51 protein-coding genes and 2 tRNA genes (2 of these 53 cut by a window edge) are annotated in these 57,671 nt (G+C 35.6%); 40 read left to right on the plus strand and 13 right to left on the minus strand.

All coding sequences use genetic code 11. The annotated features are described in order from the left end of the window. From ACEN2F_RS07805 to ACEN2F_RS07905, 21 genes are all read left to right on the plus strand, one after another. Nucleotides 1-225: the end of a hypothetical protein gene (locus ACEN2F_RS07805; RefSeq protein WP_441737656.1), read on the plus strand. It extends 483 nt beyond the left edge of the window; only the last 225 of its 708 coding nucleotides appear in the window; its start codon lies beyond the left edge, outside the window; its stop codon occupies nt 223-225. A gap of 48 nt (nt 226-273) precedes the next feature. Then, on the plus strand, nt 274-1,743 hold the full coding sequence (locus ACEN2F_RS07810; RefSeq protein WP_441737658.1) for a DUF5687 family protein: 1,470 nt from the start codon (nt 274-276) through the stop codon (nt 1,741-1,743). Between the two features lie 48 nt (nt 1,744-1,791). After that, complete coding sequence (locus ACEN2F_RS07815; protein WP_441737660.1) at nt 1,792-2,487, plus strand: ABC transporter ATP-binding protein; 696 nt, start codon at nt 1,792-1,794, stop codon at nt 2,485-2,487. Between the two features lie 361 nt (nt 2,488-2,848). After that, the gene (gene porW / locus ACEN2F_RS07820; RefSeq protein WP_441738021.1) at nt 2,849-5,425 is read left to right on the plus strand and encodes a type IX secretion system periplasmic lipoprotein PorW/SprE; all 2,577 of its coding nucleotides are present in this window, start codon (nt 2,849-2,851) and stop codon (nt 5,423-5,425) included. A 2-nt stretch (nt 5,426-5,427) separates the two neighbouring features. Continuing rightward, nucleotides 5,428-5,826 carry a bactofilin family protein gene (locus tag ACEN2F_RS07825; RefSeq protein WP_441737661.1) on the plus strand — a complete coding sequence of 133 codons (399 nt, stop codon included), beginning with the start codon at nt 5,428-5,430 and terminating at the stop codon, nt 5,824-5,826. After that, nucleotides 5,801-6,040: an AtpZ/AtpI family protein gene (locus tag ACEN2F_RS07830; protein ID WP_441737663.1), complete on the plus strand. Its 240-nt coding sequence runs from the start codon at nt 5,801-5,803 to the stop codon at nt 6,038-6,040. Before ACEN2F_RS07825 ends, ACEN2F_RS07830 begins: the two co-directional genes overlap by 26 nt. Continuing rightward, entirely contained in the window at nt 6,037-6,420 is a 384-nt protein-coding gene (locus ACEN2F_RS07835) for a hypothetical protein (RefSeq protein WP_441737665.1), read from the plus strand. The genes ACEN2F_RS07830 and ACEN2F_RS07835 overlap by 4 nt, the downstream gene beginning before the upstream one ends. A 130-nt stretch (nt 6,421-6,550) precedes the next feature. Further along, nucleotides 6,551-7,702 (plus strand): F0F1 ATP synthase subunit A, encoded by a 1,152-nt coding sequence (gene atpB / locus ACEN2F_RS07840; protein WP_441737667.1) that lies wholly within the window; start codon nt 6,551-6,553, stop codon nt 7,700-7,702. 41 nt (nt 7,703-7,743) lie between these two features. After that, the gene (gene atpE / locus ACEN2F_RS07845) at nt 7,744-7,944 is read left to right on the plus strand and encodes an ATP synthase F0 subunit C (protein ID WP_026708812.1); all 201 of its coding nucleotides are present in this window, start codon (nt 7,744-7,746) and stop codon (nt 7,942-7,944) included. Between the two features lie 76 nt (nt 7,945-8,020). Continuing rightward, a complete protein-coding gene (locus ACEN2F_RS07850; RefSeq protein WP_441737669.1) occupies nt 8,021-8,512 on the plus strand; it encodes a F0F1 ATP synthase subunit B in 492 nt (163 codons plus the stop codon). Between the two features lie 2 nt (nt 8,513-8,514). After that, complete coding sequence (gene atpH, locus ACEN2F_RS07855) at nt 8,515-9,048, plus strand: ATP synthase F1 subunit delta (protein ID WP_441737671.1); 534 nt, start codon at nt 8,515-8,517, stop codon at nt 9,046-9,048. A gap of 38 nt (nt 9,049-9,086) precedes the next feature. Beyond that, nucleotides 9,087-10,664: a F0F1 ATP synthase subunit alpha gene (gene atpA / locus ACEN2F_RS07860; RefSeq protein ID WP_441737672.1), complete on the plus strand. Its 1,578-nt coding sequence runs from the start codon at nt 9,087-9,089 to the stop codon at nt 10,662-10,664. 71 nt (nt 10,665-10,735) lie between these two features. Next, nucleotides 10,736-11,596 carry an ATP synthase F1 subunit gamma gene (atpG, locus tag ACEN2F_RS07865; protein WP_441737674.1) on the plus strand — a complete coding sequence of 287 codons (861 nt, stop codon included), beginning with the start codon at nt 10,736-10,738 and terminating at the stop codon, nt 11,594-11,596. Nucleotides 11,597-11,686: 90 nt separating this feature from the next. Next, nucleotides 11,687-12,130 carry a GNAT family N-acetyltransferase gene (locus ACEN2F_RS07870; RefSeq protein WP_441737676.1) on the plus strand — a complete coding sequence of 148 codons (444 nt, stop codon included), beginning with the start codon at nt 11,687-11,689 and terminating at the stop codon, nt 12,128-12,130. 10 nt (nt 12,131-12,140) lie between these two features. Further along, nucleotides 12,141-12,602: a hypothetical protein gene (locus ACEN2F_RS07875; RefSeq protein WP_441737678.1), complete on the plus strand. Its 462-nt coding sequence runs from the start codon at nt 12,141-12,143 to the stop codon at nt 12,600-12,602. Nucleotides 12,603-12,723: 121 nt separating this feature from the next. Continuing rightward, the gene (locus tag ACEN2F_RS07880; protein ID WP_441737680.1) at nt 12,724-14,190 is read left to right on the plus strand and encodes a lipopolysaccharide biosynthesis protein; all 1,467 of its coding nucleotides are present in this window, start codon (nt 12,724-12,726) and stop codon (nt 14,188-14,190) included. Nucleotides 14,191-14,372: 182 nt separating this feature from the next. Then, nucleotides 14,373-14,807, plus strand: a complete 435-nt coding sequence (dut, locus tag ACEN2F_RS07885) for a dUTP diphosphatase (RefSeq protein ID WP_196852479.1) — start codon at nt 14,373-14,375, stop codon at nt 14,805-14,807. Between the two features lie 171 nt (nt 14,808-14,978). Then, nucleotides 14,979-15,989 (plus strand): sugar phosphate nucleotidyltransferase, encoded by a 1,011-nt coding sequence (locus ACEN2F_RS07890; RefSeq protein WP_441737682.1) that lies wholly within the window; start codon nt 14,979-14,981, stop codon nt 15,987-15,989. Between the two features lie 417 nt (nt 15,990-16,406). Beyond that, nucleotides 16,407-17,756 carry a tetratricopeptide repeat protein gene (locus ACEN2F_RS07895; RefSeq protein WP_441737684.1) on the plus strand — a complete coding sequence of 450 codons (1,350 nt, stop codon included), beginning with the start codon at nt 16,407-16,409 and terminating at the stop codon, nt 17,754-17,756. Beyond that, on the plus strand, nt 17,753-18,541 hold the full coding sequence (locus tag ACEN2F_RS07900) for a DUF4292 domain-containing protein (RefSeq protein WP_441737685.1): 789 nt from the start codon (nt 17,753-17,755) through the stop codon (nt 18,539-18,541). Before ACEN2F_RS07895 ends, ACEN2F_RS07900 begins: the two co-directional genes overlap by 4 nt. A 23-nt stretch (nt 18,542-18,564) precedes the next feature. Next, entirely contained in the window at nt 18,565-19,818 is a 1,254-nt protein-coding gene (locus ACEN2F_RS07905) for a murein hydrolase activator EnvC family protein (RefSeq protein WP_441737687.1), read from the plus strand. A gap of 212 nt (nt 19,819-20,030) precedes the next feature. On the opposite strand, the gene ACEN2F_RS07910 is transcribed toward ACEN2F_RS07905, so the two are convergent. Then, complete coding sequence (locus ACEN2F_RS07910) at nt 20,031-20,879, minus strand: polysaccharide deacetylase family protein (protein ID WP_441737689.1); 849 nt, start codon at nt 20,877-20,879, stop codon at nt 20,031-20,033. Nucleotides 20,880-20,894: 15 nt separating this feature from the next. Next, nucleotides 20,895-21,923, minus strand: a complete 1,029-nt coding sequence (locus ACEN2F_RS07915; RefSeq protein ID WP_441737691.1) for a hypothetical protein — start codon at nt 21,921-21,923, stop codon at nt 20,895-20,897. Between the two features lie 340 nt (nt 21,924-22,263). Here ACEN2F_RS07915 and ACEN2F_RS07920 point away from each other — a divergent pair, with 340 nt between their 5' ends. Beyond that, nucleotides 22,264-24,342, plus strand: a complete 2,079-nt coding sequence (locus ACEN2F_RS07920) for a TonB-dependent receptor family protein (protein ID WP_441737692.1) — start codon at nt 22,264-22,266, stop codon at nt 24,340-24,342. 17 nt (nt 24,343-24,359) lie between these two features. Here the strand turns inward: ACEN2F_RS07920 and ACEN2F_RS07925 are convergent, their stop codons facing one another. From ACEN2F_RS07925 to ACEN2F_RS07935, 3 genes are all read right to left on the minus strand, one after another. Next, nucleotides 24,360-24,812: a c-type cytochrome gene (locus ACEN2F_RS07925; protein ID WP_441737694.1), complete on the minus strand. Its 453-nt coding sequence runs from the start codon at nt 24,810-24,812 to the stop codon at nt 24,360-24,362. Beyond that, nucleotides 24,813-25,937, minus strand: a complete 1,125-nt coding sequence (locus tag ACEN2F_RS07930) for a PQQ-dependent sugar dehydrogenase (RefSeq protein ID WP_441737696.1) — start codon at nt 25,935-25,937, stop codon at nt 24,813-24,815. It abuts the gene before it with no gap. A gap of 216 nt (nt 25,938-26,153) precedes the next feature. Then, nucleotides 26,154-28,484 (minus strand): glycoside hydrolase family 3 N-terminal domain-containing protein, encoded by a 2,331-nt coding sequence (locus ACEN2F_RS07935; RefSeq protein ID WP_441737698.1) that lies wholly within the window; start codon nt 28,482-28,484, stop codon nt 26,154-26,156. Between the two features lie 364 nt (nt 28,485-28,848). Here ACEN2F_RS07935 and ACEN2F_RS07940 point away from each other — a divergent pair, with 364 nt between their 5' ends. The 3 genes from ACEN2F_RS07940 (at nt 28,849) to ACEN2F_RS07950 (ending at nt 31,121) form a co-directional block, all read left to right on the plus strand. Continuing rightward, nucleotides 28,849-29,268: a DUF2452 domain-containing protein gene (locus ACEN2F_RS07940; RefSeq protein ID WP_441737699.1), complete on the plus strand. Its 420-nt coding sequence runs from the start codon at nt 28,849-28,851 to the stop codon at nt 29,266-29,268. A gap of 128 nt (nt 29,269-29,396) precedes the next feature. Continuing rightward, nucleotides 29,397-29,960: a Crp/Fnr family transcriptional regulator gene (locus ACEN2F_RS07945; protein WP_441737701.1), complete on the plus strand. Its 564-nt coding sequence runs from the start codon at nt 29,397-29,399 to the stop codon at nt 29,958-29,960. Between the two features lie 93 nt (nt 29,961-30,053). Beyond that, nucleotides 30,054-31,121 carry an SDR family oxidoreductase gene (locus ACEN2F_RS07950; protein WP_441737703.1) on the plus strand — a complete coding sequence of 356 codons (1,068 nt, stop codon included), beginning with the start codon at nt 30,054-30,056 and terminating at the stop codon, nt 31,119-31,121. A 221-nt stretch (nt 31,122-31,342) separates the two neighbouring features. Here the strand turns inward: ACEN2F_RS07950 and ACEN2F_RS07955 are convergent. From ACEN2F_RS07955 to rseP, 4 genes are all read right to left on the minus strand, one after another. After that, nucleotides 31,343-31,414, minus strand: a tRNA-Arg gene (locus tag ACEN2F_RS07955). 110 nt (nt 31,415-31,524) lie between these two features. Beyond that, nucleotides 31,525-32,115 (minus strand): phage integrase SAM-like domain-containing protein, encoded by a 591-nt coding sequence (locus tag ACEN2F_RS07960; protein WP_441737705.1) that lies wholly within the window; start codon nt 32,113-32,115, stop codon nt 31,525-31,527. Between the two features lie 224 nt (nt 32,116-32,339). Further along, nucleotides 32,340-32,413 (minus strand) — tRNA-Asn (locus ACEN2F_RS07965). Nucleotides 32,414-32,551: 138 nt separating this feature from the next. Next, nucleotides 32,552-33,895: an RIP metalloprotease RseP gene (gene rseP / locus ACEN2F_RS07970; RefSeq protein ID WP_441737707.1), complete on the minus strand. Its 1,344-nt coding sequence runs from the start codon at nt 33,893-33,895 to the stop codon at nt 32,552-32,554. A 224-nt stretch (nt 33,896-34,119) separates the two neighbouring features. Here rseP and ACEN2F_RS07975 point away from each other — a divergent pair, with 224 nt between their 5' ends. The 3 genes from ACEN2F_RS07975 to ACEN2F_RS07985 all read left to right on the plus strand — a co-directional run bounded on the left by ACEN2F_RS07975 (nt 34,120) and on the right by ACEN2F_RS07985 (nt 37,842). Then, nucleotides 34,120-35,187 carry an NADH:flavin oxidoreductase/NADH oxidase gene (locus ACEN2F_RS07975; protein WP_441737709.1) on the plus strand — a complete coding sequence of 356 codons (1,068 nt, stop codon included), beginning with the start codon at nt 34,120-34,122 and terminating at the stop codon, nt 35,185-35,187. Between the two features lie 124 nt (nt 35,188-35,311). Continuing rightward, complete coding sequence (locus tag ACEN2F_RS07980; protein WP_441737711.1) at nt 35,312-36,352, plus strand: Gfo/Idh/MocA family oxidoreductase; 1,041 nt, start codon at nt 35,312-35,314, stop codon at nt 36,350-36,352. A 278-nt stretch (nt 36,353-36,630) separates the two neighbouring features. Then, nucleotides 36,631-37,842 carry an MFS transporter gene (locus ACEN2F_RS07985; protein ID WP_441737713.1) on the plus strand — a complete coding sequence of 404 codons (1,212 nt, stop codon included), beginning with the start codon at nt 36,631-36,633 and terminating at the stop codon, nt 37,840-37,842. Between the two features lie 153 nt (nt 37,843-37,995). Here the strand turns inward: ACEN2F_RS07985 and ACEN2F_RS07990 are convergent, their stop codons facing one another. Beyond that, entirely contained in the window at nt 37,996-38,739 is a 744-nt protein-coding gene (locus tag ACEN2F_RS07990; protein WP_441737715.1) for a DUF3298 domain-containing protein, read from the minus strand. A 103-nt stretch (nt 38,740-38,842) separates the two neighbouring features. On the opposite strand from ACEN2F_RS07990, the gene ACEN2F_RS07995 reads away from it, so the two are divergent. Beyond that, complete coding sequence (locus tag ACEN2F_RS07995) at nt 38,843-39,988, plus strand: cystathionine gamma-synthase (protein WP_441737717.1); 1,146 nt, start codon at nt 38,843-38,845, stop codon at nt 39,986-39,988. Nucleotides 39,989-40,069: 81 nt separating this feature from the next. On the opposite strand, the gene ACEN2F_RS08000 is transcribed toward ACEN2F_RS07995, so the two are convergent. Next, nucleotides 40,070-40,876 carry a THC0290_0291 family protein gene (locus ACEN2F_RS08000; RefSeq protein WP_441737719.1) on the minus strand — a complete coding sequence of 269 codons (807 nt, stop codon included), beginning with the start codon at nt 40,874-40,876 and terminating at the stop codon, nt 40,070-40,072. 272 nt (nt 40,877-41,148) lie between these two features. Here ACEN2F_RS08000 and gdhA point away from each other — a divergent pair, with 272 nt between their 5' ends. From gdhA to ACEN2F_RS08040, 8 genes are all read left to right on the plus strand, one after another. Then, nucleotides 41,149-42,492 (plus strand): NADP-specific glutamate dehydrogenase, encoded by a 1,344-nt coding sequence (gene gdhA / locus ACEN2F_RS08005; protein WP_441737721.1) that lies wholly within the window; start codon nt 41,149-41,151, stop codon nt 42,490-42,492. Between the two features lie 123 nt (nt 42,493-42,615). Continuing rightward, nucleotides 42,616-44,904, plus strand: coding sequence for a type IX secretion system anionic LPS delivery protein PorZ (gene porZ, locus ACEN2F_RS08010; protein WP_441737723.1), 2,289 nt, complete (start codon nt 42,616-42,618; stop codon nt 44,902-44,904). Between the two features lie 90 nt (nt 44,905-44,994). Beyond that, on the plus strand, nt 44,995-45,708 hold the full coding sequence (gene recO / locus ACEN2F_RS08015) for a DNA repair protein RecO (protein ID WP_441737725.1): 714 nt from the start codon (nt 44,995-44,997) through the stop codon (nt 45,706-45,708). 110 nt (nt 45,709-45,818) lie between these two features. Beyond that, the gene (locus ACEN2F_RS08020; protein WP_441737727.1) at nt 45,819-46,280 is read left to right on the plus strand and encodes a hypothetical protein; all 462 of its coding nucleotides are present in this window, start codon (nt 45,819-45,821) and stop codon (nt 46,278-46,280) included. Then, nucleotides 46,270-46,473, plus strand: coding sequence for a helix-turn-helix transcriptional regulator (locus ACEN2F_RS08025; RefSeq protein ID WP_441737728.1), 204 nt, complete (start codon nt 46,270-46,272; stop codon nt 46,471-46,473). The genes ACEN2F_RS08020 and ACEN2F_RS08025 overlap by 11 nt, the downstream gene beginning before the upstream one ends. 267 nt (nt 46,474-46,740) lie before the next feature. Then, a complete protein-coding gene (ileS, locus tag ACEN2F_RS08030; RefSeq protein WP_441737730.1) occupies nt 46,741-50,199 on the plus strand; it encodes an isoleucine--tRNA ligase in 3,459 nt (1,152 codons plus the stop codon). 6 nt (nt 50,200-50,205) lie between these two features. Next, on the plus strand, nt 50,206-50,586 hold the full coding sequence (locus ACEN2F_RS08035; RefSeq protein ID WP_441737731.1) for a TraR/DksA family transcriptional regulator: 381 nt from the start codon (nt 50,206-50,208) through the stop codon (nt 50,584-50,586). Between the two features lie 85 nt (nt 50,587-50,671). Beyond that, entirely contained in the window at nt 50,672-51,271 is a 600-nt protein-coding gene (locus ACEN2F_RS08040; protein ID WP_441737733.1) for a lipoprotein signal peptidase, read from the plus strand. A 300-nt stretch (nt 51,272-51,571) separates the two neighbouring features. Here ACEN2F_RS08040 and ACEN2F_RS08045 read toward each other — a convergent pair whose 3' ends face one another. Then, on the minus strand, nt 51,572-52,135 hold the full coding sequence (locus ACEN2F_RS08045; protein ID WP_441737735.1) for a 5-formyltetrahydrofolate cyclo-ligase: 564 nt from the start codon (nt 52,133-52,135) through the stop codon (nt 51,572-51,574). A 53-nt stretch (nt 52,136-52,188) separates the two neighbouring features. After that, nucleotides 52,189-53,151 (minus strand): succinylglutamate desuccinylase/aspartoacylase family protein, encoded by a 963-nt coding sequence (locus ACEN2F_RS08050; RefSeq protein WP_441737737.1) that lies wholly within the window; start codon nt 53,149-53,151, stop codon nt 52,189-52,191. 127 nt (nt 53,152-53,278) lie between these two features. Between ACEN2F_RS08050 and uvrC the strand changes: the two genes are divergently transcribed. From uvrC to ACEN2F_RS08065, 3 genes are all read left to right on the plus strand, one after another. Beyond that, nucleotides 53,279-55,078 (plus strand): excinuclease ABC subunit UvrC, encoded by a 1,800-nt coding sequence (gene uvrC, locus ACEN2F_RS08055; RefSeq protein WP_441737738.1) that lies wholly within the window; start codon nt 53,279-53,281, stop codon nt 55,076-55,078. A 74-nt stretch (nt 55,079-55,152) separates the two neighbouring features. Next, nucleotides 55,153-57,351, plus strand: coding sequence for a patatin-like phospholipase family protein (locus ACEN2F_RS08060; protein WP_441737740.1), 2,199 nt, complete (start codon nt 55,153-55,155; stop codon nt 57,349-57,351). Between the two features lie 183 nt (nt 57,352-57,534). Further along, nucleotides 57,535-57,671 carry the beginning of a homogentisate 1,2-dioxygenase gene (locus tag ACEN2F_RS08065; protein ID WP_441737742.1) on the plus strand. 1,021 nt of this gene lie beyond the right edge of the window, so the window shows 137 of its 1,158 coding nt (coding positions 1-137); the start codon lies at nt 57,535-57,537; its stop codon lies beyond the right edge, outside the window.

Genomic DNA, 57,671 nt, shown 5'->3' on the forward strand with positions numbered 1-57,671 from the left:
CAAAATGTTGCTTCTTCTCCAGCTTTTCTGGTAATATTTCATATTTTAATGCAAATAATCCTCTATGCAGAAAAATATTTTTTTAATGATTATTGGATTTTCTTTATAAGTTTTCTGATAGTGCTTTTCGGGATTTTAAACTATATTTTATTCAAAATAATCCCTTCCAAAGCACAAACCTATCTAGAACAGACCTATCCGGAATATAAATTAGAAAATTTGTAACGTTTTCTTATTTTAACGTACCTACTATAAAACCAAAAGAACCAAACTATGATTCAAAAATTCCTTTATCTCGAATGGAAAGCATTTTTTAGATCGGCTTCCTTCGCAACTAATTTGGCTTTGAAAATCCTGATGGGTTTTGTTGCCGTTTATTTCATTTTAATTTTCTTGGCGTTAGGAGTCGGAGCCTTTTATATTCTAAAGAAAATGAATTTGGATCCCATTGTAACCGTTAATCAATTCATGATTTATTATGTTTTGATGGATTTAATTATCCGATTGCTGTTGCAAAAAATTCCAGTGATGAACATTCGTCCAATGTTGATTTTCCCCATAAAAAAATCGACAATTGTTCATTTCTCACTAGGAAAAACCGTTTTGTCCTTCTTCAATTTAGTACACGCCTTTTTCCTGATTCCGTTTTGTGTAGTTTTAATTATCGAAGGCTATGATGTACTTTCTGTAGTGCTTTGGTACACAGCCATCTTTTCGTTGCTGTTCATCAATAATTTTGTAAATATTCTACTGAGTAATAAAGACAATTTATTTGCCATTTTCTTAGCAATAGCTGCCATTCTAGGAGGATTACACTACTACGGAATATTTAATATCACGGAGATTACAGCGCCATTTTTCAATACTATTTTCAATACCTATTGGGCTTTTGCTATTCCGGTTTTTGCTTTAATCGCGATATATTATGTTACTTTTCAATTTTTCAAAAAGAATTTATATCTGGATGCAGGATTGTCAAATAAACAGGATGAGGCCATAACAGAAGAGCTGACTTGGTTAAACCAATTTGGAACCATAGGAACCTTTTTGAAAAACGACATTAAATTAATCAAAAGAAACAAACGGTCAAAAACCACCGTAGGATTGAGCGTCATGTTCCTTTTTTATGGTCTTCTTTTCTTCACTAGTCGTATTGAAGTTTATAATAATCCTGTAATGCATATTTTGGGCGGAATTATGGTTTCAGGTGGATTCTTAATCACTTTCGGACAATTTGTACCCAGTTGGGACAGCGCGTATTACCAGTTAATGATGACGCAAAACATTCCGTACAAAGGCTATTTGAGTTCTAAATGGTGGCTCATGGTGATGGCTACAATTGTAACCACAACCATTGCGTCATTCTATCTCTATTTAGGGATTCATGTTTATTTAACTATTGTAGTGGGTGCGATTTATAATATTGGAGTCAATTCTCATTTGGTTTTACTGGGTGGCGCGTTCACTAAAACCCCTATTGATTTAAGTTCCGGGAAAGGCGCTTTTGGTGACAAAAAAGCATTCAATATAAAAACGATGTTGATTTCACTTCCTCAATTAGGATTGCCGGTTTTACTGTATTGGTTGGGTTCTAAATATGCGAATCCAAATGTAGGCTTAGCGCTTGTAGCAGGGGCAGGAGTGATTGGATTTGCATTCAAAGAGAAAGCATTTTCCATGATTGAAAAAATTTATAAATCAGAGAAATACGCGACCATTGCAGCTTACAAACAAAAAGGATAATCTAGCGATTAACGAAATCAACAAATAACTGAACAAACTTTTTCAAAAATGATACAAGTAAACAACCTTTCAAAAACATACAACGGAACAACCGTATTAAAAATAGATACTTTAGAAATAAAAAAAGGCGAAAGCTTTGGATTAGTAGGGAATAATGGTGCCGGAAAAACCACTTTTTTCAGTCTTTTATTGGATTTAATCCAGCCTTCAACAGGAAAGATTGTCAACCATGGCGTACAAGTAAACACCAGCGAATCTTGGAAACCCTTCACCGCCTCTTTCCTAGATGAAAGTTTCTTAATTGGCTATTTAACGCCCGAAGAATATTTCTATTTCATAGGCGATTTACGCGGACAAAATAAAGCCGATGTCGATGCATTATTGGCTACACATGAAGAGTTTTTCAACGGAGAAATCCTCAATAACAAGAAATATTTGCGCGATTTATCCAAGGGGAACCAGAAAAAAGTGGGCATTATCGCCACCTTAATCGGGAATCCGGAAGTGATTATTCTAGACGAGCCGTTTGCTAATTTAGACCCAACCACACAATTCCGATTAAAAAAAATCATCAAGGACCTAGCTGATAATCCGGAAGTAACCGTCCTGGTTTCCAGCCACGATTTACTGCACACCGTTGAGGTCAGCAACAGAATTGTCGCTTTGCACAAAGGCGAAGTGGTCAAAGACATTCAAACTTCTCACGAGACGTTACAGGAATTAGAACTGTTTTTTGCCGTTTAAAATTCCCGCATCCTGTACAGAATCTTTATCGCTAATTCGCTAATTATACTCTTCAACTGAGTTTATCTAATTAGTGAATTAGCGGTTTATTTTGGGCGTAACCCTCCGTAAAAACTTCGGGTCGGGCTGTGCGCTGTATCTTTATTTTCTTAAAGAAAGAAAATAAAGGATGCCGCTTCCATCCCTTACGCAAGCGCGGATTACCCAAATATGATGTCATAATTTTCACGATAGCAAAAAGAAATGTATTTTTACCAGTAAATATACTAAAACGGGTATTTACTAGTTAATTGATAAAAAACGTTTTCCATTGAAAATCAATAGATTTAAGCAATTATTTTTCTTTTTATTTTTTTCTTTTTTGGTAGCTTGTTCTACCAGGAAAGATACTTTTATGGCAAGAAATTCCCATGCGTTAAGTACCAAGTATAATATTTTATACAACGGTCAACTAGGCCTCGATAAAGGAGTTCAGGCAGTAAATGCCAATAGCGATGATAATTTCTGGCAAGTTTTACCGATAGAAAAAATGCAAATCACAGAAGACTTGTCTTCCGATTCAAAACCTAAAAGCACTGATTTTGAATTGGCAGAAGCCAAAGCAACAAAGGCCATTCAAAAACACTCGATGAACATTGGCGGTAAAGAAAAAAACAGTCAAATGGACGAAGCCTATCTGATGCTTGGAAAAGCCAGATACTATGACCAACGTTTTGTTCCTGCGCTCGATGCATTCAATTATATTCTGTACAAATACCCAAACAGCAGCCGGATTTATGAAGCTAAAATTTGGCGGGAGAAAACCAATATGCGTTTGGGAAATGATGCTTTAGTGATAAAAAACATCAGTAAATTACTAGAAGATCATCAAGTAAAAAAGCAAGTTTTTGCAGATGCAAATGCCCTATTGACCGCTTCTTTTTTAAATTTAGAAGAAAAAGACAGCGCCGTTGTCAAGATTAAAAACGCCATTCAATTCACTAAAATAAATCAGGAGAAAGCCCGATACTGTTTTGTTTTGGGACAATTGTACCAGGGTTTAGGATACAAGGACAGCGCAGTTGCATCCTATCAATCCGTGATTGACATGAACCGAAAAGCCGAAAGAAGATTTGTTATTCAGGCTTATGCCAAAAAAGCAGAGTTGTTTGATTATGAAAATGGGGACTTTGATTCTTTTGTCGAAACCTATGATGAATTAATAAAAGATAGGGAAAACAGGCCCTATAAAGATTTGATTTTTCATCAGATGGCAGTTTTTTACGACAAACAAGACAGGCAGGAGCAGGCATTGGATTTTTATAACGCCTCGTTAAAAACCACTTCAAAAGACACCTATTTAGTAGCGTCAAATTATCGAAATTTAGGAAACTTGTATTTTAGAAATGCGGAATATCCTTCGGCAGCAAAGTACTATGACAGTACTTTGGTTAAACTGAATACGAAAACAAGGGAATTTGCTAAAATCCAAAAAATAAGAAGCAATCTTGATGAGGTGATTTTGTATGAAGCATTGGCTAAACGCAATGATAGTATTCTAAATGTGGTTGCGATGAACTCAACGGATCGATTGGCTTATTTTGAAAAGTACATCCTTACGTTAAAAGAAAAAGATGAGGTTAAGCGAGTTTTAGAAGAAAAAAATAAAGCCCGACAGGAAAACATAGCCAGAAACTCATCCATAGGCTCAGTTGATCCTGTTTCTAATCCGGATATGGCAAATCCTATTCGCAAATCAGCAATGGCGCCTCCCACGATGAGTTCAGCTGCGGGGCAAACAGCGACTAGCATTTTCTATTTTTATAACCCTACAACAGTGGCTTTTGGAAAAGTAGAATTCAAGAAAAATTGGGGCGAGAGGACTCTGAACGGGAATTGGAGAGTTGGATCAGCAAATGCAAATCTGGCCTTGGTTGCTACTTCCGGTGAGGAGAAACAGCCTGGTGAAAAGCAAAAGGAATCAATTGAAATTATAGAACAATACACCGCTGATTTTTACCTGAAACAACTTCCAACAGCTCAAGTAGAACTGGACAGCATCAATAAAGAACGCAATTTTGCATATTACCAACTGGGAATTATTTACAAGGAAAAATTCAAAGAAAATCGTCTGGCAATTGCTAAACTGGAACAATTATTAAACAATAATCCAGAAGAAAAACTGGTTCTTCCAGCGATGTATAATTTATATAAATTGTATCAAATCACCGATGCCAATAAAGCGGTAGAAATGAAAAATAAAATTTCATCACAATTTCCGGATTCGCGTTATGCACAAATTATCAATAATACCAATCCAGATGCTGTTTCTCAAACTGAGACACCGGAGAGTGTCTACAATAAATGGTATAAGTTGTTCCAAGAAGAACAATTTGTTATGGTTTTAGAAAACTCAGACGTTTTGATAAGTCAGTTTTCAGGAGATGAAATTGTATCCAAATTTGAATTGCTCAAAGCAAGTGCCATTGGAAAGCTAAAAGGTCTGACAGGGTATAAGAACGCATTACAAGTGGTGGCGGATAATTATCCAAACAGTGAAGAAGGGAAGAATGCGGTAGTTATCTTGACCGAACAAATCCCTTTTTTAGAAAAAATGGAATTCAAAACAACCGATTCAAATAATTGGAAAATACTATATCGAGTGGGTACTCGCGACGATAAAAACACAAAAATATTGGAAGAAAAAATAAAATTGTTTGTAGAAAACGAAAACATGCAAAAACTATATTACTCCTATGATATTTATACGGAGAAAGAGAGTTTTATTGTCATTCACGGAATAAAGTCTCGGGTTTATGCGGATGATATTGCACTGATTTTAAAAGAAAACGCAAAATATAAAGCAGCCGAACTGGCTATTGTGGTTTCAGGTGAAAACTACAAAGTGATTCAAATCAAGAAAAATATCGAAACGTATTTAGCACCACAAAAGCAATAACTATGTTTGATAAAAAAGCAAAATCATATACCGATCTTTTAGGGAAAACCAATCGGATTGTTGAAGGAACGACAATAAAAGGCGATATTATTTCGCAGGCTGATTTTAGATTGGACGGAAATTTAATAGGCAATTTTCAATCGGCTGGAAAAATTGTCATTGGTCCTGCAGGAAGTGTCACCGGCGATATTGTTTGTAAAAATGCGGATATCGAAGGTAAATTTGACGGCAAAATTCAAGTAACCGAGGTATTGAATGTAAAAGCAAAGGCCAGTATTCATGGCGAAGTTATTGTAGGAAAATTATCCGTGGAGCCAGGTGCTGATTTTAGTGCATCGTGCGCGATGAAGCCTACTATTAAAAATCAAAGTTTGAATGATGGACAACAAAACACCAAATAAAAATAATTTTAATAAGTGGCTGGTATTTATGGGAATTCCGTTTCAAATGGGAGCTGTTATTTTTGCATTTACTTATTTTGGGATGTGGCTGGATAAAAAATATTCCGATGAATCGTCTTCCTTTTACACTATCATATTGTCACTATTGTCGGTTTTTATAGCGCTTTACAACGTAATTCGCCAAGTCAAAAACATTAATAAAAATAACGAATGATTAAAGTTTTATCTTTTTTGAAGTATTTAATACCCTTCACCTTGCTTTTGTTTACTGTCCAATATTATGCTACGGCAGCCTGGAGTGAACATCATGATTTCTTTTACGCTACTTGGAGTATTTATCTGTTCTTATTTGTTTCCACGCTTTTAATCTATCTGCTGTTACTTTTTGTAGACTCAAATTTCCCGGATTTTACCGGTTTTGCTTTTCTGGGCACCACTTTCGTAAAAATGATGGCGGCTGTTGTTTTTTTGATTCCATTGATACAATCAGAAGGCAGAGAAACTAATTTGGATATTGCGGCTTTTTTCATCCCTTATTTCCTATTTTTGCTTTTTGAAACAGTTTTTGCTGTACGATTAATAAATAAAAGATAACTTGCTTGAAAATAATGCAATAGGATTCTCAAATTGATTTTTAAAATCATCATTATAATTTTCAATTTTGAATTAAATATGTACCTTTGCAAAAAATTTTAAAAACGTAAAATCAGATACACAATTAATAATGGTAATTTCTAAAAAATCACTTCAATTCCTGTTAGTTACTTTTCTAGCGTGTATTCCTTTGGTCACTTTCGCTAATCCAACAGCGGATAGTATTCAAAATCACACAGATAACGCTGCTCCTGTTGCAGAAGCCCACGGAGAAACAGGTCATTCTGCTGAAAAAGAGTTCAATGCTACGGAATTGATTAATGATCACATTGGAGATTCTCATGAGTTTCACATTGCGGATTATAATGGTCATCCTATTACGTTCTACCTTCCTGTGATTTTATGGACCAGTAACGGATTAGAAATTTTTTCTTCGGAACAATTTCACCATGATAATGAAGGTCATCATATTGTTGATGTGAACGGTCAAAATTTAGTTCGTTTCAACGAGGTAATTTTTTACGCGGACAAATTTGAAACCCTATCGGAAGATGAAAGAAAAAATGGTGCTTTCGCGTTTGACGCCAGACCACTTGATTTTTCAATCACTAAGAATGTGTTCTCGATGTTGATGTCGGCTCTTATTTTGTTCTTTTTGTTCCTTGCAGTTGCACGTTCTTACAACAAGAATAAATTAGCACCAAAAGGAATTGCTGGATTTCTAGAGCCATTAGTGATTTTCGTTAGAGATGAAATCGCTATACCTAATATTGGAACAAAAAAATACGCGAAATACATGCCGTATTTATTGACTATATTTTTCTTTATCTGGATTAACAACCTTATTGGATTGATTCCGTTTTTCCCTTTCAGTTCAAACCTTACCGGAAATATCTTCTTTACATTTGTATTAGCATTGATTACTTTTATTGTAACTTCTTTCAGTGCCAACAAAGATTATTGGAAACATATTTTTATGCCTCCAGTACCTAAAGCATTATATCCTATCATGATTCCCGTAGAAATTATCGGAATGTTGACAAAACCTTTTGCATTAATGATTCGTTTATTCGCGAATATCACTGCAGGACATATTATCATCTTGAGTTTAGTCTCATTAATTTTTATATTCAAAACAGTAGCCGTGGCACCTATTTCTGGAGCTTTCGTATTGTTCATGAGTGTACTTGAAATGTTGGTTGCGGCGTTGCAGGCTTATGTCTTTACGTTGTTGACGGCATTGTTTATTGGTCAGGCTGTAGCAGAGCATGATCACCATTAAAATGTGTTTTATTAATTATTAACTATATTAAATTTAGTATTATGGTATTAGCTGGAATCGGAGCTGGATTAGCTGTTATTGGTGCAGGTCTAGGTATTGGAAAAATTGGTGGTTCTGCAATGGACGCTATTGCTCGTCAACCTGAGGCTGCTGGAAAAATCCAGACTGCTATGATTATTGCTGCTGCACTTATTGAAGGTGTTGCACTTTTTGCAGTAGTTGTTGCGTTGATCGCACAATAATTAAAATCTAAAACTTCCTGATACGGTTGGTATCAGGAAGTTTTTATTTCTAAACAAACTTTTTAAATATAAATATATGAATTTTACAGCACCCGAAAGTTTAATTTTTTGGACCACCATTATCTTTATACTTTTCTTCATCCTTTTAAGAAAATTTGCTTGGAAACCAATTTTGGGAGCCGTAAAAGGAAGAGAAGATTCAATTAATGAAGCATTATCTTCAGCAGAAACTGCTCGAAGAGAAATGCAAAATCTTACTGCCGAAAACGAACGTATTCTACAGGAAGCAAGATTAGAACGTGACTCTTTATTGAAAGAAGCTCGTGAAATGAGAGAAAAAATGATCGCTGATTCTAAAGCTGATGCACAAGCAGAAGGCGCAAGAATGATCGAGCAAGCTAAAACGGCTATCTTAGCAGAAAAAAATGCTGCTATGGCTGAATTGAAATTACAAGTTTCATCTTTATCATTAAGTATTGCTGAAAAAGTATTAAAAGATGAATTATCTAACAAGGAAGCTCAAACTAAATTGATTGAGAATATGTTAGGTGACGTTAAATTGAACTAATTATGGCAAGTACAAGAGCGGCAATTCGGTATGCAAAAGCAATTTTGGACTTAGCAAACTCAAAAGGGGTTGCTGAAGCAGTAAGCGGTGATATGAAAACTATTGCTATAACAATCAATGGGAATTTAGAATTGAGTACTTTCATTCAAAATCCTACCATTAAAGTATCAGTCAAAGAAAATGCCTTGTTAGAAGTTTTTGCACAAAGCAATGTGGTAACCAAAGGGTTATTTCACTTGTTATTTGAAAACAAAAGATTCGAAATATTAGGTGCAATTGCTACTGAATATGGTAAATTATCTGATTTGGAAAATGGTGTTGAGTTGGCACAAGTGACTACAGCCATTCCTATGGACGCGGCTTTAGAAGCGAAAGTTTTAGCGAAAATAGCGACGTTTTCAGATAAGAAGATAACAATAGAAAACATAGTAGATCCTGCAATTATTGGAGGTTTTATTTTGAGAATAGGGGACAAGCAATACAATGCTTCAGTTGCCAACAGATTACAAGTATTAAAAAGAGAGTTAAGTAATTAGTTTTATTGCACATTTAAGTGTTTAAATTATAAATTAAGATGGCGGAAATCAAACCTGCTGAAATTTCAGCAATATTAAGAAAGCAAGTAGAAGGTTTTGAATCTGGTGCTACACTAGAAGAAGTAGGAACAGTGCTTCAAGTTGGAGATGGTATTGCTCGTGTTTACGGGCTATCAAATGTTCAATATGGAGAGTTAGTTGAATTTGACAATGGCTTAGAAGCTATTGTTTTGAATCTTGAAGAAGATAATGTAGGTGTGGTGCTTTTAGGACCATCTACAGGAATCAAAGAAGGTTCAACTGCTAAAAGAACACAACGCATTGCTTCTCTTAAAGTAGGAGAACAAATGGTAGGTCGTGTAGTAAACACCCTTGGTTTTCCAATTGATGGAAAAGGACCAATAGGTGGAGATTTATACGAGATGCCTTTGGAAAGAAAAGCTCCTGGAGTTATCTTCCGTCAACCCGTTACTGAACCATTACAAACAGGTATCAAAGCAGTAGATGCTATGATTCCAGTAGGTCGTGGACAACGTGAATTGGTTATTGGTGACCGTCAAACAGGTAAATCAACTGTTTGTCTTGACACTATCTTAAATCAAAAAGAATTTTATGATGCTGGGAAACCAGTATTTTGTATCTATGTTGCAATTGGACAAAAAGCGTCAACTGTAGCAGGAATTGCTAAAATGTTAGAAGAAAAAGGAGCAATGGCGTATACCATTATTGTTGCTGCTAATGCTTCTGATCCAGCTCCGATGCAAGTATATGCTCCTTTTGCAGGTGCTGCAATTGGAGAATATTTTAGAGATTCAGGTCGTCCGGCTTTAATTGTTTATGATGATTTATCTAAACAAGCTGTTGCATACCGTGAGGTTTCTCTTTTATTAAGAAGACCACCGGGACGTGAGGCTTATCCTGGAGACGTTTTTTACTTACACAGCCGTTTATTAGAGCGTGCTTGTAAAGTAATTGCTGATGATGGAATTGCTAAAAACATGAACGATTTACCAGATTCATTGAAACCAATTGTAAAAGGTGGTGGTTCTCTTACTGCTTTACCTATTATTGAAACGCAGGCTGGTGACGTTTCTGCATACATCCCAACAAACGTTATTTCTATTACAGATGGTCAAATTTTCTTGGATGGAGATTTGTTTAACTCTGGAGTTCGTCCGGCAATTAACGTAGGTATCTCAGTATCTCGTGTTGGAGGAAATGCACAAATTAAATCAATGAAAAAAGTAGCAGGTACTTTGAAACTGGATCAAGCACAATTCCGTGAATTGGAAGCGTTTGCTAAATTTGGTTCTGATTTAGATGCAGTAACTTTAAACGTAATTGAAAAAGGAAAAAGAAACGTTGAAATCTTGAAACAAGGTTTGAACGATCCATATACTGTTGAAGACCAAGTAGCAATTATCTATGCTGGTTCTAAAAACTTATTGAGAAATGTTCCTGTGAATAAAGTAAGAGAATTTGAGAAAGATTTCTTGGAATTCTTGAACAACAAACACAGAGCGACTCTTGATGCGTTGAAAGCAGGAAAATTAACAGATGAAATTACAGATGTAATAGAAACTGTAGCAAAAGAATTATCAGCAAAATATAACTAATTTAGTGAAAAGTGAAAAGTGAGTAGTTTTGGCTATTCACTTTTCACGACTCACTCTTCACTATAAATAAAATGGCAAATTTAAAGGAAATCCGTAATAGAATTACTTCCGTTTCATCTACGATGCAAATTACATCAGCAATGAAAATGGTTTCTGCAGCAAAGCTAAAGAAAGCACAAGATGCAATCACAGCAATGCGCCCTTATGCCGAAAAATTAACGGAATTATTGCAAAATCTTTCTGCTACACTCGAAGGTGATGCTGGTGGAGCGTTTACAACGCAACGCGAAATCAAGAAAGTATTACTTGTTGTAATAACTTCTAACAGAGGTTTAGCAGGTGCTTTTAATACAAATGCAATCAAAGGGGCTAAAAGTCGTGCTGAATTTTATGCAGGTAAACAAGTGGATGTTTTTGCCGTTGGTAAAAAAGGAAACGATGTTTTGAGCAAAACATTGCCGATTATAGCTAATGAAAGCGCTGTTTTTGATGATTTGACTTTTGATAATGTGGCTAAAATTGCAGATTCACTAATGGAGAAATTCGTTGCTGGTGAATACGATAAAATTGAGTTGATTTATAACCAATTTAAAAATGCAGCTACACAAATCGTTCAAACCGAACAATTTTTGCCTTTAGCAGCTATAAAATCTGATCTTACAGTAACACCTAGTGATTATATTTTTGAGCCATCTAAAGAAGAAATCGTGTTGACATTGATTCCAAAATCATTGAAGACACAGTTGTACAAAGGAATACGTGATTCATTTGCCTCAGAGCACGGAGCTCGTATGACGGCTATGCACAAGGCAACTGATAATGCTACGGAATTAAGAAATCAATTGAAATTAACGTACAATAAAGCACGTCAAGCTTCTATTACTAACGAGATCTTAGAGATTGTTGGTGGTGCTGAAGCGTTGAATGGGTAATATTGTATTGAGTGAAAATATATTCGGAGAGCCAACAGATGTTGGCTCTTTTTTTGTTTAATTTTAATGTTTAAAATAATTCCACGAAGAATGAAATTAGAACTTAGAGAACTGACCACTAAACAGGAAATGCTGGCTCAATATGAAGTTATGCTACATTTATATACCAATTTCAGTTTAGAAAAGTATGATTCGTATTTATCGGAAATGATTCCCCATAATTACAAACAAGTAGCCGTTTTTGAAGGGGATGTTTGTGTAGGACTTTCAGGTTTGTGGTCTGGAACCAAGCTTTGGTCAGGCAAGTACCTCGAAATTGATAATTTTATCGTTCACCCTGATCACCGTAAAAAAGGAATTGGCAAAATGTTGACGGATTATGTTGATGCTAAAGCAAAAGAACTCGGCTGTACCATGATCGTTTTAGATGCTTTTACAGGAAACTATACTGCGCATCGCTTTTATTACAATCAAGGGTATATCCCAAAAGGATTTCATTTTCTTAAGATTTTAAACGAAGAAGGATTAAGCTAAATGTAGAATTATGAAAAGATATATAATAATTTTTTTCTCAATGATTATCGCTATTAGCCTTACTTTTTGTGCCATGAAACAAGAACTTCAAACGGAATTTCCTCAAGAAATACAATCAGTATTCTACCAAAAAGTCAAAAAAGGTACGGAGAGCAGCGGAATCAATTTTTATATCGAATTCAAAAATCCGCTGTCAGCAAATATAAAACTGGAAAAAATCTACTTTCACAATCAAGAATCTGTGGTAAAAGAAATCGCTAAAAATACTTTTGTAGCACATTTTTCTCAAGACAATACAAAAGAAGATTTGATTATGGATAGTAATCCTAGCAAGGAATACGGCAATAAAGCGCCGGTCATTCAAAAATCTAAGTTTGATTTACAACGCAATGAAGCAATTTTGGAATATACGAAAGAGAGTAAAACCCTTTTTTATAAAATATCGAATGTCCTAGAAAGACCCTTGCGATAATCTTTTGCAAATTGAAGGCTTTCGTTACTGATGGATCTGCTTCAAAACAAACATTCACTTCATCGGTTTAAACCAAAGAATTAGTTATTTTTGTTTCCTTAATTTTAATTGACACACCATTTTGGGATTATATAAAAACCTTTTTAAACAGACCGCCATTTACGGATTAGCAACAGTTGTGCCGCGCATGTTCAGTTTCTTATTGGTGCCCTTATACACTGATTTACTCCCAAAAGCAGCATACGGAAAGGTTTCTATCATTTTTGCTGCTATGATTTTTTTTAACGTGATTCTTGCGTACGGAATGGAAACCGCTTTTTTTAGATTCTACAACAAAGAAACCAACAAGGATTCAGTTGTAGAAACCACCTCGATTTCAATTTTTTGGACGTCCATAACGTTTCTCTTTATAGCGTTAGTGTTCCGAAACACGCTGTCTCTTTGGTCCGGAATAGACCAACAGTACATCAGCTACACCATTTGGATTTTAGTGCTTGATGCCTTGGTGATTGTTCCATTCTCTAAATTAAGAGTCAATCAGCAACCCATAAAATACGCCATAATCAAAATAGGAAATGTAGCCGTCAATTTGTTTCTGAACCTTTTCTTTTTGAGTTATTTACCTGCAATTGCAGCATCAAATCCTGACAGTATTTTACGCTCTTTATACCTAGAAGATTTTCAAATAGGTTATATTTTTGTGTCCAATATCGTTGCCAGCTTGCTTACATTTATACTGCTGTCCCCCAATTATTTCAAACTCAAATGGCAGTTTGATTATTCGCTTTGGAAACGCATGATGCAATATGGTATGCCCATTATGGTGGCCGGAATCGCATTTGCCATTAATGAACAATTCGACAAAATTTTACTGGGCTATTTATTGCCACCGGATATTGCCGCTGCCGAAGTAGGGGTATATTCCGCTTGTTACAAGCTTGGTTTGTTCATGGTTTTGTACCGTACAGCCTATACGTTAGGAATTGAACCTTTCTTTTTTAGCCATGCTGATAGTGAGGATGCGCCGCAAACGTATGCGACTATTACCAAATATTTTGTCATTTTTGGGTCTTTTATATTATTGTCGGTGATCGTTTTTGCAGATGTATTAAAAGTCATTATGATTCGGGATGAGTCCTATTGGGAAGCCATGAAAGTAGTACCGCTGATTATTCTGGCCAATTTTTTCTTAGGGATTTATACCAATCTTTCGGTTTGGTACAAACTAATAGACAAAACCCATATTGGCGCCTATATCTCCATCGTGGGAGCCATAATTACATTGGTGTTAAATTGCCTACTGATCCCAACAATGAGTTATTATGGGTCGGCAATTGCTACTATTGCGGCGTACGGAAGCATGATGACCATTTCCTATTATTTTGGAAATAAATATTATCCTATACCGTATGATATCAACAAAATTGGCATGTACCTATTGATTTCAGTAGGATTTTCGGCAGTTTCCTTTTACGGTTTCAGAGAGAATTATTACGTAGGAATCACGTTATTACTGGTGTTTATGTATTTTATATACTACAATGAAAAAGAATTATTAATCAAAATGTTGAACCGAAAAAAGAATTAGAATTTGGTTTTTAGGAGCTATTTCCTGCTTTTTGCTGTATCTTTTCTTTTTTAAAGAAAAAAAGAAAAGGATGCCGCTTCAATCAGGGCTAAAAAAAAATCGAAAACAATACAAAAGAACACATACGGACAAGTAGGGACAAGTCGCGACTTGTCCCTACAGCACATCAAAATAAAAAAACAATGACAATAAACATAATCAACAAATCACAGCATGCCTTGCCCAACTATGAAACCATAGCCTCGGCAGGAATGGACTTACGTGCCAACTTATCGGAATCCATAACACTAAAACCATTGGGAAGAGCTATCGTAAAAACAGGTCTTTTTATAGAATTACCTATAGGTTACGAAGCGCAAGTGCGTCCAAGAAGCGGTCTGGCTGCCAAAAACGGAATTACGGTCCTAAATGCTCCCGGAACAGTAGATGCCGATTATCGTGGCGAAATTGGAGTTATTTTAGTAAATTTATCCAATGAAGATTTCGTGATCCAAAACGGAGAACGCATTGCCCAACTCATCATCGCAAAACACGAACGTGCGGAGTGGATCGAAGTACAGGAACTGACAGAAACCTCTAGAGGTGAAGGTGGTTTTGGAAGTACTGGAGTCAAATAAGTATTCAGTGTTCAGTCGCAGTTAACAGTTTTGAAAATCGATTAAATAAGATATTTTAAATACAAAGAAGTGAAAATCGGTTTAATCCGTTAAATCTTTGGCCAAATAACAATAAAAACCTTCGTGAACTTTGCGAATCCCTTCGTGAACTTTGCGGTTAAAAATAAAAACATGAAAATAATTGTTCCAATGGCCGGTCGTGGATCACGCCTTCGCCCACATACATTAACCATTCCTAAACCTTTAATTCCTGTTGCAGGAAAACCAATCGTGCATCGTCTCGTCGAAGATATTGCCGGCGTGTTGAATCAAGATATCGAAGAAGTAGCTTTTATTATTCATGAAACATTTGGCAAAAAAGTAGAAGAAGAACTACTTGCTATCGCACAAAAATTAGGCGCCAAAGGCACTATTTATTACCAAAACGAGGCTTTAGGAACCGGTCACGCCATTATGTGTGCCAAAGATTCTTTGAGTGGACCCGCAGTTATTGCCTACGCGGATACATTAATCCGGGCCGATTTCGATTTAGATAAAAATGCGGATAGTGTAATTTGGGTAAAACAAGTAGACGAACCAGAAGCTTTTGGTGTTGTAAAACTGAATGAAGCGAATGAAATAGTAGAATTAGTAGAGAAACCAGCAACTTTTGTTTCTGACCTTGCCGTAATTGGAATCTACTATTTTAAAGATGTGGCCGTGTTGAAAAACGAACTGCAATTAGTATTAGACAACAACATTATCCATGGTGGCGAATACCAGATAAATGACGGAATCAAACAAATGATGGCCAAAGGCATGACTTTCGTTCCCGGTAAAGTAGACGAATGGATGGATTGCGGTAACAAGAATGTAACTGTGGAAACTAATTCCAGAATGTTAGGATTCTTGCATAATGATGGCGCACATTTAGTCGATTTTGATGTCAAATTAGAGAATTCGACGATTATTCCGCCTTGTTATATCGGTAAAGATGTAGTATTAATTAATGCAACTGTTGGTCCAAATGTATCTTTGGGCGATGGATGCCATGTTTCAAACAGTACGATAAAAAACAGTTTGGTACAAACCCATTCTCATATCAAAAATGCAACTTTGGACAATGCAATGATCGGAAATCATGCGAGTTTTGATGGGAATTTTACCAGCATTAGTATTGGAGATTATTCGGTATTGGAGTAAAAGGGTTCAATCAATGCACTAAGCAATAAGAATAAAACAATGTTGCATTTTTTTACCATATAAGTCATGTAAGTTTAAGTTTCAATTGTGTTAGCCTTATGTAACGTAAACAATCATAAGGTCATTTAAGGTTTAATTCTTATATGACTTATATATTAAATAGTATTTCACTCATTTTTTAGTATGACATTAAATAGGTCCAACTACTTTAATGCTATAATCAAAAATAAAAGTATTTAATTTTAAACATACGAGTCTTGTAAGGCTATGTGGCTTCGCTTAAATGAACTATTGGTTTTACTTGAATTAATTCAAAACTTATATGACTTATATGTTTAAACAAGTATGCGACGAAATGTTATTATTTGTAATGTTAAGTGGTATTATATGATAAAGATTCAGGATTAAAAATACAGCATGAAAAAAAGCGCTTTCATAATTTTATTTCTCGTTTTGCAATGCAATTCGGCTTTGCTGTGGGCACAAACGGAACCCGAGGAAATCAAGCTCGATATAGATCAGTTTCAGGAACTTTTTTATGAATCGTTGTTGCAAAAAGGGATTGAGAATTATGATAAAGCAATAGTAGCTTTGGATAAAGCCAATAAAATTAAACCCAATGATGCCACCGTATATTATGAATTGGGAAAGAATTATTTAGCACTAAAAGAGTATAAAAGCGCCTATAATTACTTTGAAAACGCGACCAAGATTGATCCTGAAAACAAATGGTTCTGGATAGGAATGTATGATGTGAGTTACGAAACTAAAAATTTCACTCAGGGAATTACCGTCATCAATAAGTTGATTGAATTTGATCCCAAATACAAAGAAGATTTGACCTCACTCTATATGGGGACCAATCAGTATGAAAAAGCGTTGGCGCTGATTCAGGAACTCAATGAAACCTATGGAAAAACAGACCGTAGGGAATTGTACAAAAGCCAGATTTTATCCGTAGGTAAATTTCAGAATATGGAGATTACTAATTTGGAAGATCTGATTGCTAAAAATCCGCAGGATGAGTTCAATTATATCAGTTTGATCTTTTTGTATTCTAAAAATAATGAAGAAACAAAAGCTTTTGAAACAGTTCAAAAACTAGAAAAAGCAATTCCAGATTCGGAGTGGGCGCAAGTCAGTTTATTCAAAAATTATCTGGATGCAAATGACGCACCAAAAGCGATCAAAGCAATGAATATTGTTTTGGCCAGTGCCAAAATAGATTCGAAGATTAAACACCGAATTTTGAATGAGTTTCTGATCTTTACCGATAAGAACGCGCAGTATTCTACTGATTTAGAGAGGGCTGTCAGTTATTTCGGCAAGGATACTTCCGTAGATGTAGCCAAAGAAATAGGGAAGTTTTATCAGGTAAAGAAACAATGGGACAAAGCCATTGTGTATTATGAAAAAGCGGCAAGCAAGGGATTAGGCGATACTGTAGAAACGAATTTACTTTTGCTTCAAGCGCATACAGAGATGAAACAATTTGATGCAGTCGCTAAAAAATCGTTGGCACTGGTCGAGACTTTTCCAACCCAGCCTCAATTTTATTATTATGCAGGTTTAGCTAACAATCAGCTGCAACAATTTAAAAAAGCGAAGGATTTTTTAGAAATGGGCATGGATTATGTAGTGGAGAATAAAGAGTTGGAAATCAATTTCAATATCCAACTTGGAGAAGCATATAATGGTTTGGGAGATTTCAAGAAAAAAGACTTGTTTTTTGCTAAAGCCAATCAATTATTAAAAGAAAAAAAATGATCAAAAAAATTTCAATACTAGTACTACTTACTGTTTTTATGGTGTCTTGTAAATCGAAAGCCATTGCTATTGCAGCCAGTAATGAGCCAGTTGCAGCAGCAGAACAAATGTCGGCCAAAAAAATAATAGAAAATCATTACAACAATAAAAACGAATTTTCTACATTATATATTAAATCTAGCGCCCGTTATGCGGATGACAAACAAACACAAAATGTTACTGCTGAAATTAAAATCAAGAAAGACGAACAAATTTTGGTAAGCATTCGTTTTCTTGGAATTACGATGGCAAAAGCATTAATCACCCCAAGTACAGTGAGCTATTACGAAAAAATAAATGGGAACTATTTTGAAGGTGATTTCAGTAGTTTAAGCCAATGGTTGGGAACGGATTTAGATTACAATAAAATCCAGAACATGTTGTTAGGTCAGGCCATTGATGATTTGACTAAAGGGAAATATTTACAAACATTATTAGAACAAACGTATCGATTAGATGATACATCGAACAAAAACACGAAAAAATCATTCTTTTTGGATGCCGATAAATTTTTAGTTCAAAAGCAAGAAATCACGCAAACTGCCGAAGAGCGAATGATCAAAGTCGCATATGCAGACAACAAAGTATACAACGAGGCAACATTGCCTACAAGTGTTTTAATCAATACGTTTCAGAAGAAAGGAAATACAGAAATCAATTTAGATTACAATACGGTAACGTTCAATGAAGAACTTTCTTTTCCTTATAGTGTGCCAAATGGGTACAAAAGAATTATAATTAAGTAAATTAGCAAAAATATTTTTTCGATATGCCAAAATTTCTCCTAAGCCTAATTTTAATTTGTACCACTTCATTATTATGGAGTCAAGAATCTCAACAAGAAAAATTAGAAGAACGTAAAGCCCAAATTCAAAAAGAAATTCGAGAAAACGAAAGATTACTGCGAAACGTAAAGAAAAAAGAGAAATCAGCTCTTAATGTGGTGATTATTCAAAGCACTAAAATTAAGCTTAAAGAAAAATTAATAAATACCACTGAAAAGCAAACCAAGTTGCTTAACAATGACATGTATATTAATCAGGTTCAAATTAATAAGCTTAAGAAAGAATTAATTGAGCTTAAGGAAGATTATTCGGAAATGATTTTAAAATCATATAAAAGCCGTTCATCAGAGAGTCGAGCTATGTTTTTATTGTCGTCCGAAAACTTTTTGCAGGCATACAAAAGAGCGCAATACATGAAGCAGTACACGAGCTTTAGAAAAACGCAAGGTGAAGAGATTAAATCTAAGTCTACTCAGTTATTGGACTACAACGATAAATTGAGTATGCAGAAAAAGGAAAAACAAAAACTAATTGCTGAAAATGAAAAGGAACGGTTGTCACTTGAAAAAGAGAAAAAAGAGCAGTTGAAGTTAGTGAGTGTTATTAAAAAAGATAAAAGTAAGATTTCACAAGAAATCAGAAAAAATCAACAAGAGTATAAAAAAATTGACAGACAAATTAACAAACTGATCCGAGAGGCTATTGCTGCAGCCAATAGGAAAGCGGCCTTAGAAAAAGCAAAAGCTAATCCAAGCGCTCCAGTTTCTAGAGCTGCGGTGTCATCCTCTAAAATTGAGTTAACTCCAGAAGCCAAAATTATTGCAGATAATTTTAGAGCTAACAGAGGAAGGCTGCCTTATCCGGTTGAAAAAGGGTATGTTTCATTAGGATATGGAAACCAAGCACATCCTTTGTTCAATACGATAACCGTACACAATAGCGGCGTTGAAATCACGACAGATCAAGGCGCAAGTGCGAGAGCCGTTTTTGGCGGAGAAGTCACTAGCGTTATGGTTTTATCACCCGTAAATAAAGCGGTTATGATTCAACACGGAGATTTTTTCACGGTGTATCAAAATTTAAGTTCCGTGAGTGTGAGCAAAGGAGATAAGGTAAGTATCAAGCAAAGCCTTGGAAAAGTAAGAACTAACGGTGAGACAGGAAAAACAATAATCAAATTCCTAATCCTGCAAAATACGACGTATAATAACCCTTCAAGCTGGTTGTCACCAAGATAAAAACAATTGTTTACATAAAAAAAGCACTATTATATTCTTAGGAATATGATAGTGCTTTTTTTTGTGACTATGATTTTAGTTAAGAAACTCTTGGAATCTAATAATTACGGGTTTTATAAGGAACCTTTTCAGTGGTTGTATTCTTAATTAGTATTTTGATAGGTTGGTGTAAATTAGCTCCACAAATACAAAATTCAGAATTTGTAGATAAACTATTCCGTTTTATTAAAGGATGAATTTACCGCTTTCATCATTCCTTCAGTAGACCAAGTTCCTGAAACTATAATTCGTCTGATAGTGTATAATGGATCAACAGAATCTCTTTTGGTAGATAATATATAAGCCATTTCATAACCACTTTTCTTAATTTCAGGAATAGCTGCAGTATTCCATAATCCAAACGGATACGCAAAATCGGTTACGGGTTTTCCTATGATTTCCTCCAGTTTTGCTTTTGGTTTTACCAATTGCGTATTCCAATCGTCACCAGTATATTTTGTAACCATGTGGTGATCCCAAGTATGTGCGCCTATAACATGCCCGTTATCAGCTAAGCTTTTGATTTGCTCTTTAGTCATATATCCGGGACGGTTTATGGACACAGTCATAATAAAAAACACTCCTTTGAAACCGTATTTTTTCATTTCGGCCGCGCCAATGCGAAATTGTTCTTCCCGTGTATCATCAAAGGAAATTAGTATTGGTTTTGCGGGTAACGGACCATCAAAAACTAAATAATTGTGTAGTTGTTCCGGCAATATGGTTTCGTATCCTGCAGCCGCTAAGGCTTTCATTTGTTCTGCAAAAGCATCTGGTTTTACGGTGTATACTTTCATATTTCCGCTCGCGCTGGCGCTAAAATCTCTGATATTATGATAACATAAAATGGGAACTTCTTTTTTTGAAAGAATGGTCGTCGCATCAGCTGCTACTTTTTTTGGGACAATAATTTTTGCAGGAGCAATAACAATCGGAGCTTCTGGGATTATTTTACGAGATTCTGATTGGCATCCAACTAATAAAAAAAAACCAATAGAAACGGAATAAAGAATATTCTTCATAAATCAAATAGTAAATTATTGGTACTGAATATAAATTGGTTTTGGTGTGAATTTTACTAATTGTTCTGGAGTGTAAATTTTCCAGTTGTTTTTATTATCATTTTTGTAAAACAATTTAAAACCTGTGAATTGTACAGGCTCTCTGTAAATATAACTGATGTAAGAATCTTTTTTTAATACTTGACTTCCAAAGCCATCCATATCCATAACGATTTGAACTTCGGGAACGGTTTTGATTTCTTTATAATTTTTTACCATTCCTTGCGTAAAACGGTGTATTACCAGCACTTTTGGGGTCAATTTATTTTTGCGTACAATCTTGGCCAATATGTCAATCGCATCATTGATGTCTGCGGCCGTAAAATGTCCAATCTTAGAGCCTGGACGTTCTCCGTTTTTCATCGAGAATTCAGGGTCAATTCCTAGGTGTACATTTGGCATAGAAAGGTATTGTTCTAGTTCTGCTACTTCGGCTTTAACCGTACTGTGACCCACCTGAATGTCTAAAAACACCAACGCATTAATGGGTTTTGCCCAACTTATTATGGTGTCTATTTGTTTAAAAGGCATTCGCATACGATACATATTATTTTTTCCCGGCGCGCCTTGAGCCGTAACTGCAATGTAATGCAAAGCCGGAATTGCTTTGACAGTAGAATCAGCAGCCTGCCATTTGGCAACTTCGCCTTGTAATTTCGCCAACATTTGTTTTCGGGGAATTTCACCCAAGATTCCCATTCGCGTAGAATATAAGTTACCGTAATAGGCAATGATTCTATTATACGGCAATAGAGCGCCCGGCAAAGGATAGGGTGCTTTAACGGGCCATCTTCCAGTAGTGTCATTATTACTTAAGGCAATCATTCTTTTATTAAAATCTAGCGTGTCAATGGTAAGAACTGTTTTTTTCTCTACCGAATCTACTTTTACGATGGCTGTTTTCTCTATTTCCTTATCAGAATCAGCTGCTTTGCTGCGATTGCAGGCAATGGTACTTAACACTAATAAAGGAATTGTGATATATGCAATTGTTGATTTTTTCATAGGTCGGTATTATTTTTTATTTAAAATGAATGTCTTCGTTTAAAGATAATTATTTTTTGGTGTTAATTACAAAGATATGTTTTTTAAAGAACGCCTTTTCCCCTAAAGTAGTCTTTCCAAACGCTATTTTTTATATAATTTACGGTTTAATAAGACCTTTATGTAATTTTTATCATTTGCATAAATCGAATTCAAAACAGCAAGGAACAGAATTTAAATTTCATCTTTACTGGTAAAAACAGCCTTTTTATAAATTCGTTCTTTGTTCAGAAATGATTTTGGAAACAGAAAGAAAATACTAACTTTATCAAAGTTTTTAATACCACTAAATATCTAAAAATTGTTCAAAAATCGCCTTTCTTTCTTCCTTTTTTTATGTACTATCTCGACTGTTTTTGGCCAAATAAAAAAAGATACAATAGCCCTTTCAGAAATCACTTTGAAAGGTTCGCCAATCAAAAATGTACTTCAAAATACAGCTTCTTCTGTGTCAGTGATTACTGCTGCCGACATTAATAGAAGTGACGGAATTATACTAACTCCGGTTTTAAATAAAATTCCGGGGGTTACCATGCAACAAGGTGCTTTGAATACCAACAGGATTACGATTCGTGGTATTGGCGCCCGATCTCAATATGGAACTAATAAAATAAAAGCCTATTTTGACGGTATTCCATTAACTTCTGGTGAAGGAGAAACAACGATTGACGATATTGATTTGGCTTCCATCGAAAAAATAGAAATCATAAAAGGACCAAATTCCACTAGTTTTGGATCCGGTTTGGGCGGTGTGATTCAGTTGTTTTCAAGAGAAACTCCATTACTGGAATCGTTTGGGAAGTCAACAGTCACTTTTGGAAGTTTTGGGTTGTTACAAAACCGACTTTCGGCAGGTTACAGCGATTCTAAAACGAATGTTTTCACAAGTTTTACGGATTTACAAAGTGACGGATTTAGGGAAAATAGTTCTTATAATAGAAAATCATTCAACCTGCACGGCAAACAAAAAGTTAATTCCAAAGGTAGTTTATCATTTTTAGGAACGTTCACCCGATTGAAAGCTTTTATTCCAAGCTCTGTTAATGAGACTGATTTAAGAAATAATCCGGAAAAAGCAGCCGCTACATGGGCAGCCGCACAAGGTTTTGAGTCTTATGATAAATTTATGCTTGGATTGGGGTACGAGCATCAGTTTTCTCAAAAATGGTCTATTCAAACTAGTATTTTTTCTAATTTTAAAGAGGCCTACGAACCCAGACCGTTTGATATATTAGACGAAGAAATAAGTTCGCTAGGCTTTCGTTCCAATGTGAACTATAAAGATCAATTGTTCTCCTTGCCCTTTGAGTTGAGTTTTGGCACCGAATTATTAACCGAAAAATATCAGTATTCTCTTTTTGAGAACTTATACCAGTCGCAACCGGGTCAAGGAAGTATTCAAGGTGCAGAGTTTAGCGCCATCAAACAAAATAGGAATTACACCAACTACTTTTTACAAATGGAACTGTGGATTTCAGAAAAACTGCATCTGGAAACCGGTGTGGCACTAAACACAACTAAATATTCATTAGAAGATGTTCTCGAAAATAGTTCCGGCGGTCAAAAAATGCCCTTTACTTTTGGAAATGTGTGGTCGCCAAGAGTTGGTTTGTCGTATAAGGTAAGTAAAGGAAAAAACATATTCACCTCAATTAGCAAAGGATTTTCGGTTCCTTCAGTTGCTGAAACGTTGACTCCCGAAGGTCAAATAAACACTGATTTGAAACCAGAAATAGGATGGAATTATGAATTGGGTTTCAAAGGGAACTGGCTTAAAAACAAAGTATATAGCGAAGTAACGTTTTATACCACACAAATTGAAAATTTATTGGTGGCACGACGTACTGCCAATGACCAATTTGTAGGGATTAATGCAGGCAGTAGCTCGCATACGGGATTGGAATTCTTGGTTAATTACAAACTTTTGGAACTAAATCATTTTCAAATCACACCTTATTTTTCAGCAGCGGTGAATAACTTTAAATTCAAAGAATTCTTGGATGGTGATGCTGATTATTCGGGAAACCAATTGACTGGCGTTCCCGAAAAACAATTCAATTTTGGAGTAGATTTAAACACAAATAATGGGTTTAGTGTCAACACTTCTTTCCGAACGATGGGTGAAATTCCGTTAAACGATTCCAATACAAAATACAGTGCGCGGTATTCGTTGCTTGATATTAAAACGACCTATGTTTTCACCATTTTTAAAATCCTGAAAACAGAGCTTAATGCTGGAGTCAATAATGCTTTGGATACTAAATATGCGGCTAATATTTTACCTAACGCAGTTGGTTTTGGAAATGCTGCGCCACGTTATTTTTATCCTGGAAATCCCGTCAATTTTTACGGTGGTTTTTCGGTAGCGTATGTTTTTTAGATACTAAACTTAAGTCCTTATTTTATTTTTTTAATCGCTGCGACTTCTTTCTCGGTAACGACTTTAGTTTGTTTATTGCTCCAGGAAGTCATGATGTAATTCATCACATCAGCAACTTCTTGATCCGTAAGTCCCATAGCAGGCATGTTGCCGTTGTACTTAATTTTATTGACAATAATTTCGCCACTTTGTCCAAATTTTACCGCAGCAATACTTTGATTCCGCTTGGTTTTCAGCCAGTCAGAACCGTCAAGAGGAGGGAAGTTCTTAGTGTCTCCTTTGCCATTTACACCATGACATGACATGCAAAAATCAGCATAAATTTCTTTTCCGGGTGACTGAATTTTTGAAACACCAGTTGTTTCTTTATTGAAGTCGATATAGTTGTCTGGGGAAAATGGGTTTTCGAAAGAGAAGCTTCCCAATACAAATATTCCAAATCCTAAAAATAATTTCGTTGTTAACATCATTTAATTCGGTATAATTTTAATAATTCCTTTTCCTTCTACGCCCATATAAATATAGCCGTCTGGACCTTGTGCCACATTACGCAAACGACCAATATCGGTTGCTATTTTTTGTCTGCCAATAACTTCTTTGCCTTTCAACTTTAGTAATTCAAGATATTGGAATTTCAAAGAACCAACTAGTAAATGGCCTTTCCAGTCTGGATATTTATCACTGGTTACAAAAGTCATTCCGCTTGGCGCGATGGACGGCAACCAATAATAGATAGGTTTTTCAATGCCTGGTTTTTCATTTTCTTTGCTGATGGTTGTTCCGTCATAATCGATGCCATAAGTAACGACTGGCCATCCGTAATTGACTCCTTTTTTTATGATATTGATTTCATCACCACCTTTTGGTCCGTGTTCATGAGCCCATATTTCCCCTGTTACTGGATTTTTTGCCATTCCTTGCGGATTGCGATTTCCATAGGTATAAATAGCTTCTTTGGCTCCGGACTGGCCGACAAACGGATTGTCTTTAGGAATGGTTCCATCATCATTTAATCGGTATATCTTACCGCCATCGCGCGTAATGTCTTGTGGATTTACAAAATGTTCCCCACGTTCACCAACAGAGAAATACAAATAGCCGTCGTTGTCAAATACAATTCGGGAACCAAAATGCTGTCCTTTTGTAGTGTTTGGACTGGCTTTGTAAAGTGATTCTATTTGTGTCAGACTCCCATCTAATAATTTTGCTCGAATGAGTTTTGTATGACCGCCCGTTTCTTCGCCTTCATCTGAAGCGAAGGTCATATAGATCCATCCGTTTTGAGCATAGTTAGGGTGTAAAGCAATGTCTAACAACCCGCCTTGTCCGCGAATGTATACTTGGGGAACATTTTTAATTTCTGTTTTTGTTCCATTTTTGATTTGGTATAATACACCGCTTTTTTCGGTAACTAGCATGCTGCCGTCTGGCAACCAAGTCATGCCCCAAGGAATAGCAATATCTGAAACCACGGTTTCGAGTGTGTAGTTTTTCACTTCGTCTTTAATAGGGATGTCATTGGACTTTACCTGCGCATCACAGCTGAAAGAAAGGAAGGATATAATTGAAAGAGAAACTAATGTAATTTTTTTCATAAGTTTGGGTTTTAGGCCTTTTTAAAACAAATTTCTTTTTTAAAGGTAGTAAACAAGGATTTAAAAAGACTAATAAGCCTCTAAATTTGCTTAGAATTAACAAAAGTGAGTTAGTATAGTTCTGACTTTGTAGCAATAATTCAGTTCAAAATTTTGAAAATATCAGAACTAACCATCTATTTTTTAGGTGGTTAGTTTTGATATTGAATAAAAAAATCACTTCTTAACGCTGTATTTTGCAGTTCTAGCGTCTTTGATTACCCCTTTCCAGTTCAAGCCAAAACCAAAATCATATGCATTTCCGTTAGCATCTGTATACGGAATCATGTCATGAGGAACGTCTTCTAATTGTTTTTCGACTGTCGTCATGTTTATTGGCATTTGCAAAGGTAACAATCCGGAAGGTTCTGTTTTGCCCGAAACAATATCGAGTAATGCTTCTATTTGAACGCCAAATTCTCCCAAAATAGCATCGACTTCTTTTTCAAATTCTCCAAAAACCATTGGATTAGAAATATTCACAGAGACCAATATTGGCTTTCCTTTCATAGCTTTCTTGGTTTCCAGAATAGTTTTTAAATCTGGATACGAATTTGACTTTGACGTTTTGTTCAAATACGAACGGTTGGTGATCGTTGGGTCAATTAGAGGATCTCCGGCAGCAATACTTTGCGCTCTGGCATAGACTGCGGTATAGTCATTTAATTGCAAACTAATGGGCACATATCCATTTCCGCCGGCTTCTCTGTCGGCTCTGCTGTATCCGCCACTGATTGGACTTTTGATAAATACTATGGCAAAATCCGCTTTATTGGGATCTTCCGTTACGGTATAATATTTTTTAATCAATTCTAAATTGACCGGATATTCAATTTTTTCAGGAGATGGCTGACCAAAAAAGTTGATTCCTGCCGGAGTAACTCTTTTCGGGATATACACCGTTTTTCCTTTTGCGATTGGCAAGGTTTTATTTTGGTTTTTAATCAGCACAACCGACTTCAACTGCGCATCGTATCCTGCTTTCATAAACTCCGCTTTTCCCACAATAGCTTTGGTCTCGTTAGGATCTAAATAGGCATTTTCGAATAATCCCACTCTGAAAATATTCAAAAGCAAACGAACTGCTGATTGCTCAAAACGCTTGCGCATAAATGGTTCACCGTGTTCTTTTATTCCCATTTGATACGCTTCAAGGACTGGATTAATGTCATTATTTCCACCAAATTGATCCACTCCCGCCATTAAGACTTTATAATGTCTTTCGGCTACACTTAATTTTTCAACACCCCAAGATTTTCCCGAAAACACATCAGGTTTAGGTCCTTCATCGGCAGTAATTAACCAATCGGTACAAACCACTCCGTCATACCCATATTGGTCTCTTAGTAAATCGGTAATAATGTATTTACTGAATCCGTTACCCACATTCTCTCCGTATTTTTTGTCCTGACCATACGAAATCGTGTAATACGGCATCACAGCAGACGCTTTTTTAGTAGCTCCTTTTAATTGAAAAGCGCCTTCGGTAAAGGGTTTTAAATGGGTTTCGAAATTATTTCCCGGATACACGGCAAATTTCCCGTACGCAAAATGTCCATCTCGACCTCCTTCTTCTGGGCCTCCACTTGGCCAGTGTTTAATCATCGCGTTGACGCTTTTATTTCCCCATCCTTCATACGCAGCAATCGATTCTGGTGATGTTTGAAACCCATCTACATAGGCTCTTGCCATATCAGTTGCCAGTTTTGGGTCTTCGCCAAAAGTACCCACAAAACGATTCCATCTTGGTTCTGTGGCCAAATCAATTTGTGGCGATAGCGCTGTGGTGATTCCCATAGCTCTGTATTCTTTGGCTGCAATAGCGCCAAATTGTTCCGTGATAGCGGCATCAAATGTAGCGGCTAATCCTAATTCTTCGGGCCATTGCGATATAGCTCCTCCTGAACCTGCATTGTATTCGGCATCTTTATTGGCTCCATTTCTTGGGTCAGAACTGTTATTAGAAGGGATGCCCATTCCAATGCCTTCGACTACTGCTTGTATATTGTTGTTCCAAGTTGCGGCAACCGTTGGACTTTCAACAGATGTCATCAACACATGACGTAAATTATCTTTGGTTAAAAATGCATTTTGCTGGTCAGACAAATCAGATGATTTTGCACTACTTTTTGAAAATGGTTTTCCGTTGTAAGTTCCCGTAAACATTCCCGCTTCGGCTGCAGGAATAGCTTGATGCCTGCTATATAACATTAATCCGGCCATTTGCTCTACCGTCATTTTTGCGGCAAGATCTTTGGCACGATCTGCTACGGGCTTTCTCCAATCTTCATAGATATCTAATTTCCCATTCTTGTTGAGGTCCTTAAAAGCCAAACCATTAACTTGTAGGATTTTAATTCCTGATTTTGGCGAATAGCCTAATGTTTGACCTCCTTTATTTTGGATAATCGTGTGAGAGTCTTTAATTGTTTCGGTCCATTTGGTTTGCGCCTTCAAGGAGAAAACTACTAATAGGAGTGAAGGAAGAAGAAGAATTTTTGGTTTCATGATGGTTTATTTATCAGTATAGTAGCTTGTTATAGTCTTCCAAATGTAAAAAATAAATGTGTTGTTGCGACACATTGAAAAAAATATTTTTTTAGTTTTAGAATATGAAGTCAAAACAAGTTTAATATTTCCCTTCAAAGATTGAATTATACTGCCAGTTTGAAATATTTGTTTAACTTTGCGTAAAAATTATTAAACAAAATTATTTTAAAATGTACTTTTTAAATTTGTGAGTCGACTTCTACTTAAAACAAAACGTTGTTAAACATTGAAAAGGGTTGCACGTGTAAACATTTTAAAAATAATAAATAAAACGTTGCTGATTGATTTCTTGTAATTAATTGAAAAAATAAAGGAAAATTTGATGGAAAATAAAAAACCAGATAATGTTGTATACTCAGCTGAAAAAGGGTTTAATGCAAATGTATTGCCTTACGCTACTAATGTTGGGGCTCCGGTGATTAGTGTTGGAGATGTTGTTTCTTGGAAAAGCAGAGGTATTGATAATGTAAATAAAGAACTTGGGAATAAGTTTAACGAACTCAAGATTCAATATGAAAAGTTGATGCAAGAATACGAATGGAATGAATTAGTGTACAGTGCTAAATTTTCATTTGAACCCGTAATTGGTGAAATCTATCATTTGTACAGAGATGCTGAAGGCGTAAATTTCTTATCGTTAATAGGACCTAATGAATGGAACAAGGAGCATATTGGTACCTTTAAATTGAATAGCGATAAAAAGTGGATGCTCCTGAATGCACAAGATTCGCATTTTTATTAAAATAAAATAACCAAGAATTTAGTTTTCAATTTGATCAAGAATTGGACTAGATTTATTGATGTTTGCGATTGTAATGGTTTTAAATCGTTCTTTTAATTCGTATTTTTACGCAATATTAATAAAGAACTATGGAAGCAGTTTTAAGGCAACAAATTGAAAAAATTGTTTCATTATCAGACGATGAATTTCAATTTGTACTGTCTCATTTTTTGGTGGGTAACTATAAAAAGCACCAATATATTGTTCAGCAGGAAAATCCTGTACCGTACGTTCACTTTGTTGTAAAAGGCTTGTTGAAATCTTTTTACATTGATAAGTCAGGTAAAAAACACATTTTGCAATTTGCCATGAAAGATTGGTGGATTACTGATAATCAAGGTTTTTACAATAAGCAAAACGCTACACTTAATATTGACTGCTTAGAAGATGCACAAACCTTTTATATCACTCTTGAAAACAGAGAAAAACTGTGTGCCGAATTACAAAAAATGGAATTCTTCTTTTTGCAGAAAATGACTGCTGGAAATATTGCACTTCAAAACCGTATTCTTTCGCTGATGAGCAAGAATTCAGAGGAACGATACATGCAATTTATTCAGCTATATCCGGATTTGATACACCGTATTCCTAAAACTTTAATAGCCTCTTATCTGGGGATTTCAAGAGAAACATTGAGCCGCTTGTCACATTAACGTGATATAGGTCACAAATTATTTGTGCGGTAAGTCCTTTATAATCTATGTATTATTTTCGAAATTTGTTCTATAATATCTTAATAGAAAAATATGGAAAATATAGCATTGGTAGTTGGATCGACCGGAATTACGGGTAATAATGTCGCAACAAAGCTTATTGACAGAGGCTGGGTGACTTATGGTTTAGCCAGAAATCCACAGAAAAATATAGCAAATCTTCAGCCAGTTGCTGCAGATCTTTTGGATTTGGATAATTTAAAAACAGCTTTAAAGGACATTTCTCCCACACACATTTACATTACAACTTGGATGCGTCAAGATACAGAAGCCGAAAATATTCGGGTCAATAGCTTGATGATCAGAAACCTTCTCGAAGCATTATCTCCTAAAAAATCAGTGCAACACGTAGCGCTTGTCACCGGACTGAAACATTATCTTGGGCCGTTTGAGGCTTACGCCAAAGAAGGGTTTCTGCCGGAAACACCACTTAGGGAAGAGCAACCCCGCCTTGATTTAGAAAATTTTTATTATGCTCAGGAGGATGAGGTTTATGCAGGTGCAGCGCGAGATGGTTTTACATGGAGCATCCACCGACCACATACTATTATAGGAAAAGCAGTTGGAAATTTAATGAATCTAGGAACAACGCTTGCCGTATTCGCCAGCATTTGCAAAGAAACAGGAAAGCCATTTCAGTGGCCAGGCTCAGCAGCACAATGGAATGGACTTTCAGATGTTACAGATGCCAGAGTATTGGCAGAACATTTAATTTGGGCTTCCACTACAGCGGCGGCTCATAATGAAGCGTTCAATGTGGTCAATGGCGACTTTTTTCGTTGGAAATGGCTTTGGAATAAATTAGCGGAATCGTTCGGAATTGAAGCAATAAATTTTGACGGTACAATTCATACTCTTGAAGAACAAATGAAAAATGAAGCTCCGGTTTGGAAAGACATTGCCGTTCAATATGCGCTTGAAGAATCTGATTTAGATAAATTGGCTTCTCCTTGGCATACGGATCTTGACTTGGGACGTCCAATAGAAGTGATGACAGATATGTCTAAAAGTCGCAAACTTGGATTTCCTGTTTTTCAAAGAACGGAGGACTCCTTTTACGATTTATTTGAACAACTTCGCACGGACCGATTAATTCCGTAGTTACGGCAAGGTTTTTTTAGAATAATTCAAATAAAAAAGGGATTCAGAACGTACTGTTATGAATCCCTTTCTTGTATATGGAAATTTAGGAAGTTACTTTATTGAATTTGAAATAGGAGGTTGTTTTGATTTCTCTTTATTAAGAAGAGCCATCGTGAAGTCCCGCTTTCACTACCGCTTTAAAATAAAAAAGACCTTACATTGCTGTAAAGTCTTTTTAGTAGCCCCGCCGAGAATCGAACTCGGATCAAAAGTTTAGGAAACTCCCATTCTATCCGTTGAACTACAGGGCTGAAAATGAAAATGTTATCATTTCTAATAGCTTTTCTGCTTTTGCTATCTGTTTTGGACTTGTGAAGTATAAACGGATCTCTATCTAAATAGCCTTCTAAAATGGCTTGTTTTATTGGGGCTCTAAGCCTTTGAATGGTTTTGTTGATAGTAGTTGTTCTTGTTTCTTCTTTGTCTTTAAATAGTAATCAAAATCATCTAAAAACTGTAGACTCAATTCTTCTAAAGGAAAATCTGTTTTCTTATATTTCCATTTTAGGAAAGCTTCTAAATGGTTGCCTACATAAACGAACTTGTTATAGGTATTGTCTTTGATTTCTAGTCCTACCAGTTTTTCAATTTTGGAGAGATACTGTTTGTAATAGGAGAGAATAAATTCACTTTTCTTTAGTTCTTTCCCTAAGTATTTGCCATGAATGTCTTCAATAGAAAAAGGATTTTCTTGTAATCTTAAAATCATGTAGATGCTATTGACCTTAGATTTTATTTTGTCCAATTGAGAGTTGTATAGAATTGCAGATTTGTGGGAATTTAGAATTACTTGGTTTTTGGTATCCCAATGCTCGGACTCAATATTAATGCCTGTGCTAATCTGTTTTCTGTTCCCATTTAGGGTTATTCGGCAAAATAATGGAGATTGATTCTTCTTGTTTTTTCTATTCTTTCCTTCAATAAATAGAATTTTGAAATTGTCTGTTGTCATAACTTTTGTTTTAAGTCAGACATGCAATTAGTTACAATAAAAAAAGTGATGCCTTTTAGAAAAAGAGATGATGCCTAATATGTTGCCTTTTTTTGCAAAATAAGTTGGCAAGTTGGCAGAAGTCAAAAATTCTCTCTTATCTACTAAACCACCGTGAAGTACTGATTTCACTATAGGCTAAAAACAAAAAAGACCTTACATTGCTGTAAAGTCTTTTTAAAAAGCTCCCTCTCTTGGGCTCGAACCAAGGACCCTCTGATTAACAGTCAGATGCTCTAACCAACTGAGCTAAGAAGGAAACTGTATTCCTATATTTTTGTATAAAATGAACGTTTTTGTGTGCTAATTAATGAAGTGTGTTTCACTTGTAAAGCGGTGCAAAGATAGGGCTTAATTTGATTTTCGCAAGCAAAAATTAAAAAAAATTTAATTTTTTTTATTTCCCTACAATTGCCTTATAAATGTCGTTTCCGTTAGCAAATAACAACAGTGTTATAAGTAATACGAAACCAACCATTTGTGCATTCTCTAGGAATTTGTCACTTGGTTTTTTACCGCTAATGATTTCATATAATAAAAACATTACATGACCACCGTCAAGTGCTGGAATAGGCAATAAGTTCATTACACCTAGCATGATCGATAATAAAGCAGTGATGTTCCAGAACACTTGCCAGCTCCACGTATTAGGAAAAATATCAAATATAGCTTTAAAACCACCTACTTGTTTGTAAGCTCCAGTACTTGGACTAAAAATCATTTTTAGTTGTTTCCCATACCCAATTAATTGATCTTTCCCTTTGGTAATCCCAATTGGAATAGATTCTAAGAAACCAAATTCCTGCTTGCTAATTTTGTAATAGCCTAATTTTTCCAGCGAAGCCATTCCTAAAGATCCAACGCCTATTCCTAATTGTCCGTCATTAGAAACAATAACTGATAATTGCACTTCTTTCTCTTCTCTTAAAACAGTGGCTGGAATGGTTTTGTTCTTGTTTTCTTCTAAAATAGATTTTACTTGATCAAAATATTTTGTAGGTTGTCCGTTTAAAGAAGTGATAATATCTTTGGGCTGCAAGGTCGTGTTCAATGAACCTTCAGAGATATAAGTTATTGCGTAAGGCATTCGAATAGCTAATAATGGATTTTTTTCTTCTTTAGACAATTGATCCACAAAATCATTTGGCATTTTAATAGCCTGTTCGGTACCATTTCTTTCAATAAATACCTCTTTTGCCATGATGACTTTCATAGTAAGATCATTGTCAAAGCGAGTTATTTTTTCTCCATCAACTGATAGAATATGATCGCCAGTTTTGAATCCTGCATTTTGCATCGCCTTATTTTCAATCAATAAACCATCTTTCAAATCGGCATTAGCGATAAAAATATCGCCGTAAGCAAATGCCATTCCAATATAAATAATGAATGCTAAAATGAAGTTTACAGTAACACCACCCAACATAATAATCAAACGTTGCCAAGCTGGTTTAGAACGGAATTCCCACGGTTGTGGCGGCAACGACATTTGTTCCTTATCCATGCTTTCATCGATCATTCCTGATATTTTCACATAACCACCCAGCGGCAACCATCCAATTCCGTATTCTGTTTCGCCAATTTTCTTTTTAATAAGGGAATATTTAACGTCAAAAAACAAATAGAATTTTTCAACTCTGGTTTTAAACAATTTAGCAGGAATGAAATGCCCTAATTCGTGAAGTATAATAAGTAATGATAAGCTCAATAAAAATTGAGAAAGCTTGATAACTATGTCCATTTATTTGTCATTGCGAGGAATGAAGCAATCTAATCCTCTTATTAATTTAATTGTAAAACATACAAAAGTAAGGTTTTCTATTTGTTTATTTTACAATAATTGTTCCATACCTTTTTAAATGTATGTTAATTAATGCTATTTCAGTCCCGCATTTGGTCGCTCTCCCGTAACTTTACTTTTTTGAAATGAGTATTTCTTGTTTCTTTCACTTTTAAAATAAAGATATGTCATCAAAATTATTTTCTCCTCTCCAAATAAAAAGCATTTCGCTCAAAAATAGAATTGCAATTTCACCAATGTGCCAATATTCGGCCCAAGATGGCTTTGCTAATGATTGGCATCTCGTACATTTGGGAAGCCGCGCCAGTGGCGGTGCAGGATTAATTATTCAGGAGGCAACTTCAGTTTCTTCCGAAGGCCGTATTTCTCCTGGCGATTTAGGACTTTGGAAAGACGAGCAAATCGAAAAAATGCAGCAGATTAATCAATTTATCATCAGCCAGAAATCAGTTCCTGGAATTCAATTAGCGCATGCTGGAAGAAAAGCAAGTGCTGCAGCACCTTGGAACGGAGGTAGAAAACTAGACGCAACTCAAGGCGGCTGGGATACTGTGGCGCCAAGTGAAGTTGCCTATCACCATACTGAAAACGCTCCTGTTGCATTAGATGAAGCGGGAATTCAAAAAGTAGTTTCTGACTTCAAATCAGCCACAAAAAGAGCCGTTCAAGCAGGTTTCCAGGTGATGGAAATTCATGCGGCACACGGGTATTTATTACATCAGTTTCTGTCACCATTGTCTAATTTTAGAACCGATGAATATGGTGGAAGTTTTGAAAACAGAATCCGTTTTACATTAGAAGTTGTGGATGCAGTTCAATCAGAATGGTCAGAAAACTTGCCTTTATTCGTTAGAATTTCCGCTACGGACTGGGCAGACGGTGGCTGGAACTTAGAGGAATCCGTACAGCTTTCGAAAATACTAAAAGATAAAGGAGTCGATCTAATCGATGTCTCTTCAGGAGGATTAGTCTCACACCAACAAATTCCGTTGGGACCAAATTACCAAGTTCCTTTTGCAGAAAGCATCAAAAAAGAAACTGGAATTCTTACTGGCGCCGTAGGTTTAATCACTGATGCCGCCCAAGCCGAAGAAATTGTTGCTTTAGGAAAAGCAGATTTAGTGTTATTTGCCAGAGAATCCCTTAGAAATCCGAATTTAGGGTTGACATTTGCTCATGATTTACAAGCGGATATCGAATGGCCAAAACAATACGAAAGAGCAAAAAAGTAAATAATAAACGTATCATTTTTGTCATTCCGACGAAGGAGGAATCTCATCAAGTAACTCACATAACGTAGATCCCTCCTTCGTCGGAATGACAATTTTCAGAATAAACCGTATAAAATATACAAGAATGCACAAAATTAAAACAGCTTTACTTTCCTACGGCATGTCCGGAAAAGTATTCCATGCCCCTTTTTTAGATTTTCACCCGGGATTTGAACTCCTTGGTTCTTGGGAACGAAGTAAAAAATTGATTCATCAGGATTATCCGGAGATGAATAGTTACGGCACAATAGACGAGTTATTGGAAGATGATGTTGATTTGGTGGTTGTAAACACGCCAGTTGAAACACATTATCAGTACGCTAAGAAAGTGCTGCTGGCCGGGAAAAACGCCATTGTCGAAAAAGCTTTTACTACAACCGTTGCCCAAGCGCAGGAATTAGCGGCTATTGCCAAAGAAAAAGGATTAAAACTAACCGTTTTCCAAAACAGAAGATGGGACAGCGATTTCAAAACTGTTCAAAAAATTATTGCCGATAAAGTTTTGGGTGATATTGTAGAAGCTGAATTCCATTTTGATCGCTTCAATCCGCTTTTGAGTCCAAAACAACACAAAGAAACGGTTAATTCCGGTGCTGGAATTCTGAAGGATTTAGGACCACATTTAATAGATCAAGCATTGTATTTATTTGGTTTGCCACAATCTGTTTTTGCCGATATCCGCATCACAAGGGACCATTCTTTAGTTGATGATTATATTGATATTTTACTGTATTATTCGAATTTTCGTGTCCGCCTCAAAGCTGGTTTTTTTGTTCGGGAGGCCATTCCTGCGTATATAGTTCACGGAAAAAAAGGGTCGTTCCTGAAACCGCGTGGTGATGTGCAGGAAGACGAATTGAAAGCAGGAAACAAACCAAATTTAGAAATGTGGGGAACAGAATCCATCGAAAAACGGGGATTGTTGCACACTGAAAGTAATGGAGAAATTACTCAAGAAATTATACCTACACTTCAGGGAAATTATTATGATTTTTTTGATGGTGTCTATCATTCCATTACAAATGATACCGCCGAACCAGTTACGGCACAAGATGGTATTCGTGTAATGCAAATTATTGAAGCTGCGATTCAAAGTAGTGCCCAGAGAAGAGCAATTGATTTGTAGCAAGTATTTTAAGAAAATACAAATTTAGCCACAGATTCACTGATTGTATCCCTTTATAAAATCAGTGAATCTATGGTCTTTTCATTAAAAAACCCATTGTTAGATTTATAAAAGATACCGCCAATGTGCTATTTTTAAAAAAGTCTAAAAAATTAGCAAATGGGCGGTGATATTTTTATAAACAATAACGTTGTATTTCGCATCTAATGTGTTGTTCTGACACAACCAATCGTTGCTTTTTGTAATTTTGGACCAATAAAATTCTAAAACAAATCACATTGATCGATTTAAACTTTTTAGGAAGGCCAAAAACTAAAACTAAATTCAAGAAATCATATAAGGATGTTAAGGTTTCGTATCTGAAAAGAATTCGTTGGGCGGTTTCCATGTTCTATTTTGGGATGGGTTTGTGTTTTGCCACTTGGGCCAGCCGAATTCCAGATATTAAAACGGCTTTGCATTTAAGCGAAGGGGATTTAGGAAGCGTTTTATTTGCTTTGCCATTAGGCCAATTGCTGGCAATGCCTTTTTCAGGTAAGTTAGTAGCACGTTTTGGCAGTCATCGCATCTTGATTTTTTCATTGTTTTTTTATGTTTTTAGCTTGACAAACTTGGGCTTGGCAGTTGCGGCTTGGCAATTATCATTAGGATTATTTGTGTTTGGTATTTTTGGGAATTTATCAAATATAGCCGTGAATACACAAGGTGTTTATACCGAAGTACTTTTCAAAAAAACGATTATGTCCTCTTTTCATGGTATGTGGAGTTTTGCTGGGTTTACCGGTGCTTTAGTGGGATTGGGCATGCTGGCTTTTGAGCTGACGCCGTATACTCATTTCCTGATCGTTGCCGGAATTGTACTTTTGATGATGGCATTTAATTATAATTTTTTGGTCAAAGCCAAAGAAACGATTCAAGTGGAGAAGAAAAAAATGTTTTCAAAACCAGATAGTGGTTTAATTTGGCTTGGTGTCATTGGTTTTTGTTGCATGGCTAGTGAAGGAGTTATGTTTGACTGGAGCGGTGTTTATTTTAAAGATGTTATCAAGGCACCAGGCCCATTAGTGATTTTGGGGTATACTTCTTTTATGATTATGATGGCAGGCGGACGTTTTTTTGGTGATGGATTAATCCAAAAGTTTGGTCGTAAAAAAGTATTACAAATAAGTGGTGTCATGATTTCGGTAGGACTTTTTACAGCGGTACTTTTTCCTTTTATCATCCCCGCAACCCTCGCGTTTATGTTTGTAGGACTAGGCGTTTCTACTATTGTGCCTACTCTATATAGTGTTGCCGGGAAAACCCCAAACGTTTCTCCCAGTGTAGCCTTGACCACGGTTTCGAGTGTTAGCTTTCTAGGATTTTTGATGGGACCACCAATAATAGGTTACATTGCTGAGTTATCCAGTCTGCGATTCTCATTCGCATTTATAGGTATTTTTGGATTTCTTATTGCGTTGATGGTGACCCGAATCAAAGCAATAGACTAATTAAATTTTTGATTTGTGAAACAAGTTATCCTCGCGTTTTATAATAAGATCTCAAAAAGGCGACTGTTTGAGCAAATTAAACTCAAAAAATAGGGGTAATCTGCTTCTATAATTTGAAGTAAGGTTTAGCCACTGGTTGTTTTTATTCTGTTTTTAAAGGATCGTTAAATAATCGGCAACTTCTTTGTATGGCAACAGAATTTCTTTTGTTCCTTCGGCATAAGAAGCAACTTCGTATGAATTGTAGTATAGCAATAATCCTTGATCAGTATAAAAAATATTTTGTGGGAGAGAAAATATTTCGTTTTCAAACATCAACCCCGTTGAATTTATTGATTTGTTAATGGGAATTTTATATTTTGCTCGGAATTTTTTTTCGGCGAAAGCTGTAAAAGCAACTTTGTCAATAAACAAATCAGCAATAGATATCGATGCTCCAGAATTAGGATCAAAAAGCAACGAACGCAATCCCTGATAGCCATGTGCTCCACCAGTATAGGTGTAATGGTTGATTTCGATATTCAAAATATTCGCCGATTGGTATTTTATGCTTCCTTCAACCTTGGCTTCCCATCCAAACGTGTCGCTAGGAAAATCTCTTTGTAATTTTTCGTACGAGCCAATAAATGCAGCCGTTAGTTCCCTGTAGTTTGTTGCAGCATAAGGCTTTTCACCAAAATATATAATTTTTTTCAGTACTGAAAATACTTTTTTATTAATGCTGTCCGCAACAATTGGAACTTCTTTAGCAATTGGAATTTTTATAGTTATTTCAGGACAATGATCTTTACAAGGCAATGATGTTGTCATTGCAAAGCGCTGGTGTTCAAAAACCAATTCCTTAGAGCACCCTGTTATAAAAAAAAGGATTAGTGAAAAAAGGGCAACATATTTCATTTTGCAGTTGTTAATTTAATACAAAGGTACTTACTTGCAGCTGGGTAAGAATAAATTAAACGGTAAATTTGTCAATCAATTGAGAACATGAAAATTAAAAGACATGAAATTTAATACTAAAGTGATCCATGGCGGACAGCAGCATGATCCCAGCACAGGCGCCGTTATGCCGCCAGTATATCAAACATCAACATTTGCACAAACAAGTCCTGGACAACCAATAAATCCGGATTATGAATACAGCAGGGCGGCAAATCCTACCAGAACAGCATTAGAAAACGCACTAGCAAGTATTGAAAACGGAACTCGAGGTTTAGCTTTTTCGTCTGGATTAGCAGCTACAGATTGTGTTTTACGTTCTTTCAAGGCAGGTGATGAAATTATAGCAATGGATGATTTATATGGAGGAACATACCGCATGTTTACCCGTATTTACAATAATTATGGGATCATATTTCATTTTGTCGATATGAATAATCTAGAGAAACTAAAAGAGGTGATCAATGAAAACACCAAGCTGGTTTGGGTGGAAACACCTACTAATCCTTTGATGAAATTAGCCGACATTCAGGAAATTGCCAAAATCACCAAGCAAAATAAAATCCTTTTTGCAGTTGACAATACGTTTGCGACACCTTATTTACAAAAACCTTTGGATTTAGGCGCCGATATTGTCATGCATTCTGCCACTAAGTATCTTGGAGGCCATTCCGATGTTATTGCGGGAGCTTTAATAGTTAAGGACGAAGCACTTGGCGAACAATTGCATTTTCAACAATTTGCGACAGGAGCAATTCTTGGTCCAATGGATAGTTTTTTAGTACTTAGAGGAATAAAAACATTGCATTTGCGTGTGGAACGGCATTGTCAAAACGGAGGGAAAGTAGCTGAGTTTTTAGACAAGCATCCCAAAGTAAAAACGGTCTATTATCCAGGATTGCGTAGCCATCCGTTTCATGAAATTGCTAAAAAGCAAATGAGTGGTTTTGGAGGAATGGTTTCGTTTTCTTTTGTTTCAGGAAAAAAAGAAGATGCAGTTGCTTTTCTTGAAAAAATCAAAGTATTCACTCTAGCAGAATCCCTCGGCGGGGTAGAATCATTAGCAAATTATCCTGTTTTAATGACTCATGCATCGATTCCGGAAGATAAACGTATTGCAATTGGTATCACCGATGATTTAGTGCGATTGAGCGTTGGTGTTGAAGATATTGAAGATTTGCTCGAGGATTTGGAACAAGCTTTAGCCTAAGATCTGTTTTTAAAATAAAACACAAAACCCCAATTCTAATTTTTTAGAGTTGGGGTTTTGTGTATAAAAGTAGTGCTATCATTATTGCAAATAATAAATGTATCCCACATTAAACCAGACTAGCCAGTCGTTTGCTTTATTTTCCTTATAAATTTCTGGATTGGGATTTAAACCATCAACCCAATTCGAAAAATAATATTGCATTCTTAAGTCGACCATTAAATCCGATAATGGTGATAATTTATACCGGGTTCCCACGCTAGTTACCACGGACCAAACAGCGCCGCTTTCCGAGGAAAACCCGTAAGGACGGCCATCCGTAGGCGTCAAATATTTGGGAAATGTAGTTAATGGAGTTCCTAAAGGACCTAAGGTTGATGAGGCTTTTGTATTGTAGTAACTAAACTGACCACCAAGACTTACAAAAGGTGCTAAATTTCCGGTTCGAACAGAAAAATCACGAATGCTAAAAGGAAAAAACTCGAGTTGCATCCCAACGTTAGTAACTGCCGTGCTTCCAGTCATTGCCCGCAATTGATTGGCTCCGAGTGAGATTTTCTCTGGAACGACCAATTCGCCAAAGTGTTTTAAGTTGGTTTTATTATACGAAAGTTCACTTCTTAGTTTGAAATGGTCGTTAAAATAGGTTTCGGGTGTATAACAGTTACAGTCAGATTGATACGAAAAATTCAAATAATGGATAATTCCTAGTCCAATTCCTGTATTTCCAGCATTTGTTGAAATATTGCTTCGTTCTCCATAATCAGATTGAAATGCAATTGGACCAACAATTACTCCTACTTCGTGCGAAAAACCGTCAAACTGGGCATTAGAGCTTGCTAAAAAACTAAAAAACAAAAGTAAAAATAGGGCTATTTGTCTGATCATTAGGGACTAAATTTGGTAATCCTGACAAATATATAAAAAACATTATACAGTGCTCCAATTTAAATTATAGATAAGCTCACAAATTCCTACTTTACTTATGAAAGTGATAATGATTTATATTAAAAGGTATATCTTAAACATAATTGGTCGCAAATGGGTAATAAAAAAATAATTTTGTTGATAAAATATAAAAATTAAGTCTGAATATTTTTATAAAATGTATCTTTGTATAGTTTAACGAAATCGTTTTCTTAATCAATTATTTATAATCTATGTTACTAAAAGTAAATGATTTTATGGCTCAAGTTGAAGCCAAAAATCCAAATGAACCTGAATTTATACAAGCGGTTAGGGAATTTGCTGAAACTGTAATTCCATTTATCGCAGAACAGAAAAAATATGATGGTAAAAATTTGCTTCTCAGAATAGCGGAGCCTGAAAGATCAATTATATTTCGTGTTCCTTGGGTTGATGATAGCGGAGAAATCCAAGTGAATAGAGGTTTTAGAATACAAATGAATTCTGCAATTGGGCCTTACAAAGGTGGAATACGGTTTCATCACACCGTCAATTTGTCTGTACTTAAATTTTTAGCTTTCGAACAAGTTTTCAAAAATAGTTTGACCACTTTGCCAATGGGTGGTGGTAAAGGAGGATCTGACTTTGATCCACAGGGTAAATCTGATGGTGAAGTAATGCGTTTTTGTCAATCTTTCATGACAGAACTCTGTAGACACATTGGTCCACAATTAGACGTTCCTGCAGGAGATATTGGCGTTGGAGCCAGAGAAATTGGATATTTATTTGGTCAATACAAAAGAATTAAAAACGAATTTACCGGAGTGTTAACAGGTAAAGGTTTAGCGTATGGAGGATCTTTGATCAGACCAGAAGCAACAGGGTATGGAGTTGTGTATTTTGCAGAACAAATGCTCAAAACCATTGGCCACAGTATCAACGGCAAAACAGTAGCAATCTCAGGATTTGGTAATGTTGCTTGGGGAGTTGCCTTAAAAGTAAATGATCTAGGTGGAAAATTAGTTACCATATCTGGTCCTGATGGTTATATTTATGACGAGGAAGGAATTTCAGGAGAAAAAATTGACTTCATGCTTGAAATGAGAGCAAGAGGAGACAATAGAGCAGAATCATATTTAGAAAAATACCCAAATGCAGTTTTCCATAAAGGAAAAAGCGTGTGGGAAGTCAAAGTTGATGTTGCAATTCCTTGCGCTACTCAAAATGAGTTGAACGAAGAAGATGCAAAAAACCTAATTGCTAATGGAGTTATCTGCGTAACAGAAGCGGCGAATATGCCATGTACGTTAGAAGCAATCAGAGAATTCTTAAACGCAAAAGTACTTTTTGCGCCAGGTAAAGCAGCTAATGCTGGTGGTGTAGCAGCCTCAGGATTAGAAATGACGCAAAACTCAATCCGCTTAAACTGGACAAGTGAAGAAGTAGATACCAGACTAAAAGAGATTATGGTAGGTATTCACAATCAATGTAAAAGATATGGTACAGATGAAGAAGGATATATAAACTACGTCAAAGGAGCAAACATCGCTGGATTTGTCAAAGTAGCTGATGCTATGTTGGCACAGGGAGTGGTATAAATCAGGTTGTAGTGTAGTATGAAATGCCTTCTGTCAATTTTAGACAGAAGGCATTTTTTTTGTGTAACAAAATGCTAAGACTTCCGTTTGTTCTATATTTGTAATTCAATAGGATTGTAAATAATGAATAAGAGTATTTTATATTTTTTGATGCTACTTTTTATGCATCTGGGTTTTGCCCAAAGCAATTTGTCATGGCAGGGTTATTTCTCTTATAATGAAATTAAAGATGTTGCCGTATCAGCAACCAGTGTTTTTGCGGCCTCTGAAAATGCCTTGTTTTCTAAAAACACAGCCAGCAATATAATCAAAACCACCAATACAGTAGACGGACTCTCTGGGCAAACAATTTCATCGGTATACCACAGTTCAACATTCAATAAAACACTTGTGGGGTACGAAAATGGACTGATAATTGTCATTAATGAGGCTGATGGTAGTATTTTGAATGTGGTCGATATTATCAACAAGCAGCTTCCTGCAAACATAAAAAAAATCAATCACTTCATGGAATTTGAAGGTGTTGCTTATGTTTCCTGTGACTTTGGAATCGTGCAATTTAATTTGACCAGCATGCAATTTGGTGACACCTATTTTATTGGTGACAACGGAGCGGAAATTAGTGTGAACCAAACGGCTTTGTTCAACGGATTTATTTATGCCGCTACCAATAGTGGAATACGAAGAGCCACTATTTCTAACAAAAACTTAGTCGATTTTAATCAATGGACAACAATTACAAATGGTAATTGGTCTGGTATAACAACTTTTGGGACAACTTTATATGCGGTTGATGCGTCGGGATTTGTTCATAAATTCAATTTAGCTACAAATTCGTTTGCCGGATTTGTTCAGCTCGCTCAGTCTTCGATAGATATGAGAACGGCTGCGAATTATTTAATAGTTACAACCTTAAATAGTGTTTATATATACAATAACCAAATGGTTTTGATACGCCAAATAAACACTAATCAACTTCCAGAAACCAATGCTGGTTTTACTTGTGCTTCTATAATAGGGGATGCTATTTTTATTGGAACAAAAGAAAACGGATTAACGACCACTTCCCTTTCTGCGGCCGTAACTTTTGAAAACATAACACCCAGTGGTCCTTCTAGAAACAATATATTTTCACTTCAAGCCACGCCTAATATGCTCTGGACAGTTTACGGAGATTATACAGCGGATTATAATCCGTATCCATTAGATAGTTATGGGATAAGTAAGTTTAGTGCAGATGGATGGTTAAATATTCCGTATCAAAACGTTTTTGGGGCAAAATCAATGACCAGAGTTACAATTAATCCCAGCAATGAGAATGAAGTATATGCAAGTTCCTTTTTTTCAGGATTACTAAAAATAGAAAATGATGAACCAAAGATTTTATACAATCAAACTAATAGTGGTCTTGAGTCTTTGACTTTTGTGGGTCCTGATTATATAGATATTAGGGTGAATGGAACTGCATTTGACAAATCAGGGAATCTCTGGGTTACCACCAGCCGAATAAAAAACGGATTAAAAGTACTTAAACCAAACGGGCAGTGGCAAAGTTATGCCATGGATGCGATTTTGGCCTCAGCGATTGATAACAATTTTGGTACAATTGCCATCGATAAAAGTGGAACCAAATGGCTTTCTACCAATCAGGATGGTGTTGTTGCATTTAATGAAAGTACCAATAAATTCAAAAAAATAACAACTGGTGCTGATACTGGGAATTTACCAGTTTCAAATGTAAGCGTGGTTGCAGTAGATACCAGAAATCAATTGTGGATAGGAACAACAAAAGGTTTACGGGTATTGCCCAATGTCAATAGTTTTCAATCAGAGGAACAAATGACAGCAAATCCAATAATTATTCTAGAGGATAATCTAGCTCAAGAATTACTGTACGAGCAATTTATCACGGATATTGCAGTAGATGGAGCCAATAACAAATGGATAGGTACAGCTGATTCGGGTTTGTTTTTGGTTTCGCCAAATGGTCAGGAAACCCAATATCATTTTACCATAAATAATTCGCCGTTGCCCAGCAATGTAATAAATGACGTCGATATCAATAGCGCTACGGGCGAAGTTTTTATTGCTACCGCTAAAGGTTTGGTGTCTTTCAAAGGAATTGCTACTGCTGCCAATGATGATTTGAGTAACGCTTATGTGTATCCAAATCCAGTGCGACCTGAATATCAAGGAACCGTTAAAATTGCCGGATTATTGGATAAAGCCACTATTAAAATTACTGATATTGGTGGTAATCTTGTTTATGAAACTACCGCCGAAGGTGGAACTATAGAATGGGATACCACAGCTTTTGGAAAATACAAAGTTGCCTCCGGTGTGTATATGATTTTTATCTCGGCGCAAGACGGAGTGGAAACCAAAGTTAAAAAAGTAATGATAATTAGATAGTGTTCAGTGATCAGTCTCGATGCATAAGATTAGTGGTCAGTTCTCTAAAATCTAACAATCTAAAAAGTCTAATAATCTAAAAATCTAAACTTGTTAGTAAAAACCAAAGCCATCGTTCTTTCGTCTTTAAAATTTCAGGAAAAAAGCCTGATTGTCAAATGCTTTACGCTCTCACATGGTTTGAAATCATATTTCGTTCGGGATGCTTTTTCGAGTCGAAAAGCCAATCAGAAAATCGCTTATTTCCAGCCGTTGACCATTCTTGAAATTGAAGCGGTTCATAAAAATAAAGGGACTTTAGAAAATTTCAAAGAGATAAAAATTGCTTCGGCTTTTCACTCGATTCATTCGGATATTTATAAGAGTACGATTGTGATGTTTATCTCCGAAATGTTGCACCATTCCATCCGCGAAGAAGAGACAAATGAAGCACTTTTTAATTTTCTTGAAGCCGCTTTAAATTGGTTAGACAACCATGACGAAATTGCTAATTTTCATTTAATTTTATTGTTAGAAACCACAAAATATTTAGGTTTTTATCCGGACACTTCGGATATGGATATGCCTTTTTTCGAAATGAATGAAGGTGTTTTTACACCCTTTAATGCTATTAGTTCGCTCACCGAACATGAAAGTAATTTGTTTAAAAAACTGATTGATTTGAAATTCGATAATGATCAAAAAACATTTCATGTCATCGAGCGACAAATTGTTTTGAGAATACTGATTGATTACTATAGTTATCACTTGGACGGCTTTAAAAAACCAAAATCTTTAGACGTTTTAAAAGAAGTTTTTTCATAGGACGAAAAAATTTATTTGTAATTTGATTTTGCATCAAAAAGTAAAGTATATTTGTCTTTTAATCAAGTTTGTTGTTCTTTATGGAAAACAAGCTTTAACTAATTAACTTTATGGAATCAAAATCAAAACAAGAAGGAGATATTGAAAAAATTGATAAATATATCAGTTACCAATTACCCAATAAATTTAAAATTATTGGATTAATACTGTTTGTTATATCATTCTTTTCCGTTCCACTGATCTCAATTTATTTAGAAAATAATAAATACCAAGATTTATTTCAGAGGATAGGTTCGACTTTAGCTATTTTAAGTTTGCTCATGATTGCCATTTCCAAAGAAAAAGTAGAAGATGAGTTAATCGCCAAAATTAGGATGCAATCCTACCATTACGCGGTTATCGGAACAGTACTAGGCAATTTATCATTGCCATTTGTTAATTATCTAATTTCCTTTAGTTTTTCTGCTGCTCCAAAAATGGAGGGTGTTAAGGATATTCCAATATTTGGCGTTTTATTGTTCTTCCAAATTCTTACTTTCCGCAAGTTAAAAAAAGCGTACAATGAAGAATAGACTAAAAGTAGAACGCGCCATTTTAAACTTAACCCAAGAGGAATTAGCTGATAAAATAGGCGTTTCTAGGCAAACGATAAATTCAATTGAAACCAATCGTTTTGTGCCATCAACAGTTCTGGCGTTAAAATTATCAAGGTTGTTTGGAAAATCAGTTAATGATTTTTTCGAATTGGACGATGATGACAAGTAAGAGTTAAATGCTTCAAATTCATAAGGACTTCTATTGAATACAAAGTCTTTCAAAACAAGTATACTTTTTAAGATTCAACATAAATTAAAATTCAAAAAGCCAAAATTGCTGGACGTTTTAAAAGAAGTTTTTGATTAAAATAGAATGTTGTCGGATATATTATGAATTTTATCGAATTCTCTAATCAAATTTGTCTATTTTCTCTCATCTTTTCTTTCTTTTATTCAAAATTCCTTACTTTCGCACCTCGATTTAGAAAAGCATAAAATGAGTACAAAATTTACTGAATACAAAGGACTTGACTTACCAACTGTGGCGTCAGAAGTTCTGGATTTTTGGAAGGAAGCAAACATATTCGAGAAAAGCGTAAGCACTCGCGAAGGGAACCCACCATTCGTGTTTTTTGAAGGGCCGCCTTCGGCAAATGGATTGCCGGGAATTCACCACGTGATGGCGCGTGCTATTAAAGATATTTTTTGTAGATATAAAACTCAAAAAGGGTTCCAAGTAAAGCGTAAAGCGGGTTGGGATACCCACGGTTTGCCAGTAGAATTAGGTACTGAAGCGGCATTAGGAATTACCAAAGAAGATATTGGAAAAACCATTTCCATAGAAGAATATAACGAAGCGTGCAAAAAAACCGTAATGCGTTATACGGATGTATGGAATGATTTGACCGAAAAAATGGGATATTGGGTAGATATGGAAGATCCGTATGTTACCTACAAATCCAAATACATGGAAACGGTTTGGTGGATTTTGAAGCAAATCTACAACAAGGATTTGATGTACAAAGGCTACACCATTCAGCCGTATTCTCCAAAAGCAGGAACTGGGTTATCATCGCATGAAGTGAACCAACCGGGAAGTTACCGGGATGTAACAGATACGACTGTTGTAGCGCAATTTAAAGTGATTGATGCACACAAGGAAGTGTTGTTTTCTAAGTTTTATGACTACATCAGTTCAAATAACTTATTGCATTATAAGCTAGAAGCAGCCGACTTAGATGAGGTTTTTATCTTGGCTTGGACAACCACCCCGTGGACTTTGCCAAGTAATACGGCGTTGACTGTAGGGCCAAGAATTGAATATGCTTTAGTGAAAACTTTCAATCAATATACATTTCGTCCAACAACCTTAATTTTAGCTAAAAATTTAGTTGGAAAACAATTTGGGAAAGGATTTTTCGCTAGTGACGATGCAGCTGATTTTGAAAATTTCAAAGAAGGGGACAAGAAAATTCCGTATCAAGTGCTCGCAGAATGCAAAGGAGTTGATTTAGTTGACATTCGGTACGAACAATTAATGCCATTTGTGTTGCCGTATCAAAATGCTGAAAATGCTTTCAGAGTAATTTTAGGTGATTTTGTAACGATAGAAGACGGAACTGGAATTGTGCATACTGCGCCAACCTTTGGTGCTGATGATGCCAAAGTATCTAAAGAAGCTACGCCAGAAATCCCGCCAATGCTAGTCTTAGATGAAAGTGGAACTCCAGTTCCATTAGTAGACTTACAGGGAAAATTCACCTCTCATGTAGGGGAATATGCTGGTAAATATGTGAAAAACGAATATTATAATGATGGAGAAGCACCGGAACGCTCTATAGATGTTGAAATTGCTATTCGATTAAAAGAAGAAAATAGAGCCTTCAAAGTAGAGAAATATGTACACAGTTATCCGCATTGCTGGAGAACTGACAAACCTATTTTATATTACCCATTGGATTCCTGGTTTATAAAAATCACGGAAGTACGAGATAGAATGTTTGAATTGAATGAAACGATCAATTGGAAGCCAAAATCAACCGGAGAAGGACGTTTTGGAAACTGGATCAAAAATGCCAATGACTGGAATTTATCACGATCTAGATTCTGGGGAATTCCATTGCCAATTTGGAGAACCGAAGACAAACAAGAAGAAATCTTAATTGGTTCTGTTGAAGAATTATACAATGAAATTGAAAAATCTATCGCTGCAGGTTTCCAAAAAGAAAATCCTTTCAAAGGGTTCGAAATTGGAAATATGGCGGAAACGAATTATGATTTAGTGGATTTACATAAAAATGTAGTCGATGAAATCACCTTGGTTTCTGCTTCTGGAAAACCAATGACGCGTGAAGCGGATTTGATTGATGTTTGGTTTGATTCCGGTTCTATGCCGTATGCACAATGGCATTATCCTTTTGAAAACAAAGATAAAATTGACCAAAACAAAGATTTTCCTGCTGATTTCATTGCTGAAGGAGTCGATCAAACTCGGGGCTGGTTTTATACCTTGCACGCCATTGGTACATTAGTTTTTGATAAAGTAGCTTATAAAAATGTAGTTTCTAACGGATTGGTTTTAGACAAAAACGGACAAAAAATGTCCAAACGTTTAGGCAATGCCGCAGATCCTTTTGAAACATTAAAAGAATACGGCCCAGATGCGACGCGCTGGTATATGATTTCGAATGCAAATCCTTGGGACAACTTGAAGTTTGATTTAGAAGGAATCGCTGAGGTACGCAGAAAATTCTTTGGAACTTTATACAATACCTATTCGTTCTTTAGTTTGTATGCCAATATTGATGGTTTCAAATTTGAAGAAGCCGAAATTCCGGTACACGAAAGACCTGAAATTGATCAATGGATCATCTCAGAATTGAATACTTTGATCAAAGAAGTGGATGGTTTTTATGCGGATTATGAACCAACAAAAGCAGCTCGCGCAATATCAGAATTTGTACAAGAAAACTTGAGTAACTGGTACGTTAGGTTGTGCAGAAGACGTTTCTGGAAAGGAGAATATGCACAAGACAAAATTGCAGCGTATCAAACTTTATATACCTGTTTGTTGACTATCAGTAAGCTGGGTGCGCCAATTGCTCCATTCTTTATGGACAAACTTTACAGAGATTTAACGTTAGCAACACAGTCGGAAAAATATGACAGTGTACATTTGGCGGAGTTCCCAATTTCGGTTGAAAACTATGTTAATAAAATGCTAGAGAGCAAAATGCAGAAAGCGCAAACCATTTCATCACTGGTTTTATCACTCCGAAAAAAGGAAATGATTAAGGTACGCCAACCGTTGCAAAAGGTAATGATTCCAGTACTTGATGATAAGCAAAGGACTGAAATTGAAGCGGTTTCAGAGCTTATAAAGGCAGAGGTAAACGTGAAAGAAATTGTATTTTTGGATGATGCTTCTGGTGTTTTGGTCAAACAAATCAAGCCTAATTTTAAGGCGCTGGGACCTCGTTTTGGCAAAGATATGGGCTTGATTTCTAAGGAAATACAAGGTTTTTCAAAGGAGCAAATTGCTCAATTAGACAAGGAAGGAAGTCTGAATATTATTATTGCAGGAAATAACGTAATTTTAACGTTAGAAGATGTAGAAATAACGTCACAGGACATTGCAGGGTGGCTAGTAGCCAGCTCAAACGGAATCACGGTTGCGCTTGATATTACAATTTCACCAGCATTAAAACAAGAAGGAATTGCCAGAGAATTAGTAAACAGAATTCAGAATATTCGTAAAGATTCTGGATTTGAAGTTACTGACAAAATTAAGGTTCAGCTACAAAGAAATGGACTTTTAGAAGCTGCAATTCTTCAAAATGAAGCATATATAAAATCAGAAACATTAACCAGCGATTTGGTTTTTGTAGACGACCTGGAAAATGCAACAGAAATTGAATTTGACGATATAAAAACAATGATATTAATTTCTAAATAATATAAAATGACAGATGAAATTACAAGATATTCTGATGCTGATTTAGCAGAATTCAAAGAGATTATCCTAGGGAAAATTCAAAAAGCACAAGCGGATCTGGATTTGATCAAGAGCGCTTACATGAATGATTTGAATAACGGAACTGATGACACTTCACCAACCTTCAAAGCCTTTGAAGAAGGAAGCGAAAGTATGTCAAAAGAAGCAAACTCGCAGCTGGCGATTCGTCAGGAAAAGTTTATCCGCGATTTGAAAAATGCTCTTTTTCGGGTCGAAAATAAAACGTACGGCGTATGTAAAGTGTCCGGCAAATTAATTGGGAAAGAACGATTAAAAATTGTCCCTCATGCAACAATGAGTATTGAAGCTAAAAACTTGCAACGATAAACCGTTAGTTAAACAATATTTAACGCTCCTTTGGGAGCGTTTTTTTTGATTTAATTGTTATTTTTGCGCCACTAAAATTTATAAAATGTCATTACGAAAAGCGTATCTCCTTATTTTCATGGTATTACTTGTTGATCAAGTTTCTAAAATTTATATTAAAACTAATTTTATTTTAGGGGAAGAGGTCGAAGTATTCAAATGGTTTAAAATTCTTTTTATTGAAAATGAAGGAATGGCATGGGGAACTGTAATTCCAGGTGTTTACGGAAAATTATTTTTAACCCTTTTTAGATTGGTTGCTGTTGGCGGAATCGGATATTGGCTTTGGGATTCCACAGAAAAAAAACACAGTTCTACTCATTTGATTGTGGCTATTTCATTGATTCTGGCGGGTGCTTTTGGAAACATAATTGACTCTGTTTTTTACGGCGTTATTTTTGGTGACAGTCAACAAGAAGTAGCTGCAGTATTTGCTGATCAACCGTATGGAACTTGGTTTCACGGAAAAGTAGTTGATATGTTTTATTTTCCTTTTTGGCATGGAAATTTGCCAAGTTGGCTACCTATTTGGGGCGGGAAGGAATTTACTTTTTTCAACGCTATTTTTAATATTGCTGATATGGCTATTTCTACAGGAGTTGGAATATTGATTTTTTTCAACAAAAAAGCTTTTCATCACGATTAATCCATACAATATTGTGCTATAAAAAAAGGACCTGTTCATGATTTGAGCAGGTCCTTTTTCTAATTTTTATTATGTCCGGGTGCGTACCGTTTAGCACTTTTTCCTCCATATATTTTTTTTGCTTGTCCCGGTGGAAGTTTTTTAGCTTTATAAGAAGATCTGCTAGTTCCGGTTTGAATGCTGCAGTTTGAAAATGAAACTGCGAATAGAAAAACCATAACGCTTACGGCAAATCTGGACTTCTTGAATGTTCTCATAACTTAATTGAATAGTATTTTTTGCAAAAGTATGGATTTAAAATTAAAATTTATAAATTTCCTTTGGCGTCACGCAATAATCTAATTGTACATCGCCTTCAAAAATATCGTCAATTAATTCTTCGGATTCAAAGAAAGACAGCCCAATTTTGATTACATCTGGTTTGCATTCTGACAAAAATGCATCATAAAATCCTTTTCCGTAACCTACACGATGTCCCTTTTTATCAAAAGCCAAAAGCGGAACAAAAACGACCTCAATCTTATTCGAGGGTACTTCAATTCCATTAACTGGTTCTGGAATATTATACTGGTTTTTCTGGATTTTAGTATTATCTGTCAATAGAAAATGAGTCATTTTGTGAGTGATAAAATCAGCTCTTGAAACTAGAATTTCTTTATTTTTTCCAGATAGTATGTGCAATATTAATTCCGTGTCGACTTCCTTGTGTTCCGTGATGGGAAGGAAAATATGAAAGTAGATGTGGTCCCAAATAGGAAGTATAAGTGTTTTATTGGCTATAGCCAAACTCATTTCCTCTTGTTCATTTTCGGATAGAGAATTCCGCAGTGCTTTATATTTTGAACGTAATGCTGTTTTATTCATGGTTTTTGATTTCGAAACAGATACAAATGTACTTTATTGTGTTTGCTGTTTTTTTAAGAAGAAAGATGATAGATCGCATCTCCCTGATACACGATTGGTGCATCGTTTACATTAAAAATATATCCTGAATTAGGTGCTTTTACTTTGTGTTCTACCTTTCCGTAGGGATCTGAAATTGTTCCTAATAATTGTCCTTTGGTTACGTAATTGCCAATTTTTGTGCATCCATGAAACATTCCGGAATATTTGGCTCTGATCCAAACTGATTTTTCAATGTAAATAGTCTCTTTTTCGGGGATTGTAATTTTTTTCTTGGAATGCAACATTCCCAAGTGATGTAAAATTCGTGTTGAACCATCAACTCCCTCTTGAGTGATTTCATCATTGATATCAATGGATTTCCCTCCTTCAAACAGCAGCATCTTTACCCCTAATTTGTTACAGGAATTTCTAAAAGTGCCTGGAATGTTTTTTGAAAACATCGTAAAAGAGGTGTTGAAAACATCTGACAAGGTCTTTAAAGCTGCATTATTTGGAATAATTCGAACTTGCGGCGCATTAAAACGGCTGGCTCCTCCAGAATGAAAATCGATCACATAATCTACATTTGGCAACACTTCTTTAATCAAATTGAAAGCAAATCGGCTTGCAAGGGAACCTGTTTTGCTGCCCGGAAATACTCGGTTTAAATCTCGTTTGTCTGGAAATTCTCTGGATTGATTTACAAAACCAAAGACATTGATAACGGGAATACAAATGATAGTTCCTGTTTTTGGTTTATTGATTTTCTGAACAATTAGCTGGCGCACAATTTCTACGCCATTAATTTCATCTCCATGAAGTCCAGCGGTAAACAATACCGTGGGGCCGTCAATTTTTGATCGTTCTACTATTATTGGTATTTTGAGCTTGGTCATGGTATGGAGTTTTGCAATTTCCATATTGATGGTTTTGCTGTCTCCCGGTAAGATGAGCTCTTTTAAAATCGTTATATTTTTGTGTTCTTGTATGTTCATAGGATGTTGAAAGGCTAAAATTAGAAAATTAATTGTGAAGAAATAAGAAGTGCGTCATTTTTCGCTTTTGAAAAATGTTATTTGTATTTTTGAAGTTCGAAATTAAATTAAAAAGAATCAATCTATAATGGTACTTCCTTCACTCGAACTTCAAATACAAACCTTACCAGACGGTCCAGGTGTTTATCAATATTACGACAAGGAAGGAAAAATTTTGTATGTTGGCAAAGCCAAAAATTTAAAAAAAAGAGTTTCGTCCTATTTTAATAAAATTCATGATACGGCCAAAACGAATGTGCTCGTAAAGAAGATTGTCACCATACGACATATTGTTGTTCCTACGGAAACGGATGCTCTTTTATTAGAAAATAACCTGATCAAAACCTTGCAGCCACGCTATAACGTGTTGCTTCGAGATGACAAAAGTTATCCGTGGTTGTGTATCAAGAAAGAACCTTTTTCGCGCATATTTGCAACACGTAGAATGGTCAAAGATGGATCGGAATATTTTGGTCCCTACACCAGTTTTAAGACTGTAAGTACTATTCTCGAGCTGATTAAAGAGTTGTATCCGTTACGAACTTGCAATTATGATTTGAGTAAAAGCAATATCGAAAGTGGGAAATTCAAGGTTTGTCTCGAATTCCATATAGGCAATTGTATGGGTCCGTGTGAAGGTCATGAAACGTTAGATAATTACCAAAAACAAGTAGATGCAATTCGCGAAATTCTGAAAGGGAATTTCAAGGAAAGCATGAAGGATTTCAAGCGGGTGATGACTAATCTGGCCGCCGACATGCATTTTGAAGAAGCCCAAAAAATAAAAGAAAAAATAGAAGTGCTGGAAAATTACCAATCACGTTCTACGATTGTAAATCCAAAAATCACAAATATTGATGTCTTTTCGATAGTTTCAGATGAAAGTGCGGCATATGTAAATTTCCTGCAAATTTCGCACGGCTCGATTATTCGTTCACACACGATGGAAATCAAAAAGAAACTCGACGAATCCGATGAAGAATTACTGGAATTAGCAATTATCGAATTAAGAGAGCGTTTTCAATTGTTGTCCCGAGAAATTATTGTCCCATTTGCTGTTGATTTGGGAGAAAATATAAGAGTAACTGTTCCGCAATTAGGGGACAAAAAGCAAATTTTAGATTTGTCCATTCGCAATGCTAAGTTTTATAGAATCGAACAATTGAAACAACTGCAAATTGTAGATCCAGATCGTCATACGAAAAGAATTATGGCACAAATGCAAAAAGACCTGCGCCTGTCAGTTGAGCCAAGACATATTGAATGCTTTGACAACTCGAATATTCAAGGAACTAATCCTGTTGCAGCTTGTGTGGTTTTTAAAGATGGAAAACCGAGCAAAAGAGATTATCGTCATTTTAATATAAAAACGGTTGAAGGTCCAGATGATTTTGCTTCAATGACCGAAGTTGTCTACAGAAGATACAAACGATTGTTGGATGAAAAGGAACCGTTGCCTGACTTAATAATTATTGATGGTGGAAAAGGGCAACTGTCATCAGCATTAAAAAGTATTGATGAATTGGGTTTGCGTGGAAAAATAGCCATAATTGGTATTGCCAAAAGGCTAGAGGAGCTGTTTTATCCGGGAGATTCTATTCCGTTATATTTAGATAAAAAATCAGAAACACTCAAAATTATTCAACAATTGCGAAACGAAGCACACCGTTTTGGGATAACCCATCACCGGGACAAAAGGAGCAAAGCAGCACTAAATTCTTCAATAGAATCCATTCCCGGTATTGGCGAGAAGACGATGTTGGCTTTGATTCAGCACTTTAAAAGTGTTAAAAGATTGAAGTTAGCGACAGAAAATGAAATTTCGGGCGTTATAGGTATGTCTAAAGCCAAAAAAATAACCGAATTTTACACAACAACGAAGGAATGATTATTTTATATTATCGAAATTTGGACAAATAATATCCAATCTTTTCCAATTCTATTACCATAAAAGTGCTGCTTATGAAGAAAATCGTACTATTATTGATTGTTTTTAGCAGTTTGACTGTATTTTCGCAAGAGCAAAAAAGACCCAAAGTAGGTTTAGTTCTAAGTGGTGGTGGAGCAAAAGGATTTGCACATATTGGAGTTTTAAAAGTCTTAGAAGAAGCAGGAGTCAAGATTGATTATATTGGCGGAACCAGCATGGGCGCGGTTATTGGCGGGCTTTATGCCTCGGGATATAATGCAAGCCAAATTGATTCTATTTTTCAGGCTACAGATTTTAATGAATTACTAAACGATTTTATTCCCCGATCTTCCAGAAATTTTTACGAAAGAAGAAACGACGAGCTGTATGCGCTAGTTCTTCCGTTTAACAAATTTAAAATTGGGATTCCCGAAGCCCTTTCTAAAGGAATGTACAATTATAATTTGTTGAGTAGAATTACCCGAAACGTAAGACACATCAAGGATTTTAACCAACTTCCTATTCCCTTTTTATGCATTGGTACCAATATTGAAACCGGTGATGAAGTGCTATTGAATAAAGGAAATTTAGCACAGGCCATGATTGCAAGTTCTGCATTTCCATCTTTGTTTTCTCCTGTAGAAATTGATGGAAAAATTCTGGTAGATGGAGGTGTTGTAAATAACTATCCCATTGAGGAGGTGCGCAAATTAGGTGCTGATATCATTATAGGTGTTGATGTTCAAGATGGTTTATTGGATCGGACACAATTAAAAGATGCGACTAAAATTTTAGTCCAAATTACAAGTCTTCAATCTATAGATAGAATGAAAAAAAATATATCCAACACGAATATTTATATCAAGCCAGATATTTCGCAATATAGTGTGGTTGCCTTTGACAAAGGAAAAGAAATAATACGAAAAGGAGAAGAAGCTACTTTTGCTGTTTATGAGCAACTAAAACTACTCGTTGATGAGTCCAATCCATATAGGAAACCAAAGTTGCCTTTGCATTCGGACAGTTTGCAAATTAAGGCAATAAATAGTAATGAACTAGATAATTATACTAGGGAATATGTCATAGGAAAACTTAGATTTAAGCCCGGAGCAAAAACCTGTTATGACGATTTACTGACTGGAATTAATAATCTTAATGCAACTAAAAATTTCAGTTCAATATCCTATTCTTTAGAACCAAACAACGAAGCTGTTGACTTGAACATCAGTTTGAAAGAAAATGCTACAAAAACGTATTTGAAATTCGGATTGCATTACGATAACTTATTTAAAAGTGGTGTTTTGATAAATTTGACCCGTAAAAAAACACTTTTCAAAAATGATATCGCTTCGCTGGATATTGTTTTGGGTGATAATATCAGGTACAATTTAGATTATTACATTGAAAACGGATTTAATTTGAGCTTTGGTTTTAAGTCTAATTACAACCAATTCAACAGAAATGTAGCTAAGGAGATCAGCAGCACAACCTTTGATAACCCGAATATAAATTTTATAAATGTCGATTTCACTGATTTGACGAATCAAGCGTATTTCCAATCCTTATTTGTTCAGAAATTTTTGATTGGTGGAGGCGCTGAATTGAAATTTTTGAAGATAAAATCAGAAACAGTCGCTAACGTAGATCCCATATTAGATAACAGTAATTATTTCAGTCTTTTTGGATACATGAAATTTGACTCATTTGACAATAAGTATTTCCCAAGAAAAGGGTGGTATTTTTCAGGTGATATTCAATCCTATTTGCTTTCGTCTAATTATACGGGGGATTTTCAACCGTATTCGATTGCCAAAGGTGATTTTGGCGTAGCTGCAACTTTATTTGATAACGCTACCGTAAAATTTCAAACTGATGCCGGGTTTTCTTTTGGTCAGGAAAGTGTTGCCTTCTTTAATTTCATTTTAGGAGGGTATGGCTATAATCCACTCAATAATTTCAAATATTTATATGGATACGACTATTTGAGTGTCGCAGCCAACAGTTATATAAAATCAACCGCAACGGTAGATTATGAGTTTTATAAAAAAAATCATATCAATTTCTCGGCAAATTTTGCTAATATTGGAGATCGGATTTTTGAGACAGTAGATTGGGTTTCAATACCAAAATATTCTGGATATGCCGTTGGATATGGTTTAGAAACGGTTATTGGTCCTATAGAAATTAAATATTCCTGGTCCCCGGAACAGGCTAAAGGATTTACTTGGTTCAGCATTGGGTTTTTATTTTAATTGTAATTTAGTTCAATAATAATTCCGATATTTGTTATAATGAAAACAAAATGGCTAGGTTTATTAGAGTATCTTCAATTCCTTATCAAGAGAAATCCTGAGTAAGTTCTCTTTTTTTGATTTATCATACACATTATAAAGTAATCTTAACTTTAATTTGTTACACTTTTAAACAAAAAAATCATGCCTTTATACCACAAATTAGGAAGTTTTCCGCAAAAAAGACACACACAATTCGAAAAACCAACAGGTGGTTTGTATTACGAACAACTCTTTGGAACAGAGGGTTTTCACGGTCATTCGTCATTGTTATATCACGT

It is taken from the genome of Flavobacterium sp. W20_MBD1_R3 (genome assembly GCF_052119725.1).
Taxonomy (GTDB): domain Bacteria; phylum Bacteroidota; class Bacteroidia; order Flavobacteriales; family Flavobacteriaceae; genus Flavobacterium.

Excerpts from the sequence above, each read along its gene's own strand:
- ACEN2F_RS07980 (WP_441737711.1), top strand. The coding sequence starts at position 35,312 with ATGCACAAAATTAAAACAGCTTTACTTTCCTACGGCATGTCCGGAAAA.
- ACEN2F_RS07815 (WP_441737660.1), top strand. The coding sequence starts at position 1,792 with ATGATACAAGTAAACAACCTTTCAAAAACATACAACGGAACAACCGTA.
- atpA (WP_441737672.1), top strand. The coding sequence starts at position 9,087 with ATGGCGGAAATCAAACCTGCTGAAATTTCAGCAATATTAAGAAAGCAA.
- ACEN2F_RS07850 (WP_441737669.1), top strand. The coding sequence starts at position 8,021 with ATGAATTTTACAGCACCCGAAAGTTTAATTTTTTGGACCACCATTATC.
- dut (WP_196852479.1), top strand. The coding sequence starts at position 14,373 with ATGACAATAAACATAATCAACAAATCACAGCATGCCTTGCCCAACTAT.
- rseP (WP_441737707.1), bottom strand. The coding sequence starts at position 33,895 with ATGGACATAGTTATCAAGCTTTCTCAATTTTTATTGAGCTTATCATTA.
- ACEN2F_RS08000 (WP_441737719.1), bottom strand. The coding sequence starts at position 40,876 with ATGATCAGACAAATAGCCCTATTTTTACTTTTGTTTTTTAGTTTTTTA.
- ACEN2F_RS07890 (WP_441737682.1), top strand. The coding sequence starts at position 14,979 with ATGAAAATAATTGTTCCAATGGCCGGTCGTGGATCACGCCTTCGCCCA.
- ACEN2F_RS07835 (WP_441737665.1), top strand. The coding sequence starts at position 6,037 with ATGATTAAAGTTTTATCTTTTTTGAAGTATTTAATACCCTTCACCTTG.
- ACEN2F_RS07875 (WP_441737678.1), top strand. The coding sequence starts at position 12,141 with ATGAAAAGATATATAATAATTTTTTTCTCAATGATTATCGCTATTAGC.
- ACEN2F_RS07995 (WP_441737717.1), top strand. The coding sequence starts at position 38,843 with ATGAAATTTAATACTAAAGTGATCCATGGCGGACAGCAGCATGATCCC.
- ACEN2F_RS08035 (WP_441737731.1), top strand. The coding sequence starts at position 50,206 with ATGACAGATGAAATTACAAGATATTCTGATGCTGATTTAGCAGAATTC.
- ACEN2F_RS08040 (WP_441737733.1), top strand. The coding sequence starts at position 50,672 with ATGTCATTACGAAAAGCGTATCTCCTTATTTTCATGGTATTACTTGTT.
- ACEN2F_RS08020 (WP_441737727.1), top strand. The coding sequence starts at position 45,819 with ATGGAATCAAAATCAAAACAAGAAGGAGATATTGAAAAAATTGATAAA.
- atpH (WP_441737671.1), top strand. The coding sequence starts at position 8,515 with ATGGCAAGTACAAGAGCGGCAATTCGGTATGCAAAAGCAATTTTGGAC.
- atpG (WP_441737674.1), top strand. The coding sequence starts at position 10,736 with ATGGCAAATTTAAAGGAAATCCGTAATAGAATTACTTCCGTTTCATCT.
- ACEN2F_RS08045 (WP_441737735.1), bottom strand. The coding sequence starts at position 52,135 with ATGAATAAAACAGCATTACGTTCAAAATATAAAGCACTGCGGAATTCT.
- ACEN2F_RS07870 (WP_441737676.1), top strand. The coding sequence starts at position 11,687 with ATGAAATTAGAACTTAGAGAACTGACCACTAAACAGGAAATGCTGGCT.
- ACEN2F_RS07900 (WP_441737685.1), top strand. The coding sequence starts at position 17,753 with ATGATCAAAAAAATTTCAATACTAGTACTACTTACTGTTTTTATGGTG.
- ACEN2F_RS07830 (WP_441737663.1), top strand. The coding sequence starts at position 5,801 with ATGATGGACAACAAAACACCAAATAAAAATAATTTTAATAAGTGGCTG.
- ACEN2F_RS07925 (WP_441737694.1), bottom strand. The coding sequence starts at position 24,812 with ATGATGTTAACAACGAAATTATTTTTAGGATTTGGAATATTTGTATTG.
- ACEN2F_RS07915 (WP_441737691.1), bottom strand. The coding sequence starts at position 21,923 with ATGAAAAAATCAACAATTGCATATATCACAATTCCTTTATTAGTGTTA.
- ACEN2F_RS07945 (WP_441737701.1), top strand. The coding sequence starts at position 29,397 with ATGGAAGCAGTTTTAAGGCAACAAATTGAAAAAATTGTTTCATTATCA.
- ACEN2F_RS07905 (WP_441737687.1), top strand. The coding sequence starts at position 18,565 with ATGCCAAAATTTCTCCTAAGCCTAATTTTAATTTGTACCACTTCATTA.
- atpB (WP_441737667.1), top strand. The coding sequence starts at position 6,551 with ATGGTAATTTCTAAAAAATCACTTCAATTCCTGTTAGTTACTTTTCTA.
- uvrC (WP_441737738.1), top strand. The coding sequence starts at position 53,279 with ATGGTACTTCCTTCACTCGAACTTCAAATACAAACCTTACCAGACGGT.
- ACEN2F_RS07810 (WP_441737658.1), top strand. The coding sequence starts at position 274 with ATGATTCAAAAATTCCTTTATCTCGAATGGAAAGCATTTTTTAGATCG.
- gdhA (WP_441737721.1), top strand. The coding sequence starts at position 41,149 with ATGTTACTAAAAGTAAATGATTTTATGGCTCAAGTTGAAGCCAAAAAT.
- ileS (WP_441737730.1), top strand. The coding sequence starts at position 46,741 with ATGAGTACAAAATTTACTGAATACAAAGGACTTGACTTACCAACTGTG.
- ACEN2F_RS07960 (WP_441737705.1), bottom strand. The coding sequence starts at position 32,115 with ATGACAACAGACAATTTCAAAATTCTATTTATTGAAGGAAAGAATAGA.
- ACEN2F_RS07935 (WP_441737698.1), bottom strand. The coding sequence starts at position 28,484 with ATGAAACCAAAAATTCTTCTTCTTCCTTCACTCCTATTAGTAGTTTTC.
- porZ (WP_441737723.1), top strand. The coding sequence starts at position 42,616 with ATGAATAAGAGTATTTTATATTTTTTGATGCTACTTTTTATGCATCTG.
- ACEN2F_RS07825 (WP_441737661.1), top strand. The coding sequence starts at position 5,428 with ATGTTTGATAAAAAAGCAAAATCATATACCGATCTTTTAGGGAAAACC.
- ACEN2F_RS07930 (WP_441737696.1), bottom strand. The coding sequence starts at position 25,937 with ATGAAAAAAATTACATTAGTTTCTCTTTCAATTATATCCTTCCTTTCT.
- ACEN2F_RS07950 (WP_441737703.1), top strand. The coding sequence starts at position 30,054 with ATGGAAAATATAGCATTGGTAGTTGGATCGACCGGAATTACGGGTAAT.
- ACEN2F_RS07940 (WP_441737699.1), top strand. The coding sequence starts at position 28,849 with ATGGAAAATAAAAAACCAGATAATGTTGTATACTCAGCTGAAAAAGGG.
- ACEN2F_RS07910 (WP_441737689.1), bottom strand. The coding sequence starts at position 20,879 with ATGAAGAATATTCTTTATTCCGTTTCTATTGGTTTTTTTTTATTAGTT.
- ACEN2F_RS08025 (WP_441737728.1), top strand. The coding sequence starts at position 46,270 with ATGAAGAATAGACTAAAAGTAGAACGCGCCATTTTAAACTTAACCCAA.
- ACEN2F_RS07895 (WP_441737684.1), top strand. The coding sequence starts at position 16,407 with ATGAAAAAAAGCGCTTTCATAATTTTATTTCTCGTTTTGCAATGCAAT.
- ACEN2F_RS08050 (WP_441737737.1), bottom strand. The coding sequence starts at position 53,151 with ATGAACATACAAGAACACAAAAATATAACGATTTTAAAAGAGCTCATC.
- ACEN2F_RS07990 (WP_441737715.1), bottom strand. The coding sequence starts at position 38,739 with ATGAAATATGTTGCCCTTTTTTCACTAATCCTTTTTTTTATAACAGGG.
- atpE (WP_026708812.1), top strand. The coding sequence starts at position 7,744 with ATGGTATTAGCTGGAATCGGAGCTGGATTAGCTGTTATTGGTGCAGGT.
- ACEN2F_RS08060 (WP_441737740.1), top strand. The coding sequence starts at position 55,153 with ATGAAGAAAATCGTACTATTATTGATTGTTTTTAGCAGTTTGACTGTA.
- ACEN2F_RS07975 (WP_441737709.1), top strand. The coding sequence starts at position 34,120 with ATGTCATCAAAATTATTTTCTCCTCTCCAAATAAAAAGCATTTCGCTC.